Genomic DNA, 57,671 nt, shown 5'->3' with positions numbered 1-57,671 from the left:
CCGGTCTTGTCCAAGGTGGCCAAGGTGGCGGCGGACGTCAGGCTCATGTCGCGGGGAAGGCGTCTCACGGCCCTGGTGGCCAGGCCGTAGAGGGCTGACCCGATGGCATCGGAAGCGCCGTGCGCGGCGTCTTGGCGACTCATGCCTGAAGCATAGCGAATTTATATGAACTCTTTATGTATCTCCCGGCCGGGAGGTGCCGGCCGCTACCGGGTGGACGCGGCCAGCATCGAGCCTGACCGCCTCATCGGGTCAGGCCTGGCGGGCGGGCAGTGGGACTTCAGGAAGTCGGCGTCATTCGCTGTCTCCTCGCATGACCGCGGCGTAGCGATCTCCCAACTTGACGCGCAGAAGCGAGAGTTGGTGTGCGGCGACGGCCGCGATATGTGAGGAGGGGGGTTGCACCTGGCTCGTTGCCCACCAATCCGGACGGGGCTCCTCCAGGTGACCGGCGCGCCGCTGTGCCCGGATCAGGGTGTCGATCTCCGTCACGTGCTGCGCGAAGGCCTGTGCCCATTCCTGCTCGTCCGGCCGGAGGAACGGTGAGCGCCGGAGAAGGAGGAGGTTCACCTGCGTCAGTCTGCTCGTGCCGGCGGTGGCGGGGGGATCCGGGTGGACCACGGACGTGCGCTGGGCCTCCTCGAGATCGGACAGGGCCTCCCACACCTCTCTCAGGGCCTCGACCCGCTGGGCGCGGAAGTTCGCCCGTGCCTCACGGGCCTGGGCTCGCTGCCACTGCCACAGGCCGGCCGCGGTGGCCAACCCGGTTCCTACGAACGTGAGAACGCCCACGGCGACCGTGTCCGACATCATGGTGTGAGACTACTGAGAGGCGCCGAATCGGCCCAGGGCCGCCGTCGCCGCGGTCCGGGATCGAGGACCGCCACCCCGGGTCCCAAGGCCGGGCGGTGCACGGGCGGTCCGGGTGGGGGTCAGAATCGTCCCATGAAGATCATCAGCATTGACGCGATCGCCGGCTCGGAGATGAGTGCCTACGGCAGCAGCGGTGTCCGCCACGTGCGCGTCCACGGCGGAAGCGGGCCGACGGGCGTGAACATCATGCGCCTGGCGGCCGGCGGGCGCATCGGTCGGCATGTCGCGCCGGTGCCGCAGGTACTCATCACCATGGAGGGTCGGGGCTGGGCCAGCGGCGCGGACGGTGTGCCCGCGGCGCTGGTGCCGGGGCAGGCCGCCTGTTGGGCCGCGGGTGAGGAGCACGAGACCTGGACCGACTCGGGCATGACCGTGCTCATCGTCGAATCCCAGGACCCGCCCGCGGAGAGCATGCTCGGCGAGGCGGCCCGGCAGCAGTAAGGGGTGCTGCCGGGCCGGGCCGGGCCCGAACTGCGGGGCCCGCGGCGCGGGGTGGGCGGGGGTGGGGCCGGCGGTTCGGGAGATACGGGTTCTTGCTGGTCCGCGGTGTACTCGCCGGTCACCACAGGGTGCTGTGGTAGCACTGCACGCATGACGGACAGGCCGGTTGAGCGCGGTGGTTACCACCATGGTTCGCTGCCCGAGGCGCTGGTGGCGGCGGCGCTCGGGCTGCTGGACGAGCTGGGGCAGCAGAAGGTGACGATGCGGGAGGTGGCGCGGCGGGCCGGGGTGTCGCCGGGGGCTCCGTTCCGGCACTTCGCCGACCGGGACGCGCTGCTCACGGAGGTCGCGGACCGGGTGCTGGCGGACTTCGAGCGGTGGCAGCGGGTCGAGATCGAGGACAGCGGGGGCGGGGGCGGGGCGCTGCGGGCGATGGGGCTGGGGTTCATCCGGTACGCGCTCCAGCACCCGCACCGGTTCGAGCTGGTCCGGTCGAGGGTCTTCACGACCTCCCGGCAGCCGGAGTTGGAGCAGCGCCTGTCCGGGATCGACCAGGCGTACGCGGGGTTCATCATGGCCGACCAGGAGGCCGGCCGGCTGCGGCCGGGGGATCCGGCGCTGGTGGGGCTGGCGGGGCAGGCGCTGGTGTACGGGCTGTCCCAGATGATCATCGACGGGTACCTGCCGGCCGGGAAGGCGGAGGAGCTGGCCGCGCAGGTGTTGGACACCTTCGGCCAGGGCGTCGCCAACCCCCGCTGAATCCAAGGACGTTGGGGCTGTGTGGAGCCTTGACCGGACCTCTGTGCGCTGATGTAATCACCGCTTACATGGTGGATGGAGACAACTGGAGGCAGCGATGTTCGCCAAACCGACTCCGGGCTACACCACCTCGGCCGTGACCGGGGACGCCGTGGTCCTGCTGATCGGCATGCGCATCAACCGCTTCTGGGCCGTCCACCACTGGGGTCCGGTGTACTACGCGATGCTGCGGATGCTGTACGAGCTGGCCAAGCAGCCGGAACGCGGGCTGCGCTCGCGCATCCTGCTGACCGCGTCGCCGCGCACGTACTACGTGGTGCAGTACTGGGAGTCCAAGGAGAAGCTCTACGCCTACGCGGCCGCGCCGGACGGGTTCCACCACACCGTCTGGGGGATCGCCAACCGCAAGCTGCGCGAGGGCAAGCTCCGGCAGCACGTGGGGCTGTGGCACGAGACGTACATGGTGCCGGAGGGGTCGTACGAGGCGGTCTACTTCGACATGCCGCCGTTCGGGCTGGCGGCGGCCCACGGCTCGCTGCCGGTGGAGCGCCGGGGGAGGAGCGCGGCGGCCCGGCTCGCGTTCCGGTCGGGTGCGTCGGCCGAGTGCGGGGCGGTCGAGGGTGGGGCGGTCGAGGGTGGGGCGGTCGAGGGTGGGGCGGTCGAGGGTGGGGCGGTCGACGGTGGGTCCGCCGCGGCTGGCTCCGCCGAGGGTTGGTCCGCCGAGGGTACGTCGAAGGCCGGGGAGAAGCGGCTGGCCTGACCGGCGTGCGGCCCGCGAAAGGGCCGCGCCCAGCGAAAGGGCCGCGCCCAGCGAAAGGGCCGCGCCCCGCGAAAGGGCTGCGTCCCGCAGCGACCTGACGGACCGAGGCGCGGGGGTGGTGGCTGCCGGACATCCGCCCCCGCGCCTCCTCGCGATCGGTAGTCGCACCCTTACCCACGGACGCGGGCCGTGGTAGAAGGGGAATCCAGAAATCATTCCGGCCGGCCCATGGGGACGGGCGGCCGGTGGTGACCGGGGGCGGCGTGGCATTCGAGCATCGGAATCGGCTGATCGGCGACCGCTACCGGCTCCTGGAGGTGCTGGGCACCGGGGGGTTCGGGAGGGTCTGGAAGGCGTACGACCTGTGGCTGCACATCGACGTGGCGCTGAAGGAACTGCGCCTGCCGGAGGCGGTCTCGTCCGGTGAACGTGCCGATCGGCTCGAACGCGCCGAACGCGAGGCGCGCAACGCCGCCAGGCTGCGGGACCACCCGAACATCGTCACCGTCCACGACGTCGTGATCCAGGACGGCGTGCCCTGGATCGTCATGCAGCTCGTCGAGGGGAGCTCACTGCACGAGCACCTGCGGCGCGGCCCGCTGCCGGAGGAGCGCGTGGTGGACATCGCCGCGGCGCTGCTGGACGCGCTCGGCACGGCCCACCGGGCGGGTGTCGTGCACCGCGACGTCAAGCCGGCCAACATCATGCTGGCCGCCGACGGCGGCGTCCTGCTCACCGACTTCGGGATCGCCGTCCACCACACGGACAACACGCTGACACCGTCGGGGATGATCATCGGTTCGGCGGAGTACATGGCCCCGGAACGGGCCCGCGGCGAGGCCGGCGAGGCGGCGAGCGACCTGTTCTCACTCGGCGTCACGCTCTACCACGCGGTCGAGGGCGTCTCGCCGTTCCTGCGCGACAACCCGCTCGGCTCGCTGCACGCGGTCGCGTACGACGAGGCGCCCGCGATGGAGCGCGCCGAGCGGCTCGGACCGCTGGTCGAGGGGCTCCTGGAGAAGGACCCGGGCGACCGCCCCGACGCCTCCGGCGGGCTGGAGCTGCTGAACGCCGCACCGACCGACCGCCTGGCCGGTCGCCCGGCCGGCGGCCCGGCCGTGCCGCCGGGGCCCGCGGGACCCGCCGGGCCGTCGACGACCACGTCGAACTGGGCCGTGTGGGCCACGGTGCTCGCCCTGGCCGCGGCCCTCACCGTGGGGCTCTACCACTGGAACCAGGGCTTCGCGAACTTCGCCACGGAGCACCTGAAGATGGCCGACGACGCCTGGTCCGCCAAACAGGGCGACTGCCTCCACCACGACACGAGACCCGGCGTGGACGACCCCTGGGTCCAGGTCCCGTGCTTCTCCGCCGCCGCCGACCACACCGTGGTGCTGCCGTCCGTCTACACCGAGCAGGGCTGCAACCGGTCCGGGGGCACGGTCATCCGCGGATCCGGCGGCTCGGGCACGTCGGTGCTCTGCGTCGCATCGAAGTCCTCCGGCGCGGCGCCCGCACCCGGCCCGACCGACGACCCGGTCGTACCGCCGTCACCCGGCCCGGCGGTGGCCACCCCGAACCCGATCAGCCCGAAGCCGACCACGCCGGTGGTGACCGTGAACCCCACCACCCGCACGCCCTCGCCGGTGTTCGACCCCACGAGTCTCGACCGCCGGTCCACCGACACCACGCCGCTGACCCCCGCGGGACTGCTCCCCGCCTCCTTCACCGACTCCCGGAACGTGCGCTACACCCGGAAGGCCTCCGGCACGCACCCGTGCGTCCGGGACTCCCAGGACGAGGCCGTCCGCAGGGTCCTGCGCGCCTCCGGCTGCGACATCGTCGTCACCGGGTCCTACGTGGACGAGGCCAACGAGATCCTGGTCTCCGTCTGGGTCGTACCGATGGCGGACAAGGCGACAGCCCAGACCGCCTACGACGCGCTCGACGACTCCTCCTCCGGGGACTGGGGCCTCTGGTGCCCCCAGGAGGGCGCGGGGTCGCAGCTCTGCGACGACCGGGACATCAGCCGTGTCACGGACTCCGGCTTCCGGGGGCTGCAGCACCGCTATCTGGTCCACACGCGGGCGCTGTTCATCAACTTCAGCGAGGACTCCGGCGGCACGCCGCGGGTGAAGGCGGCGGCGGACGCGGCGGTGTCGGAGGCCGGTCCGGCCAACAACCGGCGCTGAAGGAGCGCCCGGTCCCGCCGGGCGGGGCCGAGCCGGTCAGCTCCGGCCGGGGGCGGACCCGGTCAGGTCCGGCCGGTCCCGGTACGGCCCGGTGGGCGGCGAGCCCGGCCGCTGAACAGGTGTCGTGGACCGGCCCCGCCCGTCCGGCGTGAGAGCGTCGGGGAATGGCGGATGGTGAGGCGGTCATTCACGAGGTGCCGTACTACGCGCAGTGGGAATCGGCGGGGCTGGTACGGGAGATCATCGAGGGCGCGGTGCACGCCGAGGACGACCCGCGGTGGGGGGAGTCCGGGGCGCGGACACCCGAGGAGTACGCGTTCTGGTCGTGGCGGCTGTGCGGGGTGGCGTGCCTGCGGATGGCCCTGGACTACTGGTGGGGGGTCGCGCCGGCGGCGGTGGCGCTGGCCGGGGAGCTGGTCGAGGCCGGGGCCTACGTACGGGACGGGGACCGGCTCGCGGGGCTCGTCCACGAGCCGTTCGCCGGGTACGTGCGGCAGCGGTGGGGGCTGGCGGCGCAGACCCGGGCGGAGCTGCCGGCCGCCGAGGCCGCGGCGGAGGTGGCCCGGGGGCGGCTGGCAATGGTGTCGGTGCACCCGGCGATCCGCGACCCGCGCGGGCCGGAGCCGGAACGCCGGGGCGGGCACCTGGTGCTGGTGGTCGGCGCCACGGGGACCGGACTGGTGATCCACAACCCGTCCGGCTTCGCGGGGGAGTCGCAGGACTACGCGCACGTGCCGTGGCGGCGGTTCGAACGGTTCTCGGCGGGCCGGGGGATCGTGCTCGGTCCCCCGGCCCAGGGCCTCCAGTAGCCTCGCCGAGCGCCCGGCGGGACCCGTCGGGAACCCGTCGGGCCTCGCCGGGACCGGACGGCGCCCGCGCCCGCTACGCCGTCGCGGCGGGCAGGCCGATCGGGTTGATGGGCGGCAGCGAGGTGCGACAGAGCGCCGAGATCGGCTTGAGCGCGGCGGCCAGCCGGTCGAGCTCGGCGCGCGGGTAGCCCTCCCAGACCCGGGCGGCGGCCAGGTCGGTGGCGGCCTCCAGGGACTGGTGGCGGATCCGGCCGCACTCGGTGATCGTGCCGCGCTCGGTCACCCAGCCGCGCTCGACCAGACGGGCGGTGGCGGCCTCCCACTCCTCGTCCGTCCAGCCGCGCAGCGGCTGCAGCACCTCGCGGCGCACGTCCAGCGCCGAGCGCACCACCAGCGCCTCGCAGCCGTCCAGCCCGGCCGAGACCAGCGCGGCCACGTGCCCGTCGCCCCGGTGCTCGCGCATCACGGTGGCGGCCTGCCAGAGGCGCCCGTACGGGCCGACCGGGCGGGGGAGGGCGGCGTTGGCGGCGGCGAGCACCCGGCCGCCGCAGTCCAGGCGGGCGACGGCCTGCTCCAACAGGTCCGCCACCAGCTCGATCTGCTCCGGCTTCACGTGTTCCAGCAGCCGGGCGAGCGCCGCCGAGGAGCCCTCGACCCGGGCGGCCAGAGCGGCCTCGGGCGCGGCCTGCGCCCAGACGTCCGGCAGGGCGCGCTCCACCGTCGAGGGCGCGAAGCTGAAGAACGCGGCGATCACCGGCGGCGCGTCCACCGCGCCCAGCGGCGCCGAACGGCCGGCGAAGTAGCCGCGCCAGCCGCCGCGCAGTCCGGCCGCCTCGAAGGCCGCACGGCCCTCGGGGGAGAAGTAGGTGACGGCGTGCACCGGCTCGAAGAGCCACCACAGGGCCCGGGCGGGGTGGACCAGATCGGCCAACGGAAGACCTTCCTCGAAGGGACGGGGAGGCGCGGGCGGGGGCCACGGCGCGGTCACGATACTGCGCATAGGGTGTGACGAGGGTCACGGGGAGGTCTCACTGTTCACTTTGCGCCAGCGCCCCGCGAGATGATGGGCCGGGGTGCCCGCTCCCGGACACCCCGACCCTCGTGTGAAGGCAACGGAAATGGCGCAGATCAACCCCAGCATCCTGTCCGCGGACTTCGCCCGGCTCGCCGACGAGGCCGAGGCCGTCAGGGGCTCGGACTGGCTGCACGTCGATGTGATGGACAACCACTTCGTGCCCAACCTCACCCTGGGCGTCCCGATCGTCGAGTCGCTCGCCCGGGCCACCGACATCCCGCTCGACTGCCACCTGATGATCGCGGACCCGGACCGCTGGGCGCCGCAGTACGTCGAGGCCGGGGCCGGATCCGTCACCTTCCACGTCGAGGCCGCCGCCGCACCCGTCCGGCTGGCCCGCGAGATCCGGGCCAAGGGCGCCCGCGCGTCCATGGCGCTCAAGCCGGCCACGCCGATCGAGCCGTACGAGGACCTGCTGCCCGAGCTGGACATGCTGCTGATCATGACGGTCGAGCCCGGCTTCGGCGGCCAGGCCTTCCTGGACATCATGCTGCCGAAGATCCGCCGCACCCGGCAGCTGATCGACAAGCACGGCCTGGAGCTGTGGCTGCAGGTGGACGGCGGCGTCTCCGCGAGCACCATCGAGCGCTGTGCCGAGGCCGGCGCGGACGTCTTCGTGGCCGGTTCGGCGGTGTACGGCGCGGCGGACCCGGCCGAGGCCGTCCGCAACCTGCGTGCGCTCGCCGACGCGGCCACGGCGGACGCGCCCTGGGGCTGCGCGCACTGAGCGCCCGGATGGGCTCTGGGAGGTTGGGGCTCTGAGGGGTCGGGCCCGGTCCGGCGGGGCTCGCAGAACGCGGCCCGGTACTGCATGATCGGGAACGACCCCCGGCCCCCGGCCGGCCCCGACCCGTACGGTGGTGGACCAGCGCCATGAGCAACCTCGACCGCAAGCCCGCACCCAGCCGCTGCGGCGGCGAGGCCGACACCGGCCCGGTGAAGGAACTGCTGACCGGCCGCCAGGTCCCGCTGGGCGAGAGCACCGTCGTCCGCCGGCTGCTGCCCAGCCTCGGCCGGCGGATGGTCGGCGCCTGGTGCTTCGTCGACCACTACGGCCCGGACGACATCGCCGACGAGCCCGGTATGCAGGTCCCGCCGCACCCGCACATGGGCCTGCAGACGGTCAGCTGGCTGCACCAGGGCGAGGTGCTGCACCGCGACAGCCTCGGCAGCCTGCAGACCGTCCGCCCCTACGAGTTGGGCCTGATGACCTCCGGCCGGGCGATCTCCCACTCCGAGGAGTCCCCGCGCCCGCACGCCCGCTTCCTGGAGGGCGCCCAGCTCTGGGTCGCCCTCCCGGACGCCCACCGGCACACCGCCCCCGCCTTCGAGCACCACGCCGAGCTGCCCGTCGTCACCGCCCCTGGCCTGCGCGGCACCGTCATCATGGGCACCCTCGACACCGCCACCTCCCCCGGCACCGCCTACACCCCCCTCACCGGCGCCGACCTCGCCCTCACCGAGGGCGCCGACCTCCGACTCCCGCTGGAGCCCGGCTTCGAGTACGCGGTGCTGTCCATGTCCGGCAGCGTCGACGTCGACGGCGTCCGCGTCGAGCCCGGCTCGATGCTCTACCTCGGCTGCGGCCGCCGCGAACTCCCCCTGCTGGCCCGCACGGACGCCTCCGTCCTCCTCCTCGGCGGCGAGCCGTTCGAGGAGAAGCTGGTCATGTGGTGGAACTTCATCGGCCGCTCCGGCGAGGAGATCCTCCAGGCCCGCAACGACTGGGAACAGACCTCCCGCTTCGGCGAGGTCCACGGCTACGACGGCGCACGCCTGCGCGCCCCCGGACTCCCCGACATCCCGCTGAAGCCGCGCGGCCGGGTGCGCTGACCTGCGGAAACATCGCTTCTGGAACCCCGTCCGGTGCCGGCTGGCCGGTAAGTGCCGGCACCAGGGCGCACCCGGTGCCGGTGGTGCCGGTGATGCGGGGACCGGGGCTACGGCGCCCCACCCCATGTGCGGTGGGGACCGTGATCTTCGACAACCTCCTTGCCCGCGGAATCACTGCGAGCGTGCCGGACGGGGCCGGCATGGGGAGTTCGTCCGGTCATGCTCCCAGACGGCTGTCGGCGCCGGCCACGCGTGCCGCCAGGCCGCGGAGGACCGTCAGAAGCTCCGCAGGGGCGGCGTCCAGTTCGAGGGCGTGCTGGTGGATCCTGATACCCCGTCCGCCGGGGCCGGTGGCGCCGCGCACCTCGTGGACACGACTGCTCACCCGGCCCGCCGCGTACACCAGGTGGCCTTCGTCCAGGCCGAGGGCCGTGCAGTAGGCCAGCATCTGGTAGAGATCCTCGTTCGGGTGGGCACCGCCCTTCTCCGTCTTGTACTTGGCGTCGACGACGGCCACCGGCGTCCGGCCGTCGGCGGCGTACACGACCAGGTCGGGGCGCAGCCGGACGAGGCGGGCGGTGTCCAGGTGGTGCCGGTCCTGGAGGCGGGCGGAGAGCCCGTGCTCGCGTACCGCTTCCCGCAGGGCGCCGGTGACGAAGTCCTCGAAGAGCGCGTTCATGTCGAACAGGAAGCCGTCCAGGCGGAGTTCGCCCGGCCGGTGCTCCGGCGTGGTGCCGGCCAGCAGCGCCTCGGCCAGCCGGAGCGCGGGCTGGTAGCGGGCGTTGAGACGGGACGCGGTCCAGTCCGGCAGGGCGTGACCGCGCACCAGCGGCTCCGCGTCGGCCAGGCGCACCCGCTGGTGCGCCAGGCGCCGCCGCACCGGGCCGGGCACGCCCGGCAGCCGCAGCAGGGTCTCGGCGGCGGCCCGCAGGATCCGGTTCTCCGGGATGTCGGCGGTGTACGCGTCGTAGGCGATCTCCACCGGTGGGGTGCGGCCGAAGTGCCGGCGGATCTGCTCCGCCTCGCGGATCCGGCCGCGCACGACGAGCGCCGACTCCTCCGTCCGCCGGTAGCCCTGGAGGACGCCCTGCCGCAGTGCCGCGTCGATCTGCCGCTCCACGGCGTGTGCGAGGGCGGGCACCACGTCCTCGTACGCCCCCGCGTCGACCGTGCCGTCCCGGCCCTGCCGCCAGGCCTTCGCCGGGTCGAGGCTGAAGCCGAGGAGGAAGAACAGCCGCTGGACGGGCGTCTTGGGCGCTATCCGGACGGCGAGCGCGGGCCCGGTCCCGGGCACGGGGATCCGGACCGCGCCGACCAGGCTCCCGGCCCGCAGCAGCCAGTGCCCATCCTGGTACGGATCCGGTACGGCGCTCTTCAGGACGCCCGAGGCGGCCAATGCCCGGCCGGTGGCGGCGTCCAGAGGCACGGAACGGGCGGGGGCGTGCTCGCGCAGGGAGATGTCGGCGGCGGCCCCGCCGTCGGGGTTCACGGCAGCGACTTCCGCAGGGCGTCGAGTCCGTAGCGGCCCTCGATGTCCTCGCCCTCGCCGTAGTGGTGCTCCTCCAGCAGCGGCAGGATCTTCGTCCGCCAGACGCGGCGCAGCCGGTCGTCCGCGTGGATGCCCGGCTTCATCAGGTAGGAGGGGCCGATGGCGAAGTCGGGGTCGCCGATCCGGTCGTTGAGGGCGTCGAGGAGACGGCCGGGCTCGGAGCCCAGCTGCTCGCGCTCCAGCCAGCGGTGCAGCAGGCCCCGGGTGGGCTCGGTGCGCGGGGAGAGCTCCACGAAGGCGAAGCGGCGTCGCATGGCGGCGTCGACGAGGGCGATGGAGCGGTCGGCCGTGTTCATGGTGCCGATGACGAAGAGGTTGGGCGGGAGGGCGAAGTCGTCGCCGGAGTAGGTCAGTCGGACCGACTTCTTGCGGTATTCGAGCAGGAAGTAGAGCTCGCCGAAGACCTTGGCGAGGTTGGCCCGGTTGATCTCGTCGATGATCAGGAAGTGGGGGAGGTGACGGTTGCCCTCGAGGGAGGCGAGGTCGGCGAGTTCGCGCAGCGGCCCGGCGCTGAGCCGGAAGGCGACGTCGTGCGTCTCCGGGTCCTCGGTGGGCCGGAACCCCTCGAAGAAGTCCTCATAGGCGTAGGAGGGGTGGAACTGGACCAGCTTCACCTGCTCCGGGCCACCGCCGAAGTGCTCGGCGAGCTTCATGGCCAGGTAGGTCTTGCCGGTGCCGGGCGGACCGTAGAAGACCAGCTGCCGCTCCTCCCAGAGGAGTTCGCGGACCTCCTCCAGCCAGGCGAGGTCGTGGACGAGCAGGTCCTCGGCGAGGGCGGCCGTGACCGGAGGAAGGGAGAGCTCCTTCGGCTGCTCCACGTCGGCGGCGGGTACCGAGACCGTCACCGGCGTGATGAGCCGGGCGAGTACGTCCGCGACCGGGGTGAGGTCGACGACGTCGTGCTGGACCGACAGCTTCTGCTGCACCTCCTCCGGCAGGTCCTCGTACGGGAGGCCCTCCGGTTGCCAGACGGTCTTCCGCCGCAGGTTGGACAGGCCGCCCGGGGAGTCGGTCTGCTCGGCCGGGCCGTCGATCTCCCCGAGATGGAGCACGCCGTCGGCGAGGGTGACGACGGTGTCGCCGGGCCGCATCTGGGTCAGGAAGGCGTGGATGTCGTCGACCAGACCGCGCTTCTGGTTGTACGTGGCGGAGCCCTCGTAGCCTTCTTCGACGTAGTTGCGCAGGGCGCTCTTGGTCGGGTCCGCCTCGTCGAGCGGCGGGAGGTGGGCGCCGGAGAGCGAGACGATCCCGTCGGCCAGCCAGAGCTGCCGCACCAGGTTGTGCCCGGACACATTGGAGCCGCGCACCAGCCACGCCTTGTGCGGGATGCGCCAACTGCCGGGCAGGTAGTCGGCGAGGGGGTGACCCTCGGTGGTCCGCCACGTCTCGGGGCCGCCGGCGTTGTAGCCGAGCACGACGGTGGCGGCGGCAGAGGGCGAGTTGCACTCGATGTCGCGGTTCGCCGCCCAGTACCCGGGGCGGTCGTCCACGAGCGACCAGTCGGACCGCAGTTCGGCGCGCAGCCGACGGCCGTAGTCGCCCAGCTTGGGCCAGTCGGTGGCTGTCACCGACGACCCCTCCAGCAGCAGGAACTTGGGCGAGCCGTTGTTGCCGACCTCGTCGAGAAGCCGCCCGCGTGCGACGAGGTCCACGCCGGGAAGCTTGATGTGGAAGTCGGGGCGGTCCGGGTGGGACATGGGAAGCCTCTCCTGCGTCGGCCTGGTGCGCGTCAAAGCCTATGCGTTGCCAGTGTCAATCGAGGGGGGGGAGCCCTGCGCGGGCACGGTGGTCGATCCCCTGGACTCCCGGAAGCCGGTGCCGGTGTCCGGCGAACTCCGCCCAGTGGGCGAAGCGCTGTGCGCATGCACCGGGGGAGCGCATACGTAGGACACAGGTCGAGAGGCCCTATCCGGTGGCCGAGCTGCTGGCCGCCGTGCAGGCGGAGATCCGGGCGGAACGCCGCGACGAGGCCGAGGCCAAGGCACTCCTCAAAGCCCGCTGGGACAAGCCGAACGGGCTCTGGTACGTCGAAGCCGCGCGGGTGACAAAAGAGCAGGCCGCCCGCTGGCTGCCGTGAGACGAGGGTGGGCGCGCTCCTGCTGCAGCAGGGAAGCCTTGCCGGGGCAGAGGAGCTGAGGCGGCTATGACGTCGCGTCGGTCGGAGGGTTCTCGGCTGCTGCGGTGGTCGGTCTGGTCGGGATTGTGTGGGAGGTCGCGGCGGCGGCCGCGGCGTAGTGGGCGGCGGTCGGGGGGCCGGAAGGGCGGATGCGGCCGACGAGGAGGGCCAGGGCGATGCCGAACGCGCAGAAGAGGGTGAGTCCGATGGAGGCCCGGGCGAACCCGGTCGCCAGTGCGTCCGAGGCCGTCGCGCCTGCCGCCTGGTGGCGGCTGTAGACCGAGTTGAAGATGGCTGCGGTCACGGCGGTGAGGACCGCCGCGCCGACGTAGCGGCCCATGTTGGAGATCCCGGAGGCGGCGCCGACCTGGTCGTCCGGGACGCTGGCGGTGGCCACCGAGGAGGAGGGGCCGTTCGCCAGGCCGAGGCCGACCGCGAGGACGACCAGCGGTCCGACGAAGGCCGCGTACGCCCAGGAGGCGTGGACGAAGACGAGCACGGCGAACGCGGCGGTCGCGATGCCGAAGCCCACCGCGATCACGTTCCGGGCGCCCACCTTGTCGACGAAGGGTGTGATCAGGGGAGCGGTCACGACGATGCCCGCCGCCGCGGGCAGTGTGGCGAATCCCGCTTCCAGCGGGGTCATGCCCAGGCCCGCGGGGTTCTGGAAGTACAGGCTGCAGATGTACATGACCGCGTTGATGCAGCCGGCCACCACGAGGATGGCCACGCTCGCGCCGACGAGGTACGTGTTGCGCAGCAGAGCCAGGTCGATCAACGGGGTGTGCACGCGCGTCTCGACGACGACGAACCCGACCACGGCGGCGGCCGAGATCGCGAAGCACACCAGGGTCGGGGCACTGAGCCAGCCCCAGTCGGCGCCCTCGGTCACGGCGAAGACGAACGGGACGAGGATGGTGGCGACCAAGGCCGTCCCCGCGAGGTCGACGGAGTGCGGGCGCGACGGGTCTCGGGACTCCGGGACGGTGCGCAGGGTCAGCGGCACGCAGGCGGCGGCGATGCCCGCGTCGATCCAGAACAGCCCCTGCCAGCCGGTGCTGTCGACGAGCACGCCGCCGAGCAGTGGCCCGGCGGCGGCCCCGGCGGCCGAGGCCGCGCCCCACAGCGACACCGAGCGCATCTGCGCCTCGCCGGAGACGCCCGCCGAGAGCAGGCTGAGCCCGCAGGCCAGGATCGTCGAGCCGGCCGCGCCCTGGATCGCGCGGCCGGCGATCACCAGCCCCCCGCCGTCGGCGAGCGCGATCAGCACGCACGAGGCCACGAACAGCAGGAGTCCGCCGAGGAAGATGCGGCGCCGTCCGAAGATGTCGCCCAGGGCGCCGGAGGTGACGATGACGGCGGCACCGACCAGCGAGTAACCGGTCACCGCCCACTGGAGGGTGGCCAGGGAGGCGCCGGTGTCCTCGCTGATGGCCGGCAGCAGGATGCTGACCGCGGAGGTGTTCGCGTTCACGACGAAGGCGGAGACGCAGGTGGCCGCCAGCACTCCGGTGGACGCCCGGGCGGGTGCCCCGGCGGGGGTGCCGGCGGCGTCCGTGCTCACTCCACCGTCCCGAGGTCGCCGACCGGGTCGCTCGCCGGCCCGGGCTCAGTCATTGACCACGCCTGAGGTCTTGAGGTCGCTGATCTTCTTCTGGTAGTCGTCCAGCCGGTCCGGGCAGTACACCTTCACCACCTCGGCGCCTGCCTCGAGGATCCGCTGGTCGACGATGACGGGACGCATCCCGGGGCCACCGGCTCCGTTGGAGAGCTGGACCAGCCAGAGGGCGCGTCTGAGTGCCGAGTTGGGGTCGTCGCAGACGGCGCCTCCGCTGGTGCCGAGGGTGAGGGCGATGTTCTCGACGTTCCGGGAGGCGAAGCCGTCGGCGACGAGGGCGTCGTTCAGTTGGTTCGCCTTTCGGTGGGCCTCGTTGGTGGCCTTCTGCTGGGTGTACGTGAACAGTCCGATGATCATCATGGTGGCCAGCACCACGATCGCGCCGATGTAGATCCAGCGGTGCTGGGACCACATCCGGGTGGGGCTCATGCGATGCCTCCGTCCACCGGCACGGCGTCCGTGTCGGGCTGGCGCCAACTGGGCTTGCGTGCCTTCAGGAAGCCGAAGGGGATGACCACTCCGAGGAGCAGCAGGCCGCCGCCGACGATGGCGACGTACGCCCAGCCGCTGCCGCCGCCGAACTGGGAGGACGGGATGAAGCCGATCACCATGGCCAGCGCGGAGGCGACGAAGCCGACCACGCAGAGCGTGGTGAGCATCGGCGCGCGGTAGCCGCGGGGGTGGTCCGGCAGCTTGCGGCGCAGTTGGATGGCGGCGAGGAACATCAGCAGATACATGATCAGGTAGACCTGGGTGGTGATCACCGAGAAGATCCAGTAGACGCTGGACACGTTCGGGATCAGCGCGTACAGCAGGGCGATCACCGTGGTGAGCAGGCCCTGGGTGACCAGGATGTTCTGCTGGATGCCGTGCTTGTTGAGCTTCTGCAGGTAGGGCGGGAGGTAGCCCTCCTGGCGGGAGATCAGCAGCAGGCCCTTGGACGGGCCGGCCAGCCAGGTGAGCATTCCGCCGAGCGAGGCGGCACAGAGCGCGAACGCGACGATCGGGACCAGCCAGCCGATGTGGAAGTACTGGAAGAAGGCGTCGAAGGCCTGCATGACTCCGGCGGTGAGGCTGAGCTGGTCGGCCGGGATGACCCAGCTGATGGCCAGGGCCGGCAGGATGAAGATCAGCAGCACCATGCCCATGGCCAGGAACATCGACTTCGGGAACTCCTTGGCCGGGTCGCGGAGCTTGTTGACGTGGACCGCGTTCATCTCCATGCCGGAGTAGCTGAGGAAGTTGTTCACGATGAGCACCAGGCTGGCGATGCCGGTCCACTCGGGGAGGATGTGCGAGGCGTTCATCGGTGCGGCGGAGGCGTTGCCCTGGCCGAGGAAGACGAACCCGAGCAGGACCAGCAAGGTGCCGGGGATCAGCGTGCCGATGATCAGGCCGCCGGAGGCCAGCCCCGCGACGGCGTTCGTGCCGCGGGAGGACACCCAGACGCCGGTCCAGTACAGCACCACGATGACGATCGCGGTGTAGACGCCGTTGCTGGCCAGTGCCGGGTTGATCACGTAGGAGATCGTGCTGGCCACGAAGCCAGCAGGCTGGGGTAGTAGAAGATCGTCATGGCGAACTGGCACCAGACGGCGAGGAAGGCCAGTGGCTTCGACAGCCCCTCAGCCACCCAGTTGTAGACCCCTCCGCTCCAGCCGGAGGCCAGCTCGGCCGACACCAGCGCGGTGGGCAGCAGGAACACGATGGCCGGCACCAGGTACAGGAAGACACAGGCGAGGCCGTACACCGCCATGGTGGGCGAGGATCGCAGGCTCGCGACGGAGCTGGTCGTCATCAGCGCCAGCGTCAACCAGGTGATCTTCTGTGATCCGGCCGTTGCCCGCGCAGCGTCCGCAGCCCTGGCGCTGCTCGATCGCCCGGCGTCGTCCGCCGGCACCTCCGCACTGCTCATCGGAACCTCCTGTGCTGCGAGCGGCTGTGAGCTGACACCTCACACAGAAGGATCGCCACGGGTGCGCGCCGTCGGCATGTCGGCTTAGCCCGTCCGACGTGCCGGGCACGCCGCAGGAGCCCGGTGAGGAGTGGCGGTGACGGGCCGACGGGCGGGGGCGTGGCCCGGGGCGGCGGTCGGGGGCGCGGGTGGTTCGCGGCCGCTTATGTCACAGCACTGTCCTGAGACCCGTTCAGGTGGAACGGCTCGTCCGGGCGGGCGGTCCTGGTCTTCGGAAACCCGCTCGCACCGAGCACCAGGCACCGCTGTCCCACTCGGAGGAAAACACCATGCGCGTCCGCAAGCTCGCCTTCGCCGCTCTGGCCGTCGCCGCCGCGCTCTCGCTTGCCGCCTGCCAGGACGACGAGGCGGGCACGGCCCAGGGCGCCCCGACCGGTGCCGCCCCGACCGGTGCCGCCCCGACCGCGTCCACCAGTGCCTCCCCCAGCGGCGCCCCGTCCAGCGGCACACCGGCGTCCGGCGCCCCGTCCACCGCCGCCCCGGGAAAGGGCAGCACACCGTCCACCGCCGCACCGGCCGGCTCCCCCGGGGCCGGGAAGACCGCCAAGTGCCGTACCGCGGACCTGACCATCACCGCCGCGGACCGCACCATCGACGGCGACGGCGCCAACACCGTCGTGGTTGAGCTGAAGAACCACAGCGGCAAGGACTGCACCCTCTCCGGTTACGCGGGCGTCGACCTGAAGACCTCCGCGGGCACGCTGTCCGCGAAGCGCTCCGGCGAGCCGGTCGTCGCGGGCGTCGTGAAGGACGGCAAGTCGACGTACTTCGGCATCAGCTACCCGGCCAACACCTCGGGCGGCTCCGGCGTCCGGGTCACCCACCTGGTGGTGACCCCGCCGGACGAGACCCAGCCGGTCACCCTGCCCTGGCCGGGCGCCGGCACGCTGCCCGCCACGGACGGCAGCGGATCCCCGGTGAAGATCGGCCCGATGGGAAGCGCCGGCCAGGGCGAGTGACCACACGGGTCAGCTCTTCTCGCCGTCGGCCCAGGTGATGTCCATCTGGTCGATGAAGTAGCGGCCGTCGAAGCAGAGGAAGACCTTGGACGAGGTGTCGTTGTCCGCGATCCAGGTCTTGTTCCACTGCACGACGGTGCCGGCGCCGTCACGCTTGGGGAAGTAGAGGCCCTCGCGGCGTGACGGCCGGTTGTAGAAGCCGTGTCCGTTGGCCAGTCGGTACGGCGTCCGGACGAGGGAACCGCTGTAGTCGTCGAAGAGCGCGGCGGGGAAGTTGGTGCGGGCGACGAGCTTCGGCGGGACGTAGTGGACGTCGACCTCGTCGGCGTCCACGTAGCGGGCGGGCTCCCCCGGCAGCCGGTGGAAGGCCTTGCGCACCGAGCCGGCCCGCTCGTAGCTGTCGGTGAAGGCCACCAGGCTGCCCTCCCGGCCCTCCCGGTACCAGTCGCCCTGGGAGTGCTGGTCGAAGTCGAAGGTCTCGATGCGGGTGCCCGGAGTGAGAAGCTCACCGGGGACCTCCCGGAAGGTGGTCGCATCGAAGATCTGCTCGATGGTCCGCACGTCCTTCTCGTAGCGGCGGGCCGGCACCCGGACCCGGCCCGTTCCCACCGGCAGGTCGGTGGCCTTCGGCGCCGGGGCGGGTGCGGGCTGCGGCGGCGCGACGGGCGCGGGTGCCCAGGCGGTGCAGGACCGGTCCTCGGCCCCGGCGCCCTTCTCCAGGATCAGCGGTCCGCCCGGGCGCTCGGCGGCCGGGTCGGCCAGGCCGAGGAGGCAGTTGGAGGAGTCGTGGAGGGCCATCAGCCGGCCGGTGTCGCGCTGGACGAAAGCCCGCCAGGCCTGCCGCCAGTACGAGGAATCGCTGCCGGTGTCGGGGAACTTGGGCCGCAGGGTGACCGTGGCACCCCTGCCCGTCCCCTCGGCGGTCAGGTAGAGGCCCGTGGCGGCGTGCCGGATCCTGTGGTTGATGACCCGGAACCGCTCGGCCACCCACTGTTCGCCGTCGCCGCCGCTCTCGGGTGCGAGCACCACCGGGGTGCCCTCCGGACTCCCTGGTGCGGCACCCGCCACCAGGCCGGGAATGCGGTGCAGACGGAGCACGAACGTCTCGGCGGGCCAGTCGACCAGCATGGCGAACACCTTCTCGGCAGAGGAATATGACAGGGCGTCAGGACATGATCACCCAGTCGAGTGCGCCCGCGCCAGACGCAGTGGAACGGCCGGTGCCGAGGGCCGGCCGGGTGCATCCCGGGCAGGACCTGCGACAGGACCTACGGCAGGACGGGCAGTGCCTCAAGGCCTCGCAGCAGGCGGGTGTGCCGCCACTGCGGCTCGGCGCCGGGTGAGGCCAGGCGGAGCCGGGGGAAGCGGGTGGCGACGCGCCGGAACGCGATGGCGGCCTCGGCGCGGGCGAGGGGTGCGCCGAGGCAGTGGTGGATGCCGTGTCCGAAGGCGAGGTGGCCCCGGGTGTCCCGGTCGAGGTCGAGTCGGTCCGGGGCGGGGAAGCGGGCGGGGTCGCGGTTCGCGGCGCCGGGTGCGATGAGTACCGGGGAGCCCGCGGGGATCCCGGTGCCGCCGAGGGTCATGTCCTCGGTGGCGAACCGGAAGGTGGCCGTGCTCACCGGGGAGTCGAACCGGAGGAGTTCCTCCACGGCCGCGTCGACCAGGTCGGGCTCGTCCCGCAGACGGTGCAGCGAATCCGGCGTCCGCAGCAGGGCCAGCAGGCCGTTGCCGATCAGGTTGGTGGTGGTCTCGTGCCCGGCCACGAGCAGGAGCACTGCCAGCGAGACGAGTTCGTCCTCGCTGAGCCGGTCCCCGCCGTCGCGGGCCCGGATCAGGTCGTCGAGCAGGCTGTCACCGGGGGTGCGGCGCTTGGCCTCGACGAGCTCGGCCAGGTAGCCGGCGACGGCGTGCGAGGCGGCGTCGATCCGTTCGGGCCGTCCGGCGGCGAAGAGTTCGTTGGACCAGGTGCGCACCGCCGCGCGGTCGGTGGCGGGGACTCCCAGGAGCTGGCAGATGACGGTGACCGGCAGCGGGACGGCGAGGCCCGCGATGGCGTCGGTCGGCTCGCCGGGCACCCAGGCGTCGAGCAACTCGTCCGTCACGCGGGCGATGTAGGGGCGGAGGCGGGCGACGGCGCCCGGCGTGAACGCCTTCGTCACCAGGCTCCGCAGCCGCGTGTGCCGGGGCGGGTCGGTGGCCAGCATGCTCCGGGACACGGCCGGGTGCAGGTTGCGTCCGGTGTCCTTGCCGGCGAAGAAGGCCGCGGTGTCCTTGGACAGCCGGGGGTCGGTGAAGGCGGCCCTGGCTTCGGCGTGGCCGGTGACGAGGTAGCTCGACCGTCCTCCGCCTCCGGGGAGCTCCTGGACCGGCGAGGTGCTGCGGAGTGCCGCGAAGACGGGGTACGGGTTCCGGAGGAAGCCCGGGTCCTGAAGTGGGTTGTTCACGTTCGCCCTTGTCGCGTGTCGAGTGTGACGTGTCGAGCATCGGCGCCTCGCGCGAGGCCGGCCGGACGACGTCGCTCGCGGCGTGCACCCGGTGCCGTCGAGCGTAGCCAGCGGGCGTCGGCCCGGAGGCACCCCGTGCGGTCGGCGGCTGGCCGGCGTGCGGCCGGCGGGTGGGCGGTGGCCGTCCGGCGGTGCTCGCGTTCGCGCGGGCCGCGCCCGGCGGGTGGGGCCGAACGAGTGGGCGCAGTGGGGGCGGAAGGGTCATCCGCACACAAACGGTAGGGCTGCGTGCCACTGTGCGCGTGCACGCCGTCGCAGGGCCCGCCGTGCGGGCCGCCGGCCACGGTGATCCCACCCCCCTCCCGAACGGAACCGCCCATGCGCAGCCCCGCTCTCGCCGCCTTCTCGATGGCGGTCGTCCTGCCCCTGACCGGGTTGGCCGCGACCGGTACCGCCGTCGCCCAGTCGTCCCCCTCCCAGCGGGTGCCGATCAGTGAATGCGACGGCGTCCCCCCGGTCCGCGACCCCGGTGCGGACAGGTACCTCTGCTCCCGGCCGGAGCTCGGCCCGGTCACGCTGCCGACGGACCCGGTGGTGAAGCGGCTGCTGGTGGACTACGACCGGTTGGGCGGGGTGACGCCGGTGCGGTTCCTGGACTGGTACCGGGACTGGCGGGGCTGGAAGTACCCGGACCACAACGGCTTCACCGACAACGGCGGCGACCTCGACATGAACGAGGTGACCCTGGCGGTGGGGAAGAAGCTCGACCGCTTCGGGTCCAACGAGCGGGGGAGGTTCCTGGCCCCCGGCGGCACGCCGTTCGCCCAGCGCGCCCTTCCGCCGGACTCGCTGAACACCGGTGACGCCAACTACCACTGTTTCGAGGTGCGGAAGCCGTTCAAGGTCCAGCAGGGCCACATCGCGGGCGCCTTCTCCCAGCCGGGCAACGGCCTCCAGCAGTGGCTCGACCCGGACCTCAAGCCGGTCGACCACAACCTGATGACCTTCGACGTGGCCGGCCTCATCGGCGCGGGCTACCTGGGCGAGCACGCGGACAAGGAGTTCTGCCTGAAGGGGACCGGCGGGTCCTGACCGCCGCCCGCGCGGACGGACGGCGGTGGCGCGCGACCGGACTCCGGCGCTCGCCCCCCGTCCGGCGTGAGGCCCGTCCGGGTGGTCCCGCCGGATGGCCGGATGTGGACGGGGAGCCTCCGATCCGCCCCGAAGATCCCGGGTTGAGGCCCCGAATCGCGCCACCCGCAAAGGCCGTTCGCATCCACCCCCTATGATCCGGCGCGGGGGAGGGACGCGTCGTGGGGCGCGTCGTGGTGCGCCAGCGTGCCCGCCCCTGTCGGCGGCGCGTCGCGCGTCGCCGACCTGACGATCCGATGATCGGGAGACAGACTCGGTGATGTTCGCCCAACGTGCCCGCCGCGCGCTCGCCGCCGCGGCCTCGGTACTGACCCTGGCCCTGATACCCGCCGGACCGGGTACCGCCTCGGCCGCCACGCCTGACGGACCGGTGCCGGCGGACCTGACCACCGCCCGCGCCTTCACCGACACCTTCCAACAGGACCCCTCGCTCGACACCGACCCGTTCTACGGGCTCAACGTCGGCCTCGGGGCCCGGCAGGCGCCGCCGGCCGGTCAGCGGCCGATCTCCTACACCCGGGTCTCCGGCAAGTGGTACACCGCCACCCCGGCGGACCCGTGGTGCGTCCAGGTCAGCCACCCGGACCACCCCGGCCGGCTGGTCTTCGCGAAGGGGCTGTCGGCCGTCATGCTCGGCGCGCCCGCCGTCGCGGACGCCGGCGGCCACTACACCGTCTCCACGGTGGTCGACCCCTCGGTGGGCGACACCACCAGCAGCGAGTGGGCCTCGATCGTGCTCAGCCGCAGCCACCGCGGCACCGGCTACGTGACCGGCGCCGACGTGGACCTCGGACTGACCGTCACCTCGGACGGCCGGCTGAGCCTCTTCCACGGCGGTGGCGGCGAGACCCCGTTCTGGACCGGCACCGTCGCCCCGGCCGCCAGCTACGCGGTCTCCCTCACCGTCTCCACCGGCGCGGACCGGTCGGTCGCCCTGACGGTGAACGGCACCGCCCTGACCGCCACCGCCCCGGCCGGGGTCACCCGCTGGCCGAGCAGCGCCTTCCTCTACCTCGGCGCGTACCTCGCCGCCGCCCCCTCCAAGGTCACCACCTTCGGTGACGGCGCCGGGAACGGGCTGTCCGTCAGCCGGGTCGACACCGCCGTCGGCGCGACCGCCAAGCCCCTGGTCGACACCTTCGACGGCGCGTCCGCCGCGGCCGCGGACTTCGGGCTCAACCAGGACCTCAGCGCGCGCCAGCCGAGCCTGGTCTCCGCGAACTACACCCCCGAGTCCGGGGTCGCCGGTCTGGTCGCCGACCCCGTCCCGGGCGCGGCGCAGGTGAACACCCCCGCCCACCCGAACGTGCTCTCCTTCCCCCGGGGCACCGCCGCGGTGCGCCTCACCAAGCCCGCCACCGCGGACCTCGACGGCCGCTACACCGTGCACGCGGTGCTGACGCCGGTGGTCGGGAGCACCACCAGCGCCGACTGGGCCTCGCTGGCCGTCAGCCGCGCCTCCAACGGGACGGGCGCGGTGGACGCGCCCGACGTGGCGCTCGGTCTGCGGGTGCGGGCCGACGGCGGGCTGGCGCTCCACCAGGGCGGCGCCGCGACCGCGCTGCCGGCCGTCCCGGCGGCGCCCTCCTACGCGGTGTCCGTCGCGGTGGCGAGCGGCTCGGCGAAGCGGGCGACCGTGACGGTCAACGGCGTGACGGTCTTCTCCGGTCCGACCGCCGCCGAGCTGCCGCGTGACGGGTACGTCGTGCTGGGCTCGCACCAGTCGGCGGCCGGCCAGGTCACGACCGTCGACGACCTGCGGGTGTCGATGCTCGGCGGGCTGGGCTACTACGGGTACTACGACATCCGCGACCCCAACGAGGACAACGGCGCCGACCACACCGCCGAGGTGGCCTCCTGGACCAACTTCAACGGCTACCTGCGCGACGAGGACCCCCGGCTGGACTTCCTGGACCGCTGCCTGCCGGCCTCCTGCGTGATCGACGTCAACCACGAGGTCGTCAGGAAGGTCGACTGGCGGAGGGTCGAGCCGCGGGAGGACGCCGCGGCGAACCTCGCCGGGCTGGTCGCCAGGATCGGGTCCAACATGGACAAGATCGGCGCGGTCTACCTGGCCGACGAGGCCTACTGGCGGCTGATGACTCCCCAGCAGGTCCAGACGCAGGCCGACCAGATCCGGGCGGCCTTCCCCGACAAGCTGCTCATCTTCGACTACGACCAGGGGAGCCTGCGCGCCGGGCCCGGGACCAACCCGGCCCCCCGGGGCGTCGACATCGTCAGCGCCAACCAGTACTGCCTGGGCCGCGGCAACGTCCAGGACCTGCTGGCCGTGATGAAGACCAAGCTCGCCTCGCCCGACCAGCACCTCATGCTCTACCCCGAGACCCTCGTCGGGCCGGGCGGCTCGGACAACTGCGAGGCCGTCACCGACGTGCCGCTGGTGCAGCTCAACGCCGAGTACCGGGCCGCCGCCGCGCAGGACCCGCGCGTCGTCTACCTGCACCCCTTCCGCTGGACCGGTGCGGCGATCCCGGCCCGGGTGCCGCTGACGGCCGCCCACCAGGAGAAGACCGGCAAGGAGATCATCAACGCCACACCCACCCGGCGCCCCTCCTCGGTCGGCGTCCACCGCCCGGCCGACCAGGTCTTCGCCGAGGGCTCCCACAACGGGGTGACGATCGCCCAGACCACCTTCGGACGCCCCGGCGACCGCCCGCTCACCGGCCACTGGAACGGGCCGGGCGCCGACACCGTCGGCGTCTACCGGCCGGACACCCGGGAGTTCGTGCTGGCGAACGCCGACGGCACCCCGGCCGCCCCGCTGCAGTTCGGCGACATCGGCGACACCCCGCTGGCCGGCGACTGGAACGGGGACGGGCGGACCACCATCGGCGTCTACCGGCCGAGTGACCAGACCTTCTACCTCAGCGACGACAACGCCTCCGTCACCGACTGGATCAAGCTGGGCAACCCCGGCTGGACCCCGCTGGTCGGTGACTGGGACGGCAACGGCACGACGACGGTGGCCGTCTACGACCCCACGACGCAGCACTTCTACCTCAACGACTCCAACCGGACCGAGCACGTCCGGGACATCAAGTACGGCAACCCGGGGGACATCCCGGTCAAGGGCGACTGGGACGGCACCGGCATCGACACCGTCGGCGTCTACCGGCCGGACGACCGGACCTTCTTCGGGGCGGCGGTCGGCAGCGACCTGACCGTCTACAGCGCGACGTTCGGCAACTACGGCGACCGCCCGCTGGTGGGCAACTGGGGCTGACGGCCGAACCACCGCCCCAACCGCCCCACCGCTCCACCGCCCGCTGCCCCGCTGTTCCGCCTCGTCGGCGGTTCGGTGGGGCAGCGGTCGTGACGGGGTCGGAGAGGGGATGTAAGGTAAACCTTGCCTAATTGTCCGGGAGGGTCGGACCGCTTCCAGTGCGGCTGCCGGACCGGGGAATCGGGTTGCGGCGCAGCCAGCGCCGTACGGGTCCAGATCGCTGGCGCGGGGGACTGGTGGGCGGAGAGAGCGTGAACCCTTCCGACTTGGGTCGGTCCGGGGCCGAGCGGTATCCCCCCGACCTCCAGACGTGTCTGGCGGACCTGCGGCGCTTCCGGGGTTCCACGGTCGTCGTGAAGTTCGGCGGCAACGCGATGGTGGACGAGCGGTTGAAGGCCTCCTTCGCCCGGGACGTGGTGTTCCTGCGGTACGCGGGGCTGCGTCCGGTGGTCGTCCACGGCGGCGGTCCGCAGATCGGTGCGCAGCTGGACCGGCTGGGGCTGGCCTCCTCGTTCGCCGGCGGCCTGCGGGTGACCACGCCCGAGGCCATGGACGTGGTGCGGATGGTGCTGGCCGGTCAGGTCCAGCGCGAACTCGTCGGACTGCTGAACGCCCACGGGCCGTTCGCGGTCGGGATGACGGGTGAGGACGCGCACACGATGACCGCGGCGAAGCGGTTCGCGGTGGTGGGCGGCGAGCGGGTCGACATCGGGCTCGTCGGGGACGTGGTGTCCGTGCGGCCCTCGCTGCTGGAGTCCCTGCTCGCGGACGGCCGGATCCCGGTGGTGTCGTCGGTGGCTCCGGGCGGGGACGGGAACGTCTACAACGTGAACGCCGACACGGCCGCGGCCGCGGTGGCGGGTGCGCTGCGCGCGGACATGTTCCTGATGCTCACCGACGTCCCCGGCCTCTACCGGGAGTGGCCCACGGACGGCGAGGTGATTCCCCGGCTGACGTCCGACGAGCTGGCGGCCCTGATGCCGGGTCTGGCCGGGGGGATGGTGCCGAAGATGGAGGCCTGTCTGGCGGCGCTGCGCTCGGGGGTGGGCGCGGTGCGGGTGCTGGACGGCCGGGTGCCGTACGCGGTGCTGCGGGCCTTCGGCGCCTCGGCCCCGGGGACGCAGGTGGTCCCCTCGGCGGGCGTCCCCTCGGCGGGCGGGCGGACGGCGGCTCAGGGCGCCGGGTCGCGGAGCCCGGTGCCCGGCGAGCTCGCCCTGCGGTGAGCGGCCGTCCCGCCGCCGGGGCGGGGTGCTTCGGGGGCGACCATGCCTGGCATGACCCCGTTCGGGCAGGTCCCGAGGGGTGCGGGAGGGGTGCGGCCGGTGGTCCCGAACTTGACTCTGCCGCTCCGATAAGGGAACTTAGGCAAGCCTAACCAAACGGTCTTCGGTGGTCTCGCCGGGGGTTTCAAGTCCCGGAGGCTCATCTCCGGGTCCGCGAACGAGCAGCAGTGGACGGAAGGACGAGTCATGTCGCGCGAGAACGGCGCAATCTACGGAGGCGGCAGCGCCGACGACCTGGTCGGCATAGGCTTCGGCCCCGCCAACCTGGCCCTGGCCATCGCGATCGACGACCACAACCGGCGCAACCCCGAGCAGTCGATGCAGGTCCGCTTCCTGGAGAAGCAGGAACGTTTCGGTTGGCACCGGGGCATGCTGCTCGACGGCGCCACGATGCAGGTGTCCTTCCTCAAGGACCTGGTGACCCTGCGCGACCCGCGCAGCCGCTTCACCTTCCTGACCTACCTTCAGGAGCGGGGGCGGCTGGTCGACTTCATCAACCTGAAGTCCTTCTACCCGACCCGCCTGGAGTTCCACGACTACTTCGAGTGGTGCGCCGCGGAGTTCGCCGACCAGACCGGCTACGGCCGCAGGGTCACGGCGATCCGCCCGGTGGAGTCGGACGGCCGGATCGACAGCGTCGAGGTCGTCTCCGAGGCCGTCTCCGGCGGGGACCGCGAGGTCCGCCGGGCCCGGAACATCGCGGTGGGCACCGGACTGACCCCGCGGGTGCCCGAGGGCGTCACCGTGGGCGAGCGCGTCTGGCACACCCGGGACCTGCTGGTGAAGGCGCCCGCGCTGGCCCGCCAGCAGCTGCGCCACCGCCGCATCGCCGTCGTCGGCGCCGGCCAGTCGGCCGCCGAGACGGTCGAGTACCTGCACCGCACCTTCCCCGACGCCGAGATCTGCGCCGTCCTCACCCGCTACGGCTACAGCCCGGCGGACGACAGCCCCTTCGCCAACCGGATCTTCGACCCCTCCGCGGTGGACGAGTTCTACGGGGCGTCCGAGGAGGCCAAGCGGGCGCTGCTCGGCTACCACGCGAACACCAACTACTCGGTGGTCGACGGCGACCTGATCGAGCAGCTGTACCGGACGGTCTACCAGGAGAAGGTGGCCGGCACGGAGCGCCTGCGGATCCTCAACGCCAACCGCCTGACCGGTGTCGGCCACGAGGCGGACGGCGTCAGCGCGCGCGTCCGCTCGCTGACCACGGGCGAGGAGCAGGTGCTGGCCTGCGACGCCGTCGTGCTCGCCACCGGCTACACCCACGTGGACCCGCGCGAGCTGCTCGGCGACCTCGCCCCCGCCTGCCTCACCGACGAGTCCGGCCGGCTGCGCGTCGACCGCGACCACCGGGTGCTGACCGAGGACCACGTCGACGTGGGCATCTACCTCCAGGGCGGCACCGAGCACACCCACGGGATCACCTCCTCGCTGCTCTCGACCCTCGCCGTCCGTTCCGGCGAGATCTGCGACTCGCTGCTGCTGCGACAGACCGGCCACCAGCTGCGCGCCCAGAACAACCGCCTCGGCGTCGCCGGCTGAGCACCGATCAGGGGCCCCCGGGCCCCGATCCCGCCGGACCGCCCACCTCCGCAACCGAACGGACCTCCCGCATGAGCACCGACACCGCACCTGGCCCGAAGGGGTTCGACCCGGACACCGTCCGGGCGGACATCGCCGACATCCTCGGCGAGCGCCCGGAGGACATCGCAGACGACGAGGACCTGCGCGACCTGGGCCTCGACTCGATGCGGCTGATGCACCTGGTCGAGATCTGGCGGGGGCGGGGCGCCCGGGCCGAGTTCGCCGACCTGGCCGACATCGGCACCGGACCCACCGTCCTGTCCTGGTCGGCGTACCTGACCCGGGTCTGAGAGCCACCCCCAGCCTCAGAACCGTCGGCACCGCCCGCACCGGGCTCCCGAACTCCGGCGGCTCGCCCGACCTGCCGCGAACCCGCCGCGCACCGCGTACCACTTCCAAGGAGAACCATGAACACCCGTGCCCTGACCTCCCGCAGCGTCAGAGTCGGCGCCGCCGCCGTCACCGCCGCGCTCACCCTCGCGGCCTGCGGCTCGAACGGCGACAGCAAGGACGCCGCGGCCCCGGCCGGCTCGGGCGGCGCGTCGGGCCCGGTCGTGGTCGAGGCCACCAACGGCAAGATCACCGTCCCGGCCGGCGTCAAGCGCATCGTCAGCGTCTCCTACGCCACCGGCGCGCTGCTGGACCTCGGCGTGCAGCCGGTCGGCACCAGCACCATCGACGACAACAACCCGATGGAGCTGCTGCCCTCGCAGACCGACGCCGCGAAGAAGATCGAGCCGATCGGCTCCGGCATCGAGATCAACATCGAGAAGGTCGCCTCGCTCAAGCCCGACCTGATCGTGGTCGAGGGCGCCAGCGCCTTCGACTGGGGCATCAAGAAGCTCGAGGGCGTCGCCCCCACGCTGTACTTCGGCGTCGACAAGCCGGTCGACCTGCTCAACGCGCAGGAGAAGATCGCCACCGCCGTCGGCAAGGAGGCGGAGTTCAAGAAGCTGAAGTCCGACTACGAGGCCAAGGCCGCGAAGATCAAGACGGACTACGCGACCAAGCTCAACTCCGTGAAGTGGACCATCGCCTCCTCCTACGGCGGCGGCGAGTTCCTGGTCGACACCAGCAGCTCCTGGGTCGGCCGGGTGCTGGCCGACGCGGGCGCCAAGTTCTCCCAGGCCTCCACCGACCCGGCCGAGCACGAGGTCACCTACTCCACCGAGAAGATCGACGTCCTCGCGGACGCCGACATCATCCTGGTGCCCAGGACGGCCGCCACCGGCGAGGTCCCCCAGGACACCAAGGACCTCGACAAGCAGCCGTCGTGGAAGAACCTCAAGGCCGTCCAGGCCGGCAAGGTCGTCCCGGTCACCTACGCCACCAGCGACCGCTACGGCACCTCGACCAACGTCCTCGACCAGATCGAGACCATCCTCAAGGGCCTCTAGGCCTTGACCCGGACGGCCGCCGACCTGCGCGGCCGTCCGGACGGACACCACCACATCGCACCAAGCGCACGAGCGCCCCGGGCTGGCACGGTCGGCGGGGCCGCGAACCCGGGAAGGGCCGACCCATGGCTGGCACGACGACGAAGCACGCCGAGCAGGACGCTCCGCAGGAGCCGACGGCAGCCCAGGCGGGCATCCTCGCCGCGCAACGGATCGACCCCGACAACCCGGCCTACAACGTCGGCCAGTACGTGCGCATCGCCGGCGACCTCGACGAGGGCCTGCTGGAGGCCGCGCTGCGCCGCACCCTCGCCGAGGCCGACGGCCTGCACGTCCGGCTCGCCGGGCAGGACGACCGCACGGTCCTGCTCCCCGGCGCGTTCGACGCCGGGGCCTGGAGGCTGCACCGGCTCGACACCAGCGGCGCCACCGACCCGGTCGCCGCGGCCGCCGCCCTCGTCCACGAGCAGCTGGCCGTCCCGACCGTGCTGGAGGGCCCGGACGCGGGCCCGCTCACCGGCTCGCTGCTGGTGCGCGTCGGCCCCGCCGACCACCTGTGGTTCCAGTGGTTCCACCACCTGGTCGTCGACGGCTACAGCGTCGCCCTGTTCAGCCGCCGGGTCGCCGAGGTCTACACCGCGCTCGCCACCGGGGCGGACGTCCCCGACAGCCCGTTCCGCCCCGCCGCGCTGCTCGCCGAGGCCGAGCGCGACTACCTCGCCTCCGAGCGGGCCGAGGCCGACCGCGCCTACTGGCGCGAGCGCTTCGCCGACCGCCCGACCGTCGTCAGCCTCACCGAGCAGGCCGCCGCGGCCTCCCCGGCCGGCCTGCGCCACCGCGTCGAGCTGGCGACCGGCCCGACCACCGAGGTGCTCGCCGCCGCCCGCGCCGTCAAGGCCACCTGGGCCGAGGCCGTGAACGCCGCCTTCGCCGCCTACCTGCACCGGATGACCGGCACCGCGGACGCCGTCCTCGGCATGCACTTCATGGCCCGCACCGCCCCCGGCACCCTGCGGGTCCCCGGCATGGCCGTCAACATCCTCCCCGTACGGCTCCCCGTCGGCGGCGAGGACACCTTCGCCGACCTGATGCGCCGCTCCGCGCAGGAGCTCAAGGCCGTCCGCCGCCACCAGCTCCACCGCGGCGAGGAGATCCGCCGCGACCTCGGACTGGTCGGCGGCGACGACCGCTTCCACGGGCCGATGCTGAACATCAAGCCCTTCGACCTCGACCTCGACTTCGCGGGCAGCCCCGGCACCACCGTGAACCTCGCCTCCGGACCGGTCGAGGACTTCTCGCTGTCCGTCCTCAAGACCCCCGACGACCGCCTGGTGCTGGAGTTCGACGCCAACCCCGCGCTCTACGGCGCCGGTGAACTCGCCCGCCACGCCGACCGGTTCGCCGGCCTGCTGACCCGTCTCGCCGCCGCCCCCGAGCAGCCGCTGGCCGGCCTGCCGCTGCTCGCCGACGCCGAGCGCGCGGACATCCTGCACGGCTGGAACGACACCGCCCGCGAGGTCCGCGAGGGCACCCTGGTCAGCCGGATCGCCGAGCGCGCCGCCGCCACCCCCGACGCGACCGCCGTCGTCGCCGAGGGCCGCACCCTGACCTACGCCGAGCTCGACGCCCGCGCCACCGGCCTGGCCCTGGCCCTGCGCGCCGCCGGCGCCGGCCCGGACCGGGTGGTCGGCGTCGCCGTGCCCCGCTCCGCCGAGCTGATGGTCGCCCTGCTCGGCGTCCTGAAGTCCGGCGCCGCGTACCTGCCGCTGGACGCCGACTACCCGGCCGAGCGGCTCGCCCACATGGTCGAGGACGCGGCCCCGGTGCGCGTGGTCACCGTCCGCGCGCTGCTGGAGCGGCTGCCCGAGGCCGCCCGCGCCACCGCCCTGCTGGTCGACGAGGCCCCGGCCCCGGTCGACGCCCCGGAGGCCGCCCCGGAGGCGCAGGGCACGCCCGAGCTCCCCGGCCCCGACCACGCCGCCTACCTGATCTACACCTCCGGCTCCACCGGCCGCCCCAAGGGCGTCGTGGTCACCCACCGCGCCATCGTCAACCGGCTCGCCTGGATGCAGCACGCCTACCGGCTCGGCGCCGACGACCGCGTCCTGCAGAAGACCCCGGCCAGCTTCGACGTGTCCGTCTGGGAGTTCTTCTGGGCGCTCTGCGAGGGCGCCACCGTCGTCCTCGCCCGCCCCGAGGGCCACAAGGACCCCGCCTACCTCGCCGCGCTGATCGCCGAACAGCACGTCACCACCCTGCACTTCGTCCCCTCCATGCTGCGCGCCTTCCTGGAGGAGCCGTCGGTCGCCGAGCGCTGCGCCGGCCTGCGCCGCGCCTTCTGCTCCGGCGAGGCGCTGCCCGGCGACGTCGTCGACCGCTGGTACGCCACCCTCCCCGGGGTGCCGCTGCACAACCTGTACGGCCCCACCGAGGCCGCCGTCGACGTCACCCACCACCACACCGCGCCCGCCGCCGGCGTCGTCCCGATCGGCCGCCCGGTCTGGAACACCCGCCTGTACGTGCTGGACGCCGCCCTGCGCCCCGCCCCGGTCGGCGTGCCCGGCGAGCTGTACCTGGCCGGCGTCCAGCTGGCCCGCGGCTACCTCGGCCGCCCCGGCCTGACCGCCGAGCGCTTCGTCGCCGACCCGCACGGCGGCCCGGGCGAGCGCATGTACCGCACCGGCGACCTGGTCCGCTGGGCCCCCGACGGCACCGTGGAGTACCTCGGCCGCACCGACGACCAGGTCAAGGTCCGCGGCTTCCGGATCGAGCTCGGCGAGATCGAGGCCGCCCTGGAGGCCCTGCCCGGCGTCGTCCAGGCCGCCGTGACGGCCCGTGAGCTGACCCCCGGCGGCGCCCGCCGGCTGGTCGGCTACCTGGTGCCCGCCCCCGCCGACCCCGAGGCGCTGCGCTCCGAGCTCGCCCGCACCCTGCCCGAGCACATGGTCCCGGCCGTCCTGGTCGGCCTCGACACCCTGCCGCTGAGCCTCAACGGCAAGCTCGACCGCAAGGCCCTGCCCGCGCCCGCCGCCGGCCGCGGCGAGGGCGGCGGCGCCCCGCGCACCGACGCCGAGCGCATCCTCGCCTCGCTGGTCGCCGAGGTCCTCGGCCTGCCCGGCGAACAGGTCGGCGTCGACGACAACTTCTTCTCCCTCGGCGGGGACAGCATCTCCGCCATCCAGCTCGGCAGCCGGGCCCGCCGGGCCGGCTTCCAGATCACCCCGCGGGTGGTGTTCGAACGCCGCACCGTCGCCCGCATCGCCGCCGTCGCCGAGGACACCCGCGCGGTCGGCGGCCCGGCCCCGCACGCCGTCGACGCCACCGGCCCGCTGCCCACCACCCCGATCAGCGAGTGGCTGCGCGAGCGCCGCGGCCCGGTCGCCCGGTTCGGCCAGCACACCGTCGTCACCGTCCCGGCCGGCCTCGACCGGCAGCGCCTGGCCGCCGCCCTGGACACCCTGACCGACCACCACGACGCGCTGCGGCTGTGCCTGAACGTCGCCGAGGACGGCCGCTGGACCCAGGAGGTCCGGCCCGCCGGCAGCGCCCCCGCCGCCGACCGGCTGCGCCACATCACCGTCACCGCCGAGGAGCTGGCCACCGCCGCCGCCCTGGAGCGCGAGGCCGCCGCCGACCGCCTCGACCCCGAACTGGGCGTCGTCCTCCAGGCCGTCCACCTCGACGCCGGCGACCACACCCCCGGCCTGCTCGTCCTCGCCGTCCACCACCTCGCCGTCGACGGCGTCTCCTGGCGGATCCTGCTGCCCGACCTGCGCGCCGCCTACGAGGGCCGGGCCCTGGAGCCCGTCACCACCCCGCTGCGCGCCTGGGCCCGCGGCCTCGCCGAGGCCGCCGCCGCCGACCGGATCCGCGCCGAACTGCCCCTGTGGCAGGCCGTGCTGGCCGAGGGCGGCGGACCGCTGCTGGGCGAGCGGGCACTGGACGCCGGCCGCGACACCGCCGCCGCCACCCGCCGCCTGCGGCTCACCCTGTCCGCCGAGCGCACCGCGCCGCTGCTCGGCGCCGTCCCCGCCACCCACCGGGCCGGCGTCGACCACGTCCTGCTCACCGGCCTGACCCTCGCCCTGCTGGCCCGCCGCCGCGCCCGCCTGGGCGCCGACGCCCGCCCCGACCTGCTGCTGCGCCTGGAGGGCCACGGCCGCGAGGACCAGCTCGTCCCCGGCGCCGACACCGCCCGCACGGTCGGCTGGCTCACCAGCGAGTTCCCCGCCCGGCTCGACCTCACCGGCGTCGACCCCGAGGCCGCGCTGGCCGGCGGGCCCGCGGCCGGCCGCGCCCTCGCGCTGGTCAAGGAGCAGCTGCGCGCCCTGCCCAACGCGGGCGCCGGCTACGGCCTGCTGCGCCGGCTCGACGAGCCGTCCGCCGCCGCCCTCGCCGACCTGCCCGAGCCCCAGCTGCTCTTCAACTACCTGGGCCGCTTCGGCGCCACCGGCGGGGACTGGGCGGTCGCCCCGGAGGCCGGGGACGCCATCACCGCCTCCACCGACCCCGGCCTGCCCTGCGTCCACGCACTGGAGATCGGCGCCTTCGTCCACGACGGCCCCGCCGGCCCCGAGCTGACCGTCCAGCTCTCCTGGCCGCAGGGCGTGTTCGGCGACGACGCCGTCCGGGAGATCGCCGACGGCTGGTTCGCCCACCTCGACGCGCTCACCCGCTACGCCGAACGCCCCGACGCGGGCGGCCTGACCCCCTCCGACGTGCCGCTCGCCCCCGTCACCCAGGCCGTCCTGGACCGCCTGGCCGAGGAGCACCCGGACACCGAGGACGTCCTGCCGCTCTCCCCGCTCCAGGAGGGCCTGCTCTTCCACACCCTGCTCCAGGACGAGCAGGGCGCCGACGAGCTCTACACCTCGCTCACCTCGCTCGACCTGCGCGGCCCGCTCGACCGCGCCGCCCTGGTCCGGTCCGTCGACGCGGTCGTCAACCGGCACACCGCCCTGCGCGCCGGCTTCCTCGGCGACGGCCTGCCGGAGCCGCTCCAGCTGGTCGCCGGCCACGTCCGGGTGCCGTGGACCGAGCACGACCTCACCGCACTGCCCGCCGACCGGCAGCACGCCGAGACCGCCCGGATCGAGGACGCCGAGGCCTCCCGCCGCTTCGACCTGGCCCGCCCGCCGCTGGTGCGTTGCGCCCTGGTCGCCCTCGGCCCCGACCACCACCGGCTCGTCCTGACCCGCCACCACATCGTCATGGACGGCTGGTCCACGCCCGTCCTGCTGCGGGAACTGATCACCGTGTACGGTGCCGCCGGCGACACCGACGCGCTGCCCGCCACCGCCCCCTACGCCGACCACCTCGGCTGGCTGGCCGCCCGCGACACCGCCGCCGACGCCGCCGCCTGGCGGCAGGCCCTGGCCGGCCTCGCCGCGCCGACCCTGCTCGCCGACGCCCTCGGCACCCCCGCCGCCGGACCGGCCGCCGCCGGGCAGGAGATCGAACTGCCGATCCCCGCCGAGCTGTCCGCCGCCCTCACCGCGACCGCCCGCGAGCACGGACTGACCCTCAACACCCTCGTCCAGGGCGCCTGGGCGGTCCTCCTCGGCCGGCTGACCGGCCGCACCGACGTGGTCTTCGGCGCCACCGTCTCCGGCCGCCCCGGCGACCTGCCCGGCGTGGAGTCGATGGTCGGCCTGTTCAGCAACACCGTCCCGGTGCGCTTCGAACCGGACGAGGACGAGCCGGTCGCCCGGATGCTGGTCCGCCTCCAGGCCCAGCAGTCCGCCCTGCTCGACCACCAGTACCTCGGCCTCGCCGACATCCAGGCGCCGGCCGGCCACGGCACCCTGTTCGACACCCTGCTGGTCTTCGAGAACTACCCGGTCGACCCCGACCACCTCACCGCCCGCGGCCTGCGGGTCGCCGGCATCGGCAACCGGGGCGCCACCCACTACCCGCTGACCGTCCTCACCCTCCCCGGCGAGGCCCCGCAGCTGACCGTCGAGTACCGCCCCGACGTGTTCACCGCCGAGCAGGCCGCCGCCGTCGGCGAGCGCCTGCTGCGCCTGCTCACCACCATCGCCACCGCGCCGGACACCGCCGTCGGCGCGCTGGAGATCCTCTCCCCGGCCGAGCGCCGCACCGTGCTGGAGGAGTGGAACGCCACCGCGCGCCCGGTGCCCGAGGGCACCGTCGTCGACGCCTTCGCCGCCCGCGCGGCCGCCATGCCCCAGGAGACCGCCGTCGTCTTCGGCGAGCAGCGGCTCGGCTACGCCGAACTCGCCGCCCGGGTCGACCGCACCGCCCGCCACCTCGCCGCGCTCGGCGCCGGACCGGGCCGGGTCGTCGCGCTGGCCCTGCCGCGCTCGGCCGACCTGGTCGCCGCCCTGCTCGGCGTCCTCGCCTCCGGCGCCGCCTACCTGCCGATCGACCTCGACCACCCGGACGAGCGGATCGCGCTGATGCTGGAGGACGCCGACCCGCTGCTCACCCTCAGCACGGCCGAGGTGGCCGGCCGCCACCCGGTGCTGGCCGCCCACGGCAAGGGCGTCGTCACCCTCGCCGAACTCGGCACGCTGAGCGCCGAACCCGTCCGCCCGCACGCCGACGACCTGGCGTACGTCATCCACACCTCCGGTTCCACCGGCCGCCCCAAGGGCGTCCAGGTCCCGCACCGCGGCCTGGCCAACATGCTGGAGCACCACGGCAACACCGTCTTCGCCCGGGCCGCCGCCCTGGCCGGCGGGCGCCGCCTGCGCGCCGCGCACACCGCCTCGTTCTCCTTCGACTCCTCCTGGGAGCAGCTGCTCTGGCTGATCCGGGGCCACGAGCTGCACGTCTACGGCGAGGACCTGCGCCGCGACCCGCAGGCCCTGGTCCAGCGGCTGCTCGCCGACCGGGTCGACACCCTGGACGTCACCCCGTCCTTCGGCCAGCAGCTCGTCGAGTGGGGCCTGCTGGACTCCGACCGGCACCGCCCGCTGCTCTTCCTGGTCGGCGGCGAGGCCGTCGGCGACGCCCTGTGGACCCGCATCCGGGAGACCGAGGGCGTGCTCGGCCACAACTTCTACGGCCCCACCGAGTACACCGTCGACACCCTCGGCGCCGCCCTGGACGACAGCCCCACCCCGTTCGTCGGCCGCCCGATCGGCAACACCCGGGTCTACGTGCTGGACGCCCGGCTGCGGCCCGTCCCGGCGGGCGTGCCCGGCGAGCTGTACATCGCCGGTCCCGGCCTGGCCCGCGGCTACGGCAACCGGCCCGCGCTCACCGCGAGCCGCTTCACCGCCGACCCGTTCGGCGCCCCCGGCGAGCGGATGTACCGCACCGGCGACCTGGTGCGCCACCGCCCCGACGGCAGCCTCGACTACCTGGGCCGCGACGACGACCAGGTGAAGATCCGCGGCTTCCGCGTCGAGCCCGGCGAGGTCGAGGCCGCCCTCGCCGCCCTGCCCGGCATCGCGCAGGCCGCCGTGCTGGCCCGCACGGCCACCGGGGGCGCCAAGCGGCTGGTGGGCTACGTCGTCGCGGTGCCCGGCGCCGCGGCCGACCCCGCCGCCCTGCGCACCGCGCTCGCCGAGTCGCTGCCCGAGTACATGGTCCCGGCCGCGATCGTGCCGCTGCCCGCGCTGCCGCTGAACGTCAACGGCAAGCTCGACCGGCAGGCCCTGCCGGAGCCCGGCGCCGACGCCTTCGCCGCCCCGGCCGGGCGGGCCCCGCGCACCGAGGGCGAGGCCGTGGTCTGCGGCGTCTACGCCGACGTGCTCGGCCTGCCCGCGGTCGGCATCGACGACGACTTCTTCCTGCTCGGCGGTCACTCGCTGCTCGCCACCCGGGTGATCGGCCGACTGCGCGCCGCCCTCGGCAGCGAGGTCGCCGTCCGGGACCTCTTCGAGACCCGCACCCCCGCGGCCTTCGCCGCCCGCCTCGACGGCGCGGCGGCCGGGCGCACCGCCCCCGCCGCCCGCCCGCGCCCCGAGCGGATCCCGCTGTCCGCCGCCCAGGCCCGGCTCTGGTTCCTCTACCGCCTCCAGGGCCCGAGCACCGCGTACACCATCCCGTGCGCGCTGCGGATCGACGGCGAGCTGGACGCGGACGCGCTGCGCGCCGCCTTCGCCGACGTGCTGGCCCGCCACGAGGCGCTGCGCACGGTCTTCCCCGACCACGACGGCCGGCCCTTCCAGCGCATCCTCGACCCGGAGAGCGCCGGGGTGCCGTTCACCACGGCCGAGGCCTCCGGGCACCGCCTGGACACCGAGGTCGCCGCGGCCGGCGCGCACGCCTTCGACCTGGCCACCGAGATCCCCGTCCGGGCGACCCTGCTGACCGCCGGGCCCACCCGGCACGTGCTCAGCATCGCCCTGCACCACATCGCGGGCGACGAGTGGTCCGAGGGCGTGCTGCTGCGCGACCTCGACCTCGCCTACGCCGCCCGCCGGGCCGGGCAGGCCCCGCGGTTCGCGCCGCTGCCGCTGCAGTACGCCGACCACGCGCTGTGGCAGGGCGAGCTGCTGGCCGCCGAGCACGGACCGGCGGCCGACCAGGGCCGCTACTGGACCGAGCGGCTGGCGGGCCTGCCCGCCGAGCTGGCGCTGCCCACCGACCGGGCCCGGCCGGCCGAGGCCAGCGGCCGCGGCGGCGCCGTCCGGCTGCGGCTGCCCGACGAGCTGCACACCGCCCTGCGCGGCTACGCGCAGCGCACCGGGGCGACCCCGTTCATGGTCACCCAGGCCGCCGCCGCGCTGCTGCTCGGCAAGCTGGCCGGCACCACCGACGTGGTGCTCGGCACGCCCGTCGCGGGCCGCACCGACGAGGTGCTGGAGTCCGTGGTCGGCTTCTTCGTCAACACCCTGGTGCTGCGCCACGACCTGGCCGGCGACCCGGGCTTCGACGAGCTGGTCGCCCGCTCCCGGGAGAGCGTGCTCGGCGCGCTCGCCCACCAGGACCTGCCGTTCGACCGGCTGGTGGAGATCGTCAACCCCGAGCGCTCGCTCGGCCGCCACCCGCTGTTCCAGGTGATGGTCCAGCACCGCCGGGAGGCCGACGGCCTGGACCACCTGCTCGGCGCCGCCACCACCCTGCTGCCCGACCCGGTCCACGCGGCCCGCTTCGACCTCGCCTTCACCTTCGTGGAGGCCGCCGACGGCAGCCGCACCGACCTGACCGTCATCCACGCCGAGGACCTGTTCGACCGTGCCACCGCGCGGCTGTTCGGCGCCCGGCTGATGCGGGTCATGGAACAGGCCTTCGCCGCCCCCGAGCGGCCGGTGAGCCGGATCGAGCCGACCGCCGCCCAGGAGCGCCGCGGCCTCGCCGGGGAGTGGAACGCCACCGCCATCGCGGTCCGCGAGGGCACCCTGGTGGACCGGATCGCCGAGCGCACCGCCGCCACCCCCGACGCCGTCGCGGTCGTCTTCGAGGGCACCGAACTGACCTACCGCGAGCTGGACGGGCGGGCCGCCCGGCTCGCCGGGGCGCTGGCCGCCGCCGGCGCCGGCCCCGACCGGATCGTCGCCGTCGCCGTCCCCCGCTCCGCCGAGCTGATGGTCGCCCTGCTCGCCGTGCTCAAGGCCGGCGCCGCCTACCTGCCGCTGGACACCGAGTACCCCGTCGAGCGCCTCACCGCCATGGTCGAGGACGCCACCCCGGTGTGCGTGCTCACCGTCCCCGGCCTGGAGGCCGCCCTGCCCGCCGTGCCGGGCGTGCCGGTGCTCACCGTCGACGCCCAGGCGCCGGCGCCGGTGGCGCCCGCCGCCCCGGACACCGACCACGCCGCGTACGTCATCTTCACCTCCGGCTCCACCGGCCGCCCCAAGGGCGTCGTGGTCACCCACCGGGCGATCGTCAACCGGCTCGACTGGATGCGCGAGGTCTACGGCATCACCGCGGAGGACCGCATCCTCCAGAAGACCCCGGCCAGCTTCGACGTGTCGGTCTGGGAGTTCTTCCTGCCGCTGGTCAGCGGCGCCCGGGTGGTGCTGGCCCGCCCCGGCGGCCACCGCGAGCCGGAGTACCTGGCCGCCCTGGCCGCGCGCGAGTCCGTCACCGCCTGCCACTTCGTGCCGTCCATGCTCACCGCCTTCACCGGCGCCGCCGAGCAGGACGGGACGGTCCGGCAGGGCTTCGCGGGCGTGTCCCGGGTGTTCTGCTCCGGCGAGGCGCTGCCCGCCGCCGCGGTCGACCGCTTCCTCGCCCTGTGGCCGCAGATCGGGCTGCACAACCTGTACGGGCCCACCGAGGCCGCCGTCGACGTCACCTACCACCGCGCGTGGGCCGGCTCCGGCGTCGTCCCGATCGGCCGCCCGGTCTGGAACACCCGCCTGCACGTCCTCGACGCCCGGCTGCGGCCCGTCCCGGTGGGCGTGCCCGGCGAGCTGTACCTCTCCGGGGTCCAGCTGGCCCGCGGCTACCTCGGCCGCCCCGGCCTGACCGCGAGCCGCTTCGTCGCCGACCCGTTCGCGACCGGGGAGAGGATGTACCGCACCGGGGACCTGGTGCGCCGGCGGATCGACGGCGAGGTCGAGTACCTCGGCCGCACCGACGACCAGGTGAAGGTCCGCGGCTTCCGGATCGAGCTCGGCGAGATCGAGTCCGCCCTCGCCGCCGTCCCCGGCGTCGGCCAGGCCGCCGCCACCGCCCGCGCCCTCACCGAGGGCGGTGCGCGCCAACTGCTCGGCTACGTCGTCCCGCAGGCCGGGGCGAGCGTGGGCGGCGACGCCGTCCGCGCGGCCGTCGCCACCGTGCTGCCCGAGCACATGGTCCCCGTGGCCGTCACCGTCCTGGACGCGCTGCCGCTGAGCGTCAACGGCAAGCTCGACCGCAAGGCCCTGCCGGCCCCCGGCCGGCACGCCGGGCAGAGCGCCCCCGCGGCGGCCGGGCCGTCCCCGGCCGCGGCCCTGGCCCGGGTCTTCGCCGAGGTGCTCGGCCTGGCCGAGGTCGGCGAGGACGAGAACTTCTTCGCCCTCGGCGGGGACAGCATCGTCTCGATCCAGCTGATCAGCCGGGCCCGCAAGGCCGGCTACGACCTCGCCGCCAAGGACGTCTTCCAGTACCCCACCCCGGCCGCCCTGGCCGAGGCCAAGGGCCTGATGACGGCCCGTCCGGCCGGCGGGGCCCCGGCCGCGGCCGCCCCGGCGGCCCCCGCCGACGGCGAACTGCCCGCCCTGCCGGTGGTGCACTGGCTGCGCGAGCGCGGCGGCCCCGTCGACCGCTTCAACCAGTCGGTGCTGGTCACCGTCCCGGCCGGCCTGCGGGAGGAGCCGCTGCGCGCCGCCCTGGCCGCGCTGGCCGCCCACCACCCGGCGCTGCGGCTGCGCCTCGACCGGACCGACGGCCTGTGGACCCAGGAGATCCTGCCCGCCGCCCAGGCGCCCGCCACCACCGAGCCGGACACCCTGCGCCGGGTCGACGCCCGCGCCGGCGACCTCGCCGCGCTGCTGACCCGGGAGGCCGACGCGAGCGCCGCCGCGCTCGACCCCGCCGCCGGCCGGGTACTGCGCGCCGTCTGGTTCGACGCGGGCGACGCCCGGGACGGCCGGCTGCTGCTGACCGTCCACCACCTGGCCGTGGACGGCGTCTCCTGGCGCACCCTGCTGCCCGGACTCGCCGCCGCCTACCAGGCCCTCGCCGCCGGCGGGCGGCCCGCCCTCGAACCCGAGGCCTACGGGCTGCGCGCCTGGTCCGAGCACCTGCTGACGCACGCCCAGGAACGCGCCCGGGTCGCCGAGGCCGCCCACTGGCGCACCGCGCTCGCCGGGCCGGCCGGGCCGCTCGCCGCGCTCGGCGCCGACCCCGACCGCGACACCGTCGCCACCGTGCGCACCCTGCGCCGCACGCTGCCCGCCGACCGCACCGCCCCGCTGCTCACCGACGTGCCCAAGGCCTTCGGCGCCGGGATCGACGACGTCCTGCTCGCCGCCCTGGCGCTCGGCGTGGCCACCGCCCGCCCGGACGCCGCCCCGGCCCTCCAGGTCGACCTGGAGGGGCACGGCCGCGGCGGCCACGACGGGCTCACCCCCGACCTGGCCGGCACCGTCGGCTGGTTCACCACCGTCCACCCCGTCCGGCTGGACCTCGCCGGCATCGACCCCGCCGCCGCCCTCACCGGCGGCCCGGCCGCCGGCCAGGTGCTCAAGCAGGTCAAGGAGCAGCTGCGGGCCGCCCCCGACAAGGGCCTCGGCTTCGGCCTGCTGCGCCACCTCAACCCGCAGACCGCGGCCGTGCTGGCCGCCGCGCCGCGCTCGCAGCTGCTGTTCAACTACCGGGGACGCGCCGACGGCGCCGCCGCACCGCTGGGCGGCTGGCCGCTCGCCCCGCAGCCCGAGCGGGACGCCGTCGCGGCCGGCGCCGGCCCCGACCCGCGGATGGCCGCCGGCTACCCGCTGGAGATCGACGCGGTGGTCCGCGCCGGCGCCGACGGAAGGCCCGAGCTGGCCGTCGAGTGGAGCTGGCCGCAGGCCCTGCTCACGGAGACCGAGGTCGCCGCGCTCGCCGACGCCTGGTTCGCCGCCCTGGACGCCCTCGCCCGGCACACCGCCGGCGGCGCGGCCGGCGGGGTCACCCCCTCCGACCTCAGCCTCGTCTCGCTCAAGCAGGCCCAGATCGACCGGCTGGAGTCCCGGCTGCGCGGACGGCGGCGCCGATGAGCACCGAGCCCGCCCGCCCGGACCACACCGACCACCACGTCCCGACCACCCCCAGGACCGAGAAGACCGTGATGAACGACTCCACCGCACCGATCGACGACCCCCAGGCCGAGGGCGCGGCCGCATCGGACCTGGAGGACGTCTACCCGCTGTCCTCGCTCCAGGAGGGCCTGCTCTTCCACGCCCTGTACGACGACGAGGCCCGTGACGTCTACGTGGTCCAGTCCCACCTGGACCTGGCGGGCCCGCTCGCCACGCCCCGCCTCGCCGCCGCCCTGGACGCCCTGCTCACCCGCCACGCCAACCTGCGGGCCGGCTTCTGGTACGAGGACCCGGAGGCCGTCGTCCAGTTCGTCCAGCGCACCGTGGACACCCCGCTGCGCGAGGTCGACCTGACCGCGCTCGACGGCGGGGCCCGGGACGCCGCCGTCCTCGCCGCCATGGACGAGGACTGGCACCGACGCTTCGACCTGGACACCCCGCCGCTGCTGCGCCTCGCCCTGCTGCGCCTCGGCGAGGACCGCTCGCGGCTCGTGCTGACCTGCCACCACCTGCTGCTCGACGGCTGGTCCATGCCGATCGTCTTCCGCGAGCTGCTGGCCCTGTACGGCTCCGCCGGCGACCCGTCGGTGCTCCCGGCCGTCCGCCCCTACAGGGACCACCTCGCGCTGCTGGCCACCCGGGACACCGACGCCGCCGAGGCCGCCTGGAGCACCGCGCTGGCCGGCTTCGAGCAGGCCCACCCGGTGGCGCCCGGCGCCGCCGCGGCCACCGCCGTGGAGCCGGGCCTGGTCACCCGCCACGCCGACGCCGAGCTGTCCGGGCGGATCGCCGCCGCGGCCCGCGGCCGCGGCCTGACCCTCGGCAACGTCGCCCACACCCTGTGGGGCGTCCTGGTCGGCTCCCTCACCGGCACCACCGACGTCGTCTTCGGCACCACCGTCTCCGGCCGCCCCGACGACCTGCCGGGCGCCGAGTCCATGGTCGGCCTGTTCATCAACACCGTGCCGGTCCGCGTCCGGCTCGACCCCGGCGCCACGCTGGCCGGCGCCGCCGCACAGGTGCAGCGCGAGCAGGCCGAGCTGCTGGCCCACCAGCACCTGGGCCTGGGCGCGATCCAGCGCCGCAGCGCGGTCGACGGCGACCTCTTCGACACCCTGCTCGTGGTGGAGAACTACCAGGGCGGCGGCGACGCGCTGCGCGAGAACCTGGGCGGGACGGACGGCCTCGCCATCACCGGCCTCGGGGCCCGCGACGCCACGCACTACCCGCTCGGCGTCACCGTGCTGCCCGGCGCCGAGCTGCGCGTCGAACTGGAGTACCGGCCGGACCTCTTCGAGCCGGCCCGGGCCGAGCGCCTCACCGACCGCTTCCTGGCGCTGCTGACCGCCTTCGCCGACGACCCCGACCTCCCGCTGGCCCGGCTCGGCCTGCTGGACGACGTCGAGCGCGCCGCCCTCGACGCCACCGTGGCCGGCCGCCCGGCCGACGCGGCCGCCACCCCGGCCGCCGAGCTGCTCACCGCCCTCGCCGGGCGCACCCCCGACACCGTCGCCCTGGTGGGCCCGGCCCTGTCGGGCGCCGCCACCGCCACCGCCGCCGCCACCCTCACCCTCACCTTCGCCGAACTGGCCGAGCGCGCCGACCGGCTGGCCCGGCTGCTGCTCGGCCGCGGCCTCGGCGCCGAGCGGGTCGCCGCACTCGCCCTGCCGCGCTCCGCCGACTCCGTCGTCGCCATCCTGGCCGTGCTCCGGGCCGGCGGCGCCTACCTGCCGCTCGACCTGGACCACCCCGACGAGCGCCTCGCCATGCTCCTCGACGACGTGCGCCCGGCCGTCGTCCTGACGACCCGCGAGGTGGCCGACCGGCTGCCCGCCACGCCCGGCACCGCCACCCTGCTGCTGGACGACCCGGCCGTCGCCGCCGCCCTGGCCGCGCTGCCCGGCGGCCCGCTCGGCGACGACGAGCGCGGCGGCCCCGTCGACCCCGCCCAGGCCGCCTACGTCATCCACACCTCCGGCTCCACCGGCCGCCCCAAGGGCGTCGTCGTCCCGCACGCCGCGCTCGCCAACCTCGCCCACGACCACCTCACCGGCGCCTTCGCCGAGGCGGCCGACGGCAGGCGGCTGCGCGCCCTGAGCGTCGCCTCCTTCTCCTTCGACTCCTCCTGGGACCAGCTGCTCTGGCTGCTCGGCGGCCACGAGCTGCACGTCCTCGGCGACGCCGAGCGCCGCGACCCGGAGACCGTGGTCGGCTACGCCCGCGAGCAGCGGATCGACGTCCTCGACCTGACGCCCACCCACGCCCAGCAGCTGCTGGACTGCGGCCTGCTCGACGGCGGCCACCGCCCCTCCGTGCTCCTGCTCGGCGGCGAGGCCCTGCCGCAGCCGCTGTGGAGCCGGCTGCGCGCCGAGCCCGGCCTGCGCGCCCTCAACTACTACGGCCCGACCGAGTTCACCGTCGACGCGCTGCTCGCCGACCTCGCCGACGGCGAGACCCCGAGCGTCGGGCGCCCGCTGACCGGCGGCCGCGCCTACGTCCTCGACGCGCTGCTGCGCCACGTCCCGGCCGGCTCGCCCGGCGAGCTGTACCTGGCCGGCGTCCAGCTGGCCCGCGGCTACCTGGACCGCCCCGGCCTGACCGCCGAGCGCTTCGTCGCCGACCCGTACGGCGCGGCCGGCACCCGGATGTACCGCACCGGGGACCTGGTGCGCCGCCGCCCCGACGGCACCATCGACTACCTGGGCCGGGTCGACGACCAGATCAAGATCCGCGGCTACCGGATCGAGCTCGGCGAGATCGAGGCCGTGCTCGCCGAGCAGCCCGGGGTGGCCCACAGCGCGGTGCTGGTGCGCTCCGGCGCGGTCGACCGCGTGGTCGCCTACGTCGTCCCCGCCGCCGGCGCCGCCCTGGACACCGCCGCCCTGCACCAGGCCGTCGCCGCCCGGCTGCCCGCGTACATGGTCCCCTCGGCGTTCGCCGTCCTGGACGCGCTGCCGCTGACCGTCAACGGCAAGCTCGACCGCGCCGCCCTGCCCGACGACGCCCTCGACTACACCGGGGTGTCCGCCGGCCGGGCCGCCGAGACCGAGACCGAGCAGCTGCTCTGCGAGCTGTACGCCGAGGTCCTGGGCCTGCCCCGGGCCGGCGCCGAGGACGACTTCTTCCGCCTCGGCGGCGACAGCATCTCCTCCATCCGCCTGATCGGCGCCGCCCGCGCCGAGGGCCTCTCGCTCAGCCCGCGCGACGTCTTCGAGGGCCGCACCCCGGCCGCGCTGGCCGCCCTGGCCGACGCGCGCGGCGCCGCCGCCCAGGCCCCCGAGCTGCCCGAACTGCCCGCCGCCACCGAGGCCGAGCTGGCCGCCGTCCGGGCCGCCGCGCCCAAGCTGGAGATCGAGGAGCTCTGGCCGGTCTCCCCGCTCCAGGAGGGCCTGCTCTTCGAGGCCGGCTACGACGACCAGGCGCTGGACGTCTACACCTCCCGCGACCTCGTCACGCTGACCCGCCGGGTGCCGCTGGAGGTGCTGCGCGCCGCGGTCGCCGCCGTGCTGGAGCGCCACCCCAACCTGCGGGCCGGGTTCCTCCAGGACGGCCCCGAGCGCCCGGTGCAGTTCGTGCCGCGCGCCGTCGACGTGCCGCTCACCGAGACCGACCTGTCCGCGCTCGGCCTGGCCGAGTTCGAGACCGAGCTGCGCCGGCTGACCGAGCGCGAGGCCGCCACCCGCTTCGACCTGGCCGCCCCGCCGCTGCTGCGCCTGGTGTCGGTGCTCGCCCCGGACGGCGGGCAGCGGATCCTGATCACCAACCACGCCCTGCTGTGGGACGGCTGGTCGGCCGGGCTGTTCCTGCAGGAGCTGCTGACCGGCTGCGCCGGCCAGGACGCCCCCGAACTCGGCCTGCCCTACCGGGACTTCCTGCGCTGGCTGGCGGCCCAGGACGCCGATCAGGGCCGCACCGCCTGGCGCGAGGCGCTGGCCGGCCTGGCCGAGCCGACCCTGCTGGCGCCGCAGGCCCGCGAGCGGGCCGCGCTGCTGCCGCAGGAGGTCACCGCGGAGATCTCCGCCGGGCTGACCGCCCGGATCGCCGCCTTCGCCCGCGAGCGCGGCCTGACCCTCAACACCGTGCTCTCCGGCGCCTGGGGCCTGCTGCTGTCCGGGCTGACGGCCCGCGAGGACGTGGTGTTCGGCGCGACCGTCTCCGGGCGCCCGGCCGAGCTGGCCGGGATCGACGCCACCATCGGCATGTTCCTCAACACCGTGCCGGTCCGGGCGAGGCTGGACGGCGCCGAGAGCGTCACCGCCTTCCTCACCCGCCTCCAGGAGGAGCAGACCGCCCTGCTGGCGCACCACCAGATCGGGCTCGGCGAGATCCAGCGCGGCACCGGCTTCGGCCGGCTCTTCGACACCCTCCAGGTGCTCCGCAACACGCCCGCCGACCAGGGCGTCCGCGACCGCATCCGGGAGAGCCTCGGCGTCCAGGACGTGGTCGACGTCGACGCCACGCACTTCCCGCTGATCTTCATCACCAACCCGGGCGAGGCGCTCTCCTTCGAGTGGAAGTTCCGCCCGGACGTCTTCGAGCGCGCCACCGTCGAGGCGCACGCCGAGCGCCTGGTCGCCCTGCTCGGGCAGCTCGTCGACCACCCCGACCGCCCGGTGCGCGCGCTGGACGTGTTGACGTCGGGTGAGCGGGGGTTGCTGGGGGAGTGGGCGGCGACGGGTCGGGAGCTGCCGGCGGCGTCGGTGGCGGATCTGTTGGCGGAGCGTGCGGTGTCGGTGCCGGACGAGGTGGCGCTGGTGTTCGGTGCGTCCTCGTGGACGTATGCGGAGCTGGATGCGCGGGTGAACCGGTTGGCGCGGTTGTTCGTGGCGCGGGGGGCCGGTCCGGAGCGGGTGGTGGCGTTGGGGCTGCCGCGTTCGCTGGAGATGGTGGCTTCGCTGTTCGCGGTGCTGCGGGCCGGAGCGGCGTACCTGCCGCTGGAGCTGGACTACCCGGTGGAGCGGCTGGCCTTCATGGTCGAGGACACCGCCCCGGCCTGCCTGATCACCGACTCCACCGCGGCCGCCCTGATGCCGGCCCACGGCAACACCGTGCTGCTCGACGCCGAGGACGTCCGCGCCGAGCTGGCCGGACTCTCCGCCGAGCCGTACCGGGCCCCCTACGACCCGGAGGCCGCCGCGTACGTCATCTTCACCTCGGGTTCGACCGGGCGTCCGAAGGGCGTGGTGACGCCGTACCGCGGCCTGACGAACATGCAGCTGAACCACCGGCAGGAGATCTTCGACCCGGTGGTGGCCTCGGCCGGCGGGCGCCGGCTGCGGATCGCCCACACGGTGTCCTTCTCCTTCGACATGTCGTGGGAGGAGCTGCTCTGGCTGGTCGAGGGCCACGAGGTGCACGTCCTGGACGAGGCACTGCGCCGCGACACCCAGCGGCTGGCCGACTACTGCGACGAGCACGCGGTGGACGTCATCAACGTGACACCCTCCTACGCGCAGGCCCTGGTGGAGTGCGGTCTGCTGGACGAGGGGCGGCACCGTCCGGTGCTGGTGCTGCTGGGGGGTGAGGCCGTGGCGGAGACGCTGTGGTCGAAGCTGCGGGACACCCCCGGGGTGATGGGCTACAACCTGTACGGGCCGACCGAGTACACGATCAACACCCTCGGCGGCGGGACGCTGGACTCGGCGACGGCCACGGTGGGCCGGCCGATCTGGAACACCGTCGCGCACGTCCTGGACGGCCACCTGCGGCCGGTGCCGGTGGGTGTGCCGGGTGAGCTGTACGTCTCCGGTGTGGGTCTGGCGCGCGGGTACCTCAACCGTGCGGGTCTGACGGCGGAGCGGTTCGTCGCGGATCCGTTCGGCGAGCCGGGTGCGCGGATGTACCGCACGGGCGACGTGGTGCGCTGGCGGGCCGACGGGCTGCTGGACTTCCTCGGCCGGGCCGACGACCAGGTGAAGATCCGCGGCTACCGGGTCGAGCCCGGCGAGATCGAGGACGCGCTCACCGAGCACGCCGCCGTCGCCCAGGCCGCCGTGGTGGTCCGGGAGGACACCCCCGGCGTCAAGCGCCTGGCCGCCTACCTCGTCCCCGCCGGCCCCGGCGTCGACGTCGCCGAGGTGCGCAACGCCCTCGCCCAGCGCCTGCCCGAGTACATGGTCCCCTCGGCGTTCGTCGTCCTCGACGCCCTGCCGCTGACCGTCAACGGCAAGCTCGACCGGGCCGCGCTGCCCGCCCCCGACACCGCCGCCACCGGCCGCGCCCCGCGCGACGCCCGCGAGGAGATCCTCTGCGGCGCCTTCGGCGAGGTGCTCGGCCTGACCGGGGTCGGCCCCGAGGACCACTTCTTCGACCTCGGCGGCCACTCGCTGCTCGCCACCCGCCTGGTCTCCCGGATCCGCACCCTGCTGGGCGGCCGGCTGACCGTCCGCGACCTCTTCGAGGCGCCCACCCCGGCCGGCCTGGCCCACCGGGCCGGCGGCGACGGCGAGCAGCGCCCGGCCCTCGGCCGCCGCGAGCGGCCGCAGGACCTGCCGCTCTCGCACGCCCAGCGCCGGATGTGGTTCCTGCAGAACCTCGACGACTCCGGGGCGACCTACAACGTGCCGCTGGTCGTCCGGGTCACCGGCGCACTCGACACCGACGCCCTGCGCGCCGCCGTCCGCGCGGTGACCGACCGCCACGAGAGCCTGCGCACCGTCTTCACCGAGCGCGACGGCTCGGTGTTCCAGCAGGTCCTGGACGCCCCGGCGCTCGCGGACGCCGTCCACGTGGTCCGCTCCGGCGAGCAGACCCTGGACGCCGACGTCGAGGCGGCCGTCCGCCACGGCTTCGACCTCTCGGCCGAGGCGCCGCTGCGCGTCACCCTGCTGGAGATCGGCCCCGGGGACCACGCGCTGGTCCTGCTCTTCCACCACATCGCCGGCGACGAGTGGTCGATGCTGCCCTTCATCGACGACCTGACGGACGCCTACACCGCGTACGCCGCCGGGACCTCCCCGGCCTGGTCGCCGCTGCCGGTCCAGTACGCCGACTACACGCTGTGGCAGCAGGAGCTGCTCGGCTCCGCCGACGACCCGCAGAGCCTGCACGCCCGTCAGGCCGCCTACTGGCGGGAGGCGCTGGCCGGCCTGCCCGAGGAGCTGCCGCTGCCGACCGACCACCCGCGCCGCCCGCTCGCCGGGTACCGCGGCGACACCGTGCACGCCCAGGTGCCGCCCGCCGTCTACCGCGGCCTGCGGGACGCCGCCCGGGCCACCGGCACCACCACCTTCATGGTGCTCCAGGCCGCCGTGGCGACCCTGCTGCACCGCCTCGGCGCCGGTACCGACATCCCCCTCGGCGCGCCGGTGGCCGGCCGCTCCGACGCCGGACTGGACGCCCTGGTCGGCTTCTTCGTCAACACCCTGGTGCTGCGCAACGACCTCTCCGGCGACCCGACCTTCGCGGACCTGCTGACCCGCACCCGGGACACCGACCTGGCCGCCTTCGCCCACCAGGACCTGCCCTTCGACCGGCTGGTCGAGGCGGTCAACCCGCCCCGGGTGCCCGGCCGCCACCCGCTGTTCCAGGTGATGCTCGGCTACCAGCACAACGACGGCCAGGGCGGGCGGCTGCTCGGCCTGGAGAGCCGCATCCTGCCGTTCGAGCTGGGCGCCGCGAAGTTCGAACTCGACTTCAACTTCGAGGAGACCTCCTCCGCGGAGGAGATCGACATCGCCTTCGAGTACGCCGTCGACCTCTACGAGCGCGGCACCGCCGAGGCCCTGGTCGAGCGGCTGCTCGCCGTCCTGGAGCAGGTCGCCGCCGACCCGCACCGCCGCATCGGCACCCTCGACGTGTTGACGTCGGGTGAGCGGGGGTTGCTGGGGGAGTGGGCGGCGACGGGTCGGGAGCTGCCGGCGGCGTCGGTGGCGGATCTGTTGGCGGAGCGTGCGGTGTCGGTGCCGGACGAGGTGGCGCTGGTGTTCGGTGCGTCCGCGTGGACGTATGCGGAGCTGGATGCGCGGGTGAACCGGTTGGCGCGGTTGTTCGTGGCGCGGGGGGCCGGTCCGGAGCGGGTGGTGGCGTTGGGGCTGCCGCGTTCGCTGGAGATGGTGGCTGCGCTGTTCGCGGTGCTGCGGGCCGGTGCGGCGTACCTGCCGCTGGAGCTGGACTACCCGGTGGAGCGGCTGGCCTTCATGGTCGAGGACACCGCCCCGGTCTGCCTGGTGACCAGCTCCGCCGCCGAGGCCCGGATGCCCGCGGCCCCCGGCGTCGAGCGCCTGCTGCTGGACTCCCCGCAGATCGAGGCCGAGCTGGCCGCGCTGCCCGCCACCCCGCTCGGCCTGACCGTGGACATGGACGCGGCCGCGTACGTCATCTTCACCTCGGGTTCGACCGGGCGTCCGAAGGGCGTGGTGACGCCGTACCGCGGTCTGACGAACATGCAGTTGAACCACCGGCAGGAGATCTTCGACCCGGTGGTGGCCTCGGCCGGCGGGCGCCGGCTGCGGATCGCGCACACGGTGTCCTTCTCCTTCGACATGTCGTGGGAGGAGCTGCTCTGGCTGGTCGAGGGCCACGAGGTGCACGTCCTGGACGAGGCGCTGCGCCGCGACGCGGAGGCCCTCGCGGCCTACTGCGCCGAGCACGCCGTGGACGTCATCAACGTCACCCCGTCCTACGCCCAGGCGCTCGTCGACCGGGGTCTGCTGGACGAGGGGCGGCACCGTCCGGTGCTGGTGCTGCTGGGCGGTGAGGCCGTGGCGGAGACGCTGTGGTCGAAGCTGCGGGACACCCCCGGGGTGATGGGCTACAACCTGTACGGGCCGACCGAGTACACGATCAACACCCTCGGTGGCGGGACGCTGGACTCGGCGACGGCCACGGTGGGCCGGCCGATCTGGAACACCGTCGCGCACGTCCTGGACGGCCATCTGCGGCCGGTGCCGGTGGGTGTGCCGGGTGAGCTGTACGTCTCCGGTGTGGGTCTGGCGCGCGGGTACCTCAACCGTGCGGGTCTGACGGCGGAGCGGTTCGTCGCGGATCCGTTCGGCGAGCCGGGTGCGCGGATGTACCGCACGGGCGACGTGGTGCGCTGGCGGGCCGACGGCCTGCTGGACTTCCTCGGCCGGGCCGACGACCAGGTGAAGATCCGCGGCTACCGCGTCGAGCCCGGCGAGATCGAGGACGCCATCGCCGCCCACCGGGACATCGCCCAGGCAGCGGTGGTGGTCCGTGAGGACACCCCCGGCGTCAAGCGCCTGGCTGCCTATCTGGTGCCAGGTGAGGGTACCCTTATCGAGGCCTCCGAGATCCGGCGTATGCTGGCGTCCCGGCTGCCCGAGTACATGGTCCCCTCGGCGTTCGTCGTCCTCGACGCCCTGCCGCTGACCGTGAACGGCAAGCTCGACCGCAAGGCCCTCCCGGAGCCCGGCGCCGAGGACTACACATCGTCGGGATCGCAGCGCGAGCCCCGGTACCCGAGCGAGAAGGCGGTACACACGGCGTTCGCCCGGGTGCTGGGCCTGCCCTCGCTGGGCATCGACGAGAACTTCTTCGACCTCGGCGGCCACTCGCTGCTCGCGATGTCCCTGCTCCAGCGGCTCCGCGCGGAGTTCGAGGGCGACATCTGCCTCGCCGACCTGCTCGCCAGGCCGACCGTCGCCGCCCTCGCCGAATTCCTGGTGGACCGCTTGGTCCACACCTCCCTCGGAGCGGAACCGGGCGACGGCGCCGCCTGCTCCGGCTGACCGTCACCGACCCCCTCCCCACGACCCCCTAGGAGAATCCAGATGAGCGCCACCAACCCGTTCGAGGACGACGACGCCCGCTACCTCGTGCTCGTCAACGAGGAGAACCAGCACTCCCTGTGGCCCGCCTTCGCGGAGATCCCGGCCGGCTGGACCGCCGTCCACGGCGAGGACAGCCGCCAGGCGTGCACCGAGTACATCGACGCCAACTGGACCGACCTGCGCCCGGCGAGCCTGATCGCCCGCAGCGCCTGACCACCCGGGAGGGGACGGCCGCACGCCGTCCCCTCCCGCACCGCTTCCCCCGCAGCTACCCGACGGATGGCCATCGCCGTGAGCACCCATCAGCCCGAACCCGCCGCCGGTCCGTCCGACGGCCTGACCGCCGAGCAACTGGCCGACGAGGAGCTGGAACCCGGCGCCCTCTCGGCCGAGCGCCGCCGCCGGGCCAGGGCCCTGCTCCGCGGCTCACTGCGGCCCCACCGCCGCACCGTGGCCGCCGCCATGACCGCCGCGGCGATCCGCCAGCTCGCCCTCCTCGCCGTGCCCTGGTGCGTCCAGAGGGCACTCGACGACGGCCTCCAGAAGCACGACAGCGGCGCCCTGCTGACCTGGGCGGGCGCCACCGCGCTCGCCGCCCTCGTCCAGTTCGCCGGGCTCTACGGCTGGCAGTACTGGGCCGGCTACGCCGACGCCAAGGTCGGCGCCGACCTGCGCGCCCGCCTGCTGCACCACCTCTCCGGACTCGACCGGGCCGCCCTCGCCTCCCGCGGCCACGGCGACCTCGCCATGCGCGCCACCCGCGACACCGACCTGGTCCGCGAATGGGTGCACGGCCTCGCCGTCTGGGTCGTCCTCGGCGTCACCTTCCTCACCGTGCTGCCCCTCATCGCGACCCTCGACCTCAGCCTGCTGCTGGTCGCCCTCGGCACCCTGCCGTTCCTGGTCTGGGTCAACCTGCACTTCCCGCGCCGCTTCGCCGCCGCCAGCGGCGAACTCGCCAAGGCCCACGGCGACCGCGCCGACGCCGTCGCCGACCTGCTCCAGATCGGCACCGGACTGCGCGGCACCGGCGGCCACCGCCCGCTGGTCGACCGGCACCACGGGGCCAGCGCCGAGGTCACCCTGCGGACGGTCGTCGCCGCCCGCATCGAGGCCAGCTGGGCCGCCGTCGGGCCGTTCGTCCCCCGCCTCGCGGTCGCCGCCGGCGTCGGCTTCGGCGGACTCGCCGTCCTCGACGGCCGGCTGAGCATCGGCGGACTCACCGCCTTCACCTCGTGGATGGCCATCGTCACCCTCGCCACCCGCGTCCTGGTCGACCGCCTCCTGGAACGCGGCCAGGCCGACGTGGCCGCCGCCCGCATCGACGAGGCCCTCGCCATCCGCCCCGTCGTCGCCGAGCCGCCCGCCGGCCGGGCCCTCGACCTGCCGGAGCACGGCACCCTCGCGTTCACCGGTGTCACCGCCGTCCGGGACGGCCGCACCGTCCTCGGACCGGTCGACCTCACCGTCCGGCACGGCGAGTTCGTCGCCGTCCGCGGCGCCACCGGCTCCGGCAAGAGCACCCTGCTGCGCCTCGCCGTCCGCCTCGACGACCCCGACGGCGGCGCCGTCGGCTACGGCGGCACCGACCTGCGCGAGGCCCGCCTCGACCAGGTCCGCGAGCGGATCTCCTACGTCGCCCAGCGGCCCGTGCTGCTCTCCGGCACCGTCGCCGACAACCTGCGGCTGGGCCGCGACATCGAGCCGGAGACCCTGTACGAGGCCTGCCGCACCGCCGGCATCCACGACCAGCTGACCGCCATGCCCGACGGCTACGACACCGAACTCGGCGAGGGCGGCACCGCCCTGTCCGGCGGCCAGGTGCAGCGGCTGGCGATCGCCCGCGCCCTGCTCGGCGACCCGGCGGTCCTGCTGCTGGACGACTCCACCTCGGCCCTGGACACCACCACCGAGAAGCTCGTCCTCGACCGGCTGCGCACCTGGGCCGGCACCGACCGCACCGTCCTGTTCGCCACCCACCGCTCCGCCGTCCTGGACGCCGCGGACCGCGTGGTGACCCTGGAGTCGCCGCGCGCCGCCGCCCCGGGCGAGGACGACAGCCCCGCCGAAGAAGGACCCGACGCCGTGACCACCAACACCGTGGAGGTGGCCCGTGGCTGAGCAGCCCCTGCTCCAGGACGAGGCCGACGAACGGGCGGTGCTCCGCCGCGCCTGGCCCTACCTGCGCCCGCACCGCGCCCGTCTCGCCGTCGCGCTCGGCGTCGGCCTCGCCGACTCCGCCGCCCTGGTCGCGGTCGCCCCGCTGATCGGCCTGGCCGCCGACTCGCTGGTACCACCGGGTGACCGGGCCGGACTGGGTCTGGCGGTGGCCCTGCTGGTCAGCCTCGGCCTGGCCCAGCTGGTCCTCGCCCGGGTCGGCGAGCTGCTGCTCATCAAGGGCGGCGAGGACGTCGTCCGCACCCTGCGCGAGCAGGCCGTGGAGAACCTCGCCACCGCCCCGCTGCGCTTCCTGGAGACCCACCGCAGCGGCGAACTACTGCGCCGGGCCACCGGCGAGGTCGCCGCGCTCGCCGCCTTCGTCCGGCTGCACCTGCGCAACCTGGTCTCCTCGGTCGCCACCCTGGCCTTCACCCTGGTCGTGCTGCTCGCCTACTCCTGGCTGCTGCTGCTCGTCCAGCTGGTCGTCTTCCTGCCGCTGACCCTGCTGGTCACCCGGTGGTTCCAGCGCGACGCCGGGGCGGCCTTCGGCGGCAAGGCCACCGCCGAGGCCACGGTCGCGGCCACCTTCTCCGAGACCCTGACCGCCCGGGAGGCGCTGCAGACCTCCCGCGGGCTGGCCGGCTGGAGCGTGCGCTTCGGCCGCGAGAACCGGCACGCGGTGGGCGCCGCCCGCCGTGCGCTGCGGGTGGAGAACCGGATCGACCTGGTCAGCCTGATCGAGGGCACGGCGCTGGTCGTGCTGCTGCTGGCCGGCGGCTGGCTGGTCACCCGGGACGCCGTGAGCGTGGGCACCGTGGTGGTCTTCGTGGTCGCCAGCCGCAACCTCTTCGACTCCTTCGCCGACATCTCCCAGCTGGTCGGCGAGGTGCAGACGGCCCGTACCGGGCTCGCCCGGCTGCTGGACCTGCTCGCCGCCACCACCCCCGGGCGCCGCCCGGCCCGCGCCGAGGGCCTGCCCCCGCGCGGCGACCTGCGCTGCGTCGGGGTCGACTACGGCTACCGCGCCGAGGGCCTGGACCTGCACGCCCTCACCCTGGAGTTCCCGCAGGGCAGCCGCACCGGGGTGGTCGGCGAGACCGGCTCCGGCAAGACCACGCTCTCCAAGCTGCTCTGCGGCCTCTACCACCCCGACGGCGGCTCGGTGACCTTCGCCGGGACGGACCTCGCGGACATCCCGGAGGAGCAGCTGCGCCGCCGGATCGTCCTGGTGCCGCAGGAGGTGCGGCTGGTCTCCGGCACGATCGCCGACAACCTGGCCCTGGTCCAGGGCGCTCCCGACCGGGAGCGGATCGAGCGGACCGTCGAGGAACTGGGCCTGCGGGACTGGCTGGAGGACCTGCCCGGCGGACTGGACGCCGAGGTGGGCCAGCGCGGCGGCAACCTCTCGGCGGGCGAGCGGCAGATCCTGGGCGTGGTCCGGGCCGTCCTCGCCGACCCGGCGGTCCTCGTCCTGGACGAGGCCACCGCGGACATCGACCCGGTGACCGCGGCCCGGCTGGAGCACGCGCTGGACGAGCTGCGGGCCGACTGCACCCTGGTGGTCATCGCCCACCGGCCGGCCACCATCGCGCGGCTGCCCCGGGTGGTCCGGCTGGACGGCGGGCGCCTGGTCGGTGACGAGCCGGCGGGCGCGGCCTCTGCGGGCGACGAGCCGGCGGGCGGGGGTCCGGTCGGCGAGGAGCCGGCGGGCGTCCTGGTGGTGAAGGACCGGCAGGCGGGGGCATGAAAGCCGGTACCCCGGCTGGTCTCCGAACGCCAGGTTAGGCTAACCTAATCATGTGATGATCGCCCTGTGCCGCCGCCCGGCTCCCCCCGGGACGGCGGCACGGGTCTGTCCGGGCTCGCAGACACCCCCCACGGATTGGGCTGACCGATGAACACCGACACGGCACCGCCGCGCATGCGGATCGTCCGCCATCCGCTCAAGTACCGCCTGTTGGAGGTCAAGCAGGTCGTCCGGGTCACCCCCGGCACCGTCCGGGTGACCTTCGCCGGCGACGCCCTGGAGGGCTTCTGCGAGCAGGCCCCGACCGACCACGTGAAGCTCTGCTTCGCCTTCCCCGGCGACGAGCTCCCGGTCGAGCCGATCGTCGAGAACGACACCTGGATGGACGCCCCCGAGGGCATGTCCGAGCCGCTGACCCGCGACTACACCATCCGTCACTACCGGCGCGAGGCCCGCGAGCTGGACATCGACATGGTCCTGCACGGGACCGGCGTCGGCTCCAGCTGGGCCGCGGCCGCCGAGCCGGGCATGAAGCTGGGCGTCTTCGGCCCCCGCGGTTCGGAGGAGATCCCCTTCGTCCACGACTGGTACCTCCTCGGCGCGGACGAGACCGCCCTGCCCGCGCTCGCCCGCTGGCTGGAGCTGCTCCCGGCCGGCGTCAGGGTCCTCGCCTTCGCCGAGGTCCCCGGCCCCGAGCACGAGCAGCTCCTGGCCACCGCCACCGACGCCACCGTCACCTGGGTGCACCGCGGCGACGCCGAGTCCGGCAGCACCGACGTGCTGGAGCGGGCCATCCGGGCCGCCGAACTGCCCGAGGGCATGGGCTTCGCCTGGGTCGCCGGCGAGGCCAACACCCTCAAGCCGATCCGCCGCTACCTGCGCAACGAGTGCGGTCTGACCAAGAACCAGGTCGACGTGGACGGCTACTGGAAGCGCGGGGTGGCCAACCACGACCACCACGAGGACGACCACCAGCCGCACGCATGACCGCCGACACACTCAGCAAGCCGGCCCCGGCCCGGACGGCGCCCGCACCGCGCCGCCGGGCCGGCACCGCCCGCCGCACCGCCTGGCTGCTCGGCTCCCTCGTGCTGCTCGCGCTGCTCGCCCTCGCCGGCATCGCCGTCGGCGCCCGCTCGGTGGCCCCCGGCCAGGTCCTGCACGTCCTGCTGAACCACGAACCCGCCTCCGAGGACTGGATCGTGGTCCACCACTCGCGGATCCCCCGCACCCTGCTGGGCATCGCCGTCGGCGCCGCCCTCGGGATCGCCGGGGCCATGATGCAGGCGCTCACCCGCAACCCGCTCGCCGACCCCGGCCTGCTCGGCATCAACGGCGGCGCCGCGGCGGCCGTCGCGGCCGGCACCGCGCTGTTCGACCTGCGCTCCTTCGGCGCCTTCGTCTGGTTCGCCCTCGCGGGCGCCGCGGTGGCCGCCCTGGTCGTCCAGATCCTCGGCGGCGGCGGCCGCGCCTCGGCCACCCCGGCCCGGCTCGCCCTCGCTGGCACCGCCGTCACGGCCGTGCTCACCGCCTTCGTCAACGGGCTGATCCTGCTCGACCCGCTGACCCTCAACCGCTTCCGGTACTGGCAGGTCGGCACCCTCGCCGGCATCGACTCCGCCGTCCTCGGCCAGGTCCTGCCCTTCCTCGCGGTCGGCGCCGTCCTCGCCCTGTTCCTCGGCCGGCCGCTCAACGCGCTCGCCCTCGGCGACGACGCCGGGCACGCGCTCGGCGCCAACCCCGGCCGGACCAGGCTGCTCAGCCTGCTCGCGATCACCCTGCTGTGCGGAGCCGCCACCGCCGCGGTCGGCCCGATCGCCTTCATCGGCCTGGCCGTCCCGCACCTCGCCCGCCACATCTGCGGACCCGACCAGCGCTGGATCATGCTGCTGTCGGCCGTCCTCGCCCCGGTGCTGCTGCTCGCCTCCGACATCATCGGCCGGCTCGCCCTGCACCCCGCCGAACTCCAGGTCGGAGTCGTCACCGCGTTCATCGGGGCCCCGCTCTTCATCGCCCTGGTACGCGGCCGGAGGATCGCCCAACTGTGAACAGCCCCACCGCGGTCGAGCGGTCGGCCGACGCCGCGCCCACCGGCCCGACCGGCCCCGCCGACCGCGCCCCCGTCACGCCGGCCCGCCCGGCCGCCGTCCCGCTGCGCGCCCTCCGGCTGCCCGGCGGCCTCTCGCTGCGCTGGCACGCCCGCGCCACCGTCGTCGCCCTGCTGATCCTGGCCGCGCTCTGCGGCGCGGTCGTCTGGTCGCTGACGGCCGGCGACTACCCGCTGCCCGTCTCCGACGTGATCGACGTGCTCACCGGCGGCGGCCGGCGCGCCGACCGCTACATCGTGATGGAGGTGCGGCTGCCCCGGCTGCTCACCGCCCTGCTGGTCGGAGCGGCCCTCGGGCTCGCGGGCGCCCTCTTCCAGACCCTCGCCCGCAACCCGCTCGGCAGCCCGGACGTCATCGGCTTCACCGTCGGCTCCGCCACCGGCGCCCTCGCCGTGATCCTGGTGATCGGCGGCAGCGCCGCCACCGTGGCCGGCGGGGCCGTGGTGGGCGGGCTGCTCACCTCCGTCCTGGTCTACCTGCTGGCCCGGCGCGGCGGCACCCAGGGCTACCGCCTGGTGCTGGTCGGCATCGGCGTCAGCTCACTGCTCTCCTCGCTCAACGCCTACCTGATCGCCCGCGCCTCCTTCGGCGACGCCCAGAGCGCCGCGGTCTGGCTCACCGGCAGCCTCAACGCGCGCGGCTGGGAGCACTGCGGCCCGATGGCCGTGGCACTCGCCCTGCTGCTGCCCGCCGCCCTCCTGCTCGGCCGCCCGCTGCGGATGCTGGAGATGGGCGACGACGCGGCCTCCTCGCTCGGCGTCCGGACCGAGGGCGCCCGGGTCTGGCTGGTCCTGATCGGCGTCGGCCTGACCGCCGCGGCCACCGCCGCCGCCGGCCCCGTCCCGTTCGTCGCCCTGATCGCCCCGCAGGCCGTCCGCCGCCTCACCCGCGCCACCGGCCCCAACCTGCTCGGCTCCACCCTGCTCGGCGCCCTGCTGCTGGCCCTCAGCGACCTCGCGGCCCAGCGCCTGCTGGCCCCGACCCAGCTCCCGGTCGGCGTACTCACCGGCGTCGTGGGCGGCTGCTACCTGGTCTGGCTGATCATGAGCCAGTGGCGCTCCTCCCGCGGCTGACCTCGGTGGAACGCGAGCGGCCCGCTCCCCGACGCGGTCGGGGAGCGGGGCGCTCCGCGGGCCCCGGGGTCTTATAAACAACTGACGCTGCCGGCGAAACGATTTGTGTTGTTATAGGGGGGGGGCGGATGATTAAAAA

Annotated in this window: 31 protein-coding genes and 2 pseudogenes (1 of these 33 running past the window's edge); 23 read left to right on the top strand and 10 right to left on the bottom strand. The window is 74.4% G+C overall.

The genetic code is table 11. The features are described 5' to 3' along the window. Together ACFVVX_RS32105 and ACFVVX_RS32100 are read right to left on the bottom strand one after the other, a co-directional pair. Window positions 1–47 carry the beginning of a MarR family winged helix-turn-helix transcriptional regulator gene (locus ACFVVX_RS32105; RefSeq protein ID WP_387950842.1) on the bottom strand. It extends 316 nt beyond the left edge of the window, so 47 of the gene's 363 nt are visible here — the first part of the coding sequence; the start codon lies at window positions 45–47; its stop codon lies off the left edge, out of view. A gap of 247 nt (window positions 48–294) precedes the next feature. Next, window positions 295–813 carry a hypothetical protein gene (locus ACFVVX_RS32100; protein WP_387950794.1) on the bottom strand — a complete coding sequence of 173 codons (519 nt, stop codon included), beginning with the start codon at window positions 811–813 and terminating at the stop codon, window positions 295–297. 132 nt (window positions 814–945) lie between these two features. On the opposite strand from ACFVVX_RS32100, the gene ACFVVX_RS32095 reads away from it, so the two are divergent. From ACFVVX_RS32095 to ACFVVX_RS32075, 5 genes and pseudogenes are all read left to right on the top strand, one after another. Then, window positions 946–1,314, top strand: a complete 369-nt coding sequence (locus ACFVVX_RS32095; RefSeq protein WP_387950792.1) for a cupin domain-containing protein — start codon at window positions 946–948, stop codon at window positions 1,312–1,314. A 150-nt stretch (window positions 1,315–1,464) separates the two neighbouring features. Then, complete coding sequence (locus tag ACFVVX_RS32090) at window positions 1,465–2,073, top strand: TetR/AcrR family transcriptional regulator (protein WP_387950790.1); 609 nt, start codon at window positions 1,465–1,467, stop codon at window positions 2,071–2,073. 97 nt (window positions 2,074–2,170) lie between these two features. After that, window positions 2,171–2,674, top strand: a pseudogene (locus ACFVVX_RS32085) (DUF4188 domain-containing protein); the annotation flags it as partial. A gap of 422 nt (window positions 2,675–3,096) precedes the next feature. Continuing rightward, a complete protein-coding gene (locus tag ACFVVX_RS32080; RefSeq protein ID WP_387950789.1) occupies window positions 3,097–5,025 on the top strand; it encodes a protein kinase in 1,929 nt (642 codons plus the stop codon). A gap of 164 nt (window positions 5,026–5,189) precedes the next feature. Further along, a complete protein-coding gene (locus ACFVVX_RS32075) occupies window positions 5,190–5,834 on the top strand; it encodes a C39 family peptidase (RefSeq protein WP_387950788.1) in 645 nt (214 codons plus the stop codon). 73 nt (window positions 5,835–5,907) lie between these two features. Here the strand turns inward: ACFVVX_RS32075 and ACFVVX_RS32070 are convergent, their stop codons facing one another. Then, window positions 5,908–6,765, bottom strand: a complete 858-nt coding sequence (locus ACFVVX_RS32070) for a hypothetical protein (protein ID WP_387950787.1) — start codon at window positions 6,763–6,765, stop codon at window positions 5,908–5,910. A 187-nt stretch (window positions 6,766–6,952) separates the two neighbouring features. Between ACFVVX_RS32070 and rpe the strand changes: the two genes are divergently transcribed. Both rpe and ACFVVX_RS32060 read left to right on the top strand, forming a co-directional pair. Then, on the top strand, window positions 6,953–7,636 hold the full coding sequence (rpe, locus tag ACFVVX_RS32065; RefSeq protein WP_387950786.1) for a ribulose-phosphate 3-epimerase: 684 nt from the start codon (window positions 6,953–6,955) through the stop codon (window positions 7,634–7,636). A gap of 146 nt (window positions 7,637–7,782) precedes the next feature. Next, on the top strand, window positions 7,783–8,742 hold the full coding sequence (locus tag ACFVVX_RS32060; RefSeq protein WP_387950784.1) for a pirin family protein: 960 nt from the start codon (window positions 7,783–7,785) through the stop codon (window positions 8,740–8,742). A gap of 217 nt (window positions 8,743–8,959) precedes the next feature. Here ACFVVX_RS32060 and ACFVVX_RS32055 read toward each other — a convergent pair whose 3' ends face one another. Both ACFVVX_RS32055 and ACFVVX_RS32050 read right to left on the bottom strand, forming a co-directional pair. Continuing rightward, on the bottom strand, window positions 8,960–10,231 hold the full coding sequence (locus ACFVVX_RS32055; protein ID WP_387950783.1) for an McrC family protein: 1,272 nt from the start codon (window positions 10,229–10,231) through the stop codon (window positions 8,960–8,962). Beyond that, window positions 10,228–11,988, bottom strand: a complete 1,761-nt coding sequence (locus ACFVVX_RS32050; RefSeq protein WP_387950781.1) for a DUF4357 domain-containing protein — start codon at window positions 11,986–11,988, stop codon at window positions 10,228–10,230. The genes ACFVVX_RS32055 and ACFVVX_RS32050 overlap by 4 nt, the downstream gene beginning before the upstream one ends. 215 nt (window positions 11,989–12,203) lie before the next feature. On the opposite strand from ACFVVX_RS32050, the gene ACFVVX_RS32045 reads away from it, so the two are divergent. Further along, window positions 12,204–12,368 carry a DUF5710 domain-containing protein gene (locus ACFVVX_RS32045; RefSeq protein ID WP_387950780.1) on the top strand — a complete coding sequence of 55 codons (165 nt, stop codon included), beginning with the start codon at window positions 12,204–12,206 and terminating at the stop codon, window positions 12,366–12,368. Between the two features lie 64 nt (window positions 12,369–12,432). On the opposite strand, the gene ACFVVX_RS32040 is transcribed toward ACFVVX_RS32045, so the two are convergent. From ACFVVX_RS32040 to ACFVVX_RS32030, 3 genes and pseudogenes are all read right to left on the bottom strand, one after another. Continuing rightward, the gene (locus tag ACFVVX_RS32040; RefSeq protein WP_387950778.1) at window positions 12,433–13,971 is read right to left on the bottom strand and encodes an MFS transporter; all 1,539 of its coding nucleotides are present in this window, start codon (window positions 13,969–13,971) and stop codon (window positions 12,433–12,435) included. 45 nt (window positions 13,972–14,016) lie between these two features. Next, window positions 14,017–14,454: a hypothetical protein gene (locus tag ACFVVX_RS32035; RefSeq protein WP_387950776.1), complete on the bottom strand. Its 438-nt coding sequence runs from the start codon at window positions 14,452–14,454 to the stop codon at window positions 14,017–14,019. After that, window positions 14,451–15,940, bottom strand: a pseudogene (locus ACFVVX_RS32030) (APC family permease). The gene ACFVVX_RS32035 and the pseudogene ACFVVX_RS32030 overlap by 4 nt, the downstream one beginning before the upstream one ends. 329 nt (window positions 15,941–16,269) lie before the next feature. Between ACFVVX_RS32030 and ACFVVX_RS32025 the strand changes: the two are divergent. Then, on the top strand, window positions 16,270–16,959 hold the full coding sequence (locus ACFVVX_RS32025) for a DUF4232 domain-containing protein (RefSeq protein WP_387950775.1): 690 nt from the start codon (window positions 16,270–16,272) through the stop codon (window positions 16,957–16,959). Between the two features lie 9 nt (window positions 16,960–16,968). On the opposite strand, the gene ACFVVX_RS32020 is transcribed toward ACFVVX_RS32025, so the two are convergent. Continuing rightward, complete coding sequence (locus tag ACFVVX_RS32020; protein WP_387950774.1) at window positions 16,969–18,087, bottom strand: RICIN domain-containing protein; 1,119 nt, start codon at window positions 18,085–18,087, stop codon at window positions 16,969–16,971. Between the two features lie 140 nt (window positions 18,088–18,227). After that, the gene (locus tag ACFVVX_RS32015) at window positions 18,228–19,403 is read right to left on the bottom strand and encodes a cytochrome P450 (protein WP_387950772.1); all 1,176 of its coding nucleotides are present in this window, start codon (window positions 19,401–19,403) and stop codon (window positions 18,228–18,230) included. 378 nt (window positions 19,404–19,781) lie between these two features. Between ACFVVX_RS32015 and ACFVVX_RS32010 the strand changes: the two genes are divergently transcribed. From ACFVVX_RS32010 to ACFVVX_RS31945, 14 genes are all read left to right on the top strand, one after another. Then, window positions 19,782–20,495, top strand: a complete 714-nt coding sequence (locus ACFVVX_RS32010) for a TNT domain-containing protein (protein ID WP_387950770.1) — start codon at window positions 19,782–19,784, stop codon at window positions 20,493–20,495. 319 nt (window positions 20,496–20,814) lie between these two features. After that, window positions 20,815–23,799 (top strand): hypothetical protein, encoded by a 2,985-nt coding sequence (locus tag ACFVVX_RS32005; RefSeq protein ID WP_387950768.1) that lies wholly within the window; start codon window positions 20,815–20,817, stop codon window positions 23,797–23,799. Between the two features lie 266 nt (window positions 23,800–24,065). Continuing rightward, window positions 24,066–25,022 (top strand): acetylglutamate kinase, encoded by a 957-nt coding sequence (gene argB / locus ACFVVX_RS32000; RefSeq protein WP_387950841.1) that lies wholly within the window; start codon window positions 24,066–24,068, stop codon window positions 25,020–25,022. Between the two features lie 246 nt (window positions 25,023–25,268). Continuing rightward, a complete protein-coding gene (locus tag ACFVVX_RS31995) occupies window positions 25,269–26,627 on the top strand; it encodes a lysine N(6)-hydroxylase/L-ornithine N(5)-oxygenase family protein (RefSeq protein WP_387950766.1) in 1,359 nt (452 codons plus the stop codon). 71 nt (window positions 26,628–26,698) lie between these two features. Further along, window positions 26,699–26,959, top strand: coding sequence for a phosphopantetheine-binding protein (locus ACFVVX_RS31990; protein WP_387950764.1), 261 nt, complete (start codon window positions 26,699–26,701; stop codon window positions 26,957–26,959). A gap of 117 nt (window positions 26,960–27,076) precedes the next feature. Then, on the top strand, window positions 27,077–28,066 hold the full coding sequence (locus ACFVVX_RS31985; protein WP_387950762.1) for an ABC transporter substrate-binding protein: 990 nt from the start codon (window positions 27,077–27,079) through the stop codon (window positions 28,064–28,066). A gap of 125 nt (window positions 28,067–28,191) precedes the next feature. Further along, complete coding sequence (locus ACFVVX_RS31980; RefSeq protein WP_387950760.1) at window positions 28,192–40,668, top strand: amino acid adenylation domain-containing protein; 12,477 nt, start codon at window positions 28,192–28,194, stop codon at window positions 40,666–40,668. Beyond that, window positions 40,665–50,402, top strand: coding sequence for an amino acid adenylation domain-containing protein (locus ACFVVX_RS31975; RefSeq protein WP_387950759.1), 9,738 nt, complete (start codon window positions 40,665–40,667; stop codon window positions 50,400–50,402). Before ACFVVX_RS31980 ends, ACFVVX_RS31975 begins: the two co-directional genes overlap by 4 nt. A 42-nt stretch (window positions 50,403–50,444) precedes the next feature. Further along, on the top strand, window positions 50,445–50,657 hold the full coding sequence (locus tag ACFVVX_RS31970) for an MbtH family protein (protein WP_387950757.1): 213 nt from the start codon (window positions 50,445–50,447) through the stop codon (window positions 50,655–50,657). A 78-nt stretch (window positions 50,658–50,735) separates the two neighbouring features. Further along, window positions 50,736–52,565, top strand: coding sequence for an ABC transporter ATP-binding protein (locus ACFVVX_RS31965; RefSeq protein ID WP_387950755.1), 1,830 nt, complete (start codon window positions 50,736–50,738; stop codon window positions 52,563–52,565). Continuing rightward, window positions 52,558–54,351, top strand: coding sequence for an ABC transporter ATP-binding protein (locus ACFVVX_RS31960; RefSeq protein ID WP_387950754.1), 1,794 nt, complete (start codon window positions 52,558–52,560; stop codon window positions 54,349–54,351). The genes ACFVVX_RS31965 and ACFVVX_RS31960 overlap by 8 nt, the downstream gene beginning before the upstream one ends. Window positions 54,352–54,498: 147 nt before the next feature. Further along, window positions 54,499–55,338: a siderophore-interacting protein gene (locus tag ACFVVX_RS31955; protein ID WP_387950752.1), complete on the top strand. Its 840-nt coding sequence runs from the start codon at window positions 54,499–54,501 to the stop codon at window positions 55,336–55,338. After that, window positions 55,335–56,399, top strand: coding sequence for a FecCD family ABC transporter permease (locus tag ACFVVX_RS31950; protein ID WP_387950750.1), 1,065 nt, complete (start codon window positions 55,335–55,337; stop codon window positions 56,397–56,399). Before ACFVVX_RS31955 ends, ACFVVX_RS31950 begins: the two co-directional genes overlap by 4 nt. A 104-nt stretch (window positions 56,400–56,503) precedes the next feature. Further along, window positions 56,504–57,532 (top strand): FecCD family ABC transporter permease, encoded by a 1,029-nt coding sequence (locus tag ACFVVX_RS31945; protein WP_387950840.1) that lies wholly within the window; start codon window positions 56,504–56,506, stop codon window positions 57,530–57,532. Window positions 57,533–57,671 lie beyond the last annotated feature (139 nt).

It is taken from the genome of Kitasatospora sp. NPDC058170 (assembly GCF_042883905.1).
Lineage (GTDB): Bacteria > Actinomycetota > Actinomycetes > Streptomycetales > Streptomycetaceae > Kitasatospora.
The sequence above is the reverse complement of the archived record's forward strand: the minus strand, read 5'-3'. Positions and strand labels throughout refer to the sequence as shown.

What these genes read in the sequence shown, in the direction of transcription:
- ACFVVX_RS32100 (WP_387950794.1), bottom strand. Translation starts at nt 813, where the DNA reads ATGATGTCGGACACGGTCGCCGTGGGCGTTCTCACGTTCGTAGGAACC.
- ACFVVX_RS32095 (WP_387950792.1), top strand. Translation starts at nt 946, where the DNA reads ATGAAGATCATCAGCATTGACGCGATCGCCGGCTCGGAGATGAGTGCC.
- ACFVVX_RS32090 (WP_387950790.1), top strand. Translation starts at nt 1,465, where the DNA reads ATGACGGACAGGCCGGTTGAGCGCGGTGGTTACCACCATGGTTCGCTG.
- ACFVVX_RS32075 (WP_387950788.1), top strand. Translation starts at nt 5,190, where the DNA reads ATGGCGGATGGTGAGGCGGTCATTCACGAGGTGCCGTACTACGCGCAG.
- rpe (WP_387950786.1), top strand. Translation starts at nt 6,953, where the DNA reads ATGGCGCAGATCAACCCCAGCATCCTGTCCGCGGACTTCGCCCGGCTC.
- ACFVVX_RS32060 (WP_387950784.1), top strand. Translation starts at nt 7,783, where the DNA reads ATGAGCAACCTCGACCGCAAGCCCGCACCCAGCCGCTGCGGCGGCGAG.
- ACFVVX_RS32050 (WP_387950781.1), bottom strand. Translation starts at nt 11,988, where the DNA reads ATGTCCCACCCGGACCGCCCCGACTTCCACATCAAGCTTCCCGGCGTG.
- ACFVVX_RS32035 (WP_387950776.1), bottom strand. Translation starts at nt 14,454, where the DNA reads ATGAGCCCCACCCGGATGTGGTCCCAGCACCGCTGGATCTACATCGGC.
- ACFVVX_RS32025 (WP_387950775.1), top strand. Translation starts at nt 16,270, where the DNA reads ATGCGCGTCCGCAAGCTCGCCTTCGCCGCTCTGGCCGTCGCCGCCGCG.
- ACFVVX_RS32020 (WP_387950774.1), bottom strand. Translation starts at nt 18,087, where the DNA reads ATGCTGGTCGACTGGCCCGCCGAGACGTTCGTGCTCCGTCTGCACCGC.
- ACFVVX_RS32010 (WP_387950770.1), top strand. Translation starts at nt 19,782, where the DNA reads ATGCGCAGCCCCGCTCTCGCCGCCTTCTCGATGGCGGTCGTCCTGCCC.
- ACFVVX_RS32005 (WP_387950768.1), top strand. Translation starts at nt 20,815, where the DNA reads ATGTTCGCCCAACGTGCCCGCCGCGCGCTCGCCGCCGCGGCCTCGGTA.
- ACFVVX_RS31995 (WP_387950766.1), top strand. Translation starts at nt 25,269, where the DNA reads ATGTCGCGCGAGAACGGCGCAATCTACGGAGGCGGCAGCGCCGACGAC.
- ACFVVX_RS31990 (WP_387950764.1), top strand. Translation starts at nt 26,699, where the DNA reads ATGAGCACCGACACCGCACCTGGCCCGAAGGGGTTCGACCCGGACACC.
- ACFVVX_RS31985 (WP_387950762.1), top strand. Translation starts at nt 27,077, where the DNA reads ATGAACACCCGTGCCCTGACCTCCCGCAGCGTCAGAGTCGGCGCCGCC.
- ACFVVX_RS31980 (WP_387950760.1), top strand. Translation starts at nt 28,192, where the DNA reads ATGGCTGGCACGACGACGAAGCACGCCGAGCAGGACGCTCCGCAGGAG.
- ACFVVX_RS31975 (WP_387950759.1), top strand. Translation starts at nt 40,665, where the DNA reads ATGAGCACCGAGCCCGCCCGCCCGGACCACACCGACCACCACGTCCCG.
- ACFVVX_RS31970 (WP_387950757.1), top strand. Translation starts at nt 50,445, where the DNA reads ATGAGCGCCACCAACCCGTTCGAGGACGACGACGCCCGCTACCTCGTG.
- ACFVVX_RS31955 (WP_387950752.1), top strand. Translation starts at nt 54,499, where the DNA reads ATGAACACCGACACGGCACCGCCGCGCATGCGGATCGTCCGCCATCCG.
- ACFVVX_RS31950 (WP_387950750.1), top strand. Translation starts at nt 55,335, where the DNA reads ATGACCGCCGACACACTCAGCAAGCCGGCCCCGGCCCGGACGGCGCCC.